Annotated in this window: 54 protein-coding genes, 1 tRNA gene and 3 pseudogenes (1 of these 58 running past the window's edge); 34 read left to right on the top strand and 24 right to left on the bottom strand. The window is 71.9% G+C overall.

Features of this window, described 5'->3' with window-relative positions; all coding sequences use genetic code 11:
- A protein-coding gene (locus Vqi01_RS08245) for a VHL beta domain-containing protein (RefSeq protein ID WP_204034017.1) crosses the window boundary here: on the bottom strand, positions 1–584 show its 5' portion. The gene continues 193 nt to the left of window position 1, outside the view; 584 of the gene's 777 nt are visible here — the first part of the coding sequence; it begins with the start codon at positions 582–584; the stop codon falls past the left edge of the window.
- A 414-nt stretch (positions 585–998) separates the two neighbouring features.
- Between Vqi01_RS08245 and ssd the strand changes: the two genes are divergently transcribed.
- The 7 genes and pseudogenes from ssd (at position 999) to Vqi01_RS08210 (ending at position 6,494) form a co-directional block, all read left to right on the top strand.
- Positions 999–2,096, top strand: coding sequence for a septum site-determining protein Ssd (ssd, locus tag Vqi01_RS08240; protein WP_204034016.1), 1,098 nt, complete (start codon positions 999–1,001; stop codon positions 2,094–2,096).
- Entirely contained in the window at positions 2,093–3,292 is a 1,200-nt protein-coding gene (locus Vqi01_RS08235; RefSeq protein WP_204034015.1) for a TadA family conjugal transfer-associated ATPase, read from the top strand. The genes ssd and Vqi01_RS08235 overlap by 4 nt, the downstream gene beginning before the upstream one ends.
- 422 nt (positions 3,293–3,714) lie before the next feature.
- Positions 3,715–4,476, top strand: a pseudogene (locus tag Vqi01_RS31555) (hypothetical protein); the annotation flags it as partial.
- Positions 4,476–5,366 carry a type II secretion system F family protein gene (locus Vqi01_RS08225; RefSeq protein ID WP_204034013.1) on the top strand — a complete coding sequence of 297 codons (891 nt, stop codon included), beginning with the start codon at positions 4,476–4,478 and terminating at the stop codon, positions 5,364–5,366. The pseudogene Vqi01_RS31555 and the gene Vqi01_RS08225, both read left to right, overlap by 1 nt.
- A 62-nt stretch (positions 5,367–5,428) precedes the next feature.
- The gene (locus Vqi01_RS08220) at positions 5,429–5,557 is read left to right on the top strand and encodes a DUF4244 domain-containing protein (protein ID WP_239098261.1); all 129 of its coding nucleotides are present in this window, start codon (positions 5,429–5,431) and stop codon (positions 5,555–5,557) included.
- A gap of 47 nt (positions 5,558–5,604) precedes the next feature.
- Positions 5,605–5,979, top strand: coding sequence for a TadE family type IV pilus minor pilin (locus tag Vqi01_RS08215; protein WP_275408743.1), 375 nt, complete (start codon positions 5,605–5,607; stop codon positions 5,977–5,979).
- Between the two features lie 95 nt (positions 5,980–6,074).
- Entirely contained in the window at positions 6,075–6,494 is a 420-nt protein-coding gene (locus tag Vqi01_RS08210; protein ID WP_204034010.1) for an Rv3654c family TadE-like protein, read from the top strand.
- Between the two features lie 108 nt (positions 6,495–6,602).
- Here the strand turns inward: Vqi01_RS08210 and Vqi01_RS08205 are convergent, their stop codons facing one another.
- The 3 genes from Vqi01_RS08205 to sftH all read right to left on the bottom strand — a co-directional run bounded on the left by Vqi01_RS08205 (position 6,603) and on the right by sftH (position 10,022).
- On the bottom strand, positions 6,603–7,181 hold the full coding sequence (locus Vqi01_RS08205; protein ID WP_204034009.1) for an LURP-one-related family protein: 579 nt from the start codon (positions 7,179–7,181) through the stop codon (positions 6,603–6,605).
- Positions 7,182–7,264: 83 nt separating this feature from the next.
- Complete coding sequence (locus Vqi01_RS08200) at positions 7,265–7,471, bottom strand: hypothetical protein (RefSeq protein WP_204034008.1); 207 nt, start codon at positions 7,469–7,471, stop codon at positions 7,265–7,267.
- Positions 7,472–7,589: 118 nt separating this feature from the next.
- Positions 7,590–10,022, bottom strand: coding sequence for a DEAD/DEAH box helicase (gene sftH / locus Vqi01_RS08195; protein ID WP_204034007.1), 2,433 nt, complete (start codon positions 10,020–10,022; stop codon positions 7,590–7,592).
- A 141-nt stretch (positions 10,023–10,163) separates the two neighbouring features.
- On the opposite strand from sftH, the gene Vqi01_RS08190 reads away from it, so the two are divergent.
- The 6 genes from Vqi01_RS08190 (at position 10,164) to topA (ending at position 18,043) form a co-directional block, all read left to right on the top strand.
- Complete coding sequence (locus Vqi01_RS08190; protein ID WP_204034006.1) at positions 10,164–10,505, top strand: STAS domain-containing protein; 342 nt, start codon at positions 10,164–10,166, stop codon at positions 10,503–10,505.
- On the top strand, positions 10,505–10,939 hold the full coding sequence (locus Vqi01_RS08185; RefSeq protein ID WP_204034128.1) for an ATP-binding protein: 435 nt from the start codon (positions 10,505–10,507) through the stop codon (positions 10,937–10,939). Before Vqi01_RS08190 ends, Vqi01_RS08185 begins: the two co-directional genes overlap by 1 nt.
- A 315-nt stretch (positions 10,940–11,254) precedes the next feature.
- On the top strand, positions 11,255–13,636 hold the full coding sequence (locus Vqi01_RS08180; protein WP_204034005.1) for a sodium-translocating pyrophosphatase: 2,382 nt from the start codon (positions 11,255–11,257) through the stop codon (positions 13,634–13,636).
- A gap of 108 nt (positions 13,637–13,744) precedes the next feature.
- Entirely contained in the window at positions 13,745–14,287 is a 543-nt protein-coding gene (locus Vqi01_RS08175; RefSeq protein WP_204034004.1) for a hypothetical protein, read from the top strand.
- On the top strand, positions 14,278–14,982 hold the full coding sequence (locus Vqi01_RS08170; protein ID WP_204034003.1) for a hypothetical protein: 705 nt from the start codon (positions 14,278–14,280) through the stop codon (positions 14,980–14,982). Before Vqi01_RS08175 ends, Vqi01_RS08170 begins: the two co-directional genes overlap by 10 nt.
- A 313-nt stretch (positions 14,983–15,295) precedes the next feature.
- Entirely contained in the window at positions 15,296–18,043 is a 2,748-nt protein-coding gene (gene topA / locus Vqi01_RS08165) for a type I DNA topoisomerase (RefSeq protein ID WP_204034002.1), read from the top strand.
- 64 nt (positions 18,044–18,107) lie between these two features.
- On the opposite strand, the gene Vqi01_RS08160 is transcribed toward topA, so the two are convergent.
- Both Vqi01_RS08160 and Vqi01_RS08155 read right to left on the bottom strand, forming a co-directional pair.
- Positions 18,108–19,091, bottom strand: coding sequence for a DUF559 domain-containing protein (locus tag Vqi01_RS08160; RefSeq protein ID WP_204034001.1), 984 nt, complete (start codon positions 19,089–19,091; stop codon positions 18,108–18,110).
- Between the two features lie 119 nt (positions 19,092–19,210).
- The gene (locus tag Vqi01_RS08155; protein WP_204033999.1) at positions 19,211–20,524 is read right to left on the bottom strand and encodes a D-arabinono-1,4-lactone oxidase; all 1,314 of its coding nucleotides are present in this window, start codon (positions 20,522–20,524) and stop codon (positions 19,211–19,213) included.
- A 222-nt stretch (positions 20,525–20,746) separates the two neighbouring features.
- Here Vqi01_RS08155 and Vqi01_RS08150 point away from each other — a divergent pair, with 222 nt between their 5' ends.
- Complete coding sequence (locus Vqi01_RS08150) at positions 20,747–21,391, top strand: TetR/AcrR family transcriptional regulator (protein WP_204034127.1); 645 nt, start codon at positions 20,747–20,749, stop codon at positions 21,389–21,391.
- A 35-nt stretch (positions 21,392–21,426) separates the two neighbouring features.
- Here the strand turns inward: Vqi01_RS08150 and Vqi01_RS08145 are convergent, their stop codons facing one another.
- Complete coding sequence (locus Vqi01_RS08145; protein ID WP_204033998.1) at positions 21,427–22,635, bottom strand: amino acid deaminase/aldolase; 1,209 nt, start codon at positions 22,633–22,635, stop codon at positions 21,427–21,429.
- Positions 22,636–22,948: 313 nt separating this feature from the next.
- Here Vqi01_RS08145 and tmk point away from each other — a divergent pair, with 313 nt between their 5' ends.
- The 6 genes from tmk to Vqi01_RS08115 all read left to right on the top strand — a co-directional run bounded on the left by tmk (position 22,949) and on the right by Vqi01_RS08115 (position 28,709).
- Positions 22,949–25,039 (top strand): dTMP kinase, encoded by a 2,091-nt coding sequence (gene tmk, locus Vqi01_RS08140; RefSeq protein ID WP_204034126.1) that lies wholly within the window; start codon positions 22,949–22,951, stop codon positions 25,037–25,039.
- Positions 25,039–26,295 (top strand): DNA polymerase III subunit delta', encoded by a 1,257-nt coding sequence (locus tag Vqi01_RS08135; protein ID WP_204033997.1) that lies wholly within the window; start codon positions 25,039–25,041, stop codon positions 26,293–26,295. Before tmk ends, Vqi01_RS08135 begins: the two co-directional genes overlap by 1 nt.
- 131 nt (positions 26,296–26,426) lie before the next feature.
- Positions 26,427–26,756: a YbaB/EbfC family nucleoid-associated protein gene (locus Vqi01_RS08130; RefSeq protein WP_204033996.1), complete on the top strand. Its 330-nt coding sequence runs from the start codon at positions 26,427–26,429 to the stop codon at positions 26,754–26,756.
- Position 26,757: 1 nt separating this feature from the next.
- Positions 26,758–27,063 (top strand): hypothetical protein, encoded by a 306-nt coding sequence (locus tag Vqi01_RS08125; RefSeq protein ID WP_204033994.1) that lies wholly within the window; start codon positions 26,758–26,760, stop codon positions 27,061–27,063.
- The gene (locus Vqi01_RS08120) at positions 27,063–27,767 is read left to right on the top strand and encodes a hypothetical protein (RefSeq protein WP_204033993.1); all 705 of its coding nucleotides are present in this window, start codon (positions 27,063–27,065) and stop codon (positions 27,765–27,767) included. The genes Vqi01_RS08125 and Vqi01_RS08120 overlap by 1 nt, the downstream gene beginning before the upstream one ends.
- Before the next feature lie 105 nt (positions 27,768–27,872).
- The gene (locus Vqi01_RS08115) at positions 27,873–28,709 is read left to right on the top strand and encodes a PSP1 domain-containing protein (protein WP_204033992.1); all 837 of its coding nucleotides are present in this window, start codon (positions 27,873–27,875) and stop codon (positions 28,707–28,709) included.
- 188 nt (positions 28,710–28,897) lie between these two features.
- On the opposite strand, the gene Vqi01_RS08110 is transcribed toward Vqi01_RS08115, so the two are convergent.
- Entirely contained in the window at positions 28,898–30,613 is a 1,716-nt protein-coding gene (locus Vqi01_RS08110; protein WP_204034125.1) for a metallophosphoesterase family protein, read from the bottom strand.
- A 290-nt stretch (positions 30,614–30,903) separates the two neighbouring features.
- On the opposite strand from Vqi01_RS08110, the gene Vqi01_RS08105 reads away from it, so the two are divergent.
- From Vqi01_RS08105 to Vqi01_RS08090, 4 genes are all read left to right on the top strand, one after another.
- A tRNA-Thr gene (locus Vqi01_RS08105) sits at positions 30,904–30,976 on the top strand.
- 287 nt (positions 30,977–31,263) lie between these two features.
- The gene (locus Vqi01_RS08100; protein WP_204033991.1) at positions 31,264–31,779 is read left to right on the top strand and encodes a SigE family RNA polymerase sigma factor; all 516 of its coding nucleotides are present in this window, start codon (positions 31,264–31,266) and stop codon (positions 31,777–31,779) included.
- The gene (locus Vqi01_RS08095) at positions 31,776–32,417 is read left to right on the top strand and encodes a hypothetical protein (protein ID WP_204033989.1); all 642 of its coding nucleotides are present in this window, start codon (positions 31,776–31,778) and stop codon (positions 32,415–32,417) included. The genes Vqi01_RS08100 and Vqi01_RS08095 overlap by 4 nt, the downstream gene beginning before the upstream one ends.
- Positions 32,418–32,567: 150 nt before the next feature.
- A complete protein-coding gene (locus tag Vqi01_RS08090; protein ID WP_204033988.1) occupies positions 32,568–33,065 on the top strand; it encodes a uridine kinase family protein in 498 nt (165 codons plus the stop codon).
- Here Vqi01_RS08090 and Vqi01_RS08085 read toward each other — a convergent pair.
- The gene (locus Vqi01_RS08085) at positions 33,025–34,029 is read right to left on the bottom strand and encodes a MerR family transcriptional regulator (protein WP_204033987.1); all 1,005 of its coding nucleotides are present in this window, start codon (positions 34,027–34,029) and stop codon (positions 33,025–33,027) included. The genes Vqi01_RS08090 and Vqi01_RS08085 overlap by 41 nt on opposite strands.
- Positions 34,030–34,035: 6 nt before the next feature.
- On the bottom strand, positions 34,036–34,695 hold the full coding sequence (locus Vqi01_RS08080; RefSeq protein ID WP_204033986.1) for a HEAT repeat domain-containing protein: 660 nt from the start codon (positions 34,693–34,695) through the stop codon (positions 34,036–34,038).
- 322 nt (positions 34,696–35,017) lie between these two features.
- On the opposite strand from Vqi01_RS08080, the gene Vqi01_RS30640 reads away from it, so the two are divergent.
- Positions 35,018–35,383, top strand: coding sequence for a hypothetical protein (locus Vqi01_RS30640; RefSeq protein ID WP_239098253.1), 366 nt, complete (start codon positions 35,018–35,020; stop codon positions 35,381–35,383).
- Here Vqi01_RS30640 and Vqi01_RS08070 read toward each other — a convergent pair.
- Positions 35,374–35,826: pseudogene (locus Vqi01_RS08070) on the bottom strand (MSMEG_1061 family FMN-dependent PPOX-type flavoprotein); the annotation flags it as partial. The gene Vqi01_RS30640 and the pseudogene Vqi01_RS08070 overlap by 10 nt on opposite strands.
- Before the next feature lie 177 nt (positions 35,827–36,003).
- Between Vqi01_RS08070 and Vqi01_RS08065 the strand changes: the two are divergent.
- From Vqi01_RS08065 to Vqi01_RS08055, 3 genes are read left to right on the top strand one after another with little or no spacing between them, the layout of a single operon-like run.
- Positions 36,004–36,507, top strand: a complete 504-nt coding sequence (locus tag Vqi01_RS08065; protein WP_204033984.1) for a DUF2231 domain-containing protein — start codon at positions 36,004–36,006, stop codon at positions 36,505–36,507.
- The gene (locus tag Vqi01_RS08060; protein WP_204033983.1) at positions 36,504–37,034 is read left to right on the top strand and encodes an Hsp20/alpha crystallin family protein; all 531 of its coding nucleotides are present in this window, start codon (positions 36,504–36,506) and stop codon (positions 37,032–37,034) included. Before Vqi01_RS08065 ends, Vqi01_RS08060 begins: the two co-directional genes overlap by 4 nt.
- Before the next feature lie 9 nt (positions 37,035–37,043).
- Positions 37,044–38,150, top strand: coding sequence for a glycosyltransferase family 9 protein (locus Vqi01_RS08055; RefSeq protein WP_204033982.1), 1,107 nt, complete (start codon positions 37,044–37,046; stop codon positions 38,148–38,150).
- Positions 38,151–38,282: 132 nt separating this feature from the next.
- Here Vqi01_RS08055 and Vqi01_RS08050 read toward each other — a convergent pair.
- The 9 genes and pseudogenes from Vqi01_RS08050 to ku all read right to left on the bottom strand — a co-directional run.
- Positions 38,283–39,131: pseudogene (locus tag Vqi01_RS08050) on the bottom strand (glycosyltransferase family 2 protein); the annotation flags it as partial.
- Positions 39,128–41,065 carry a D-glycero-beta-D-manno-heptose 1-phosphate adenylyltransferase gene (gene rfaE2 / locus Vqi01_RS08045; RefSeq protein WP_204033979.1) on the bottom strand — a complete coding sequence of 646 codons (1,938 nt, stop codon included), beginning with the start codon at positions 41,063–41,065 and terminating at the stop codon, positions 39,128–39,130. The pseudogene Vqi01_RS08050 and the gene rfaE2, both read right to left, overlap by 4 nt.
- Positions 41,066–41,237: 172 nt before the next feature.
- Positions 41,238–41,729: an NUDIX domain-containing protein gene (locus tag Vqi01_RS08040; protein WP_189042282.1), complete on the bottom strand. Its 492-nt coding sequence runs from the start codon at positions 41,727–41,729 to the stop codon at positions 41,238–41,240.
- A 242-nt stretch (positions 41,730–41,971) separates the two neighbouring features.
- Positions 41,972–42,982: an NADPH:quinone reductase gene (locus Vqi01_RS08035; protein ID WP_204033978.1), complete on the bottom strand. Its 1,011-nt coding sequence runs from the start codon at positions 42,980–42,982 to the stop codon at positions 41,972–41,974.
- A 72-nt stretch (positions 42,983–43,054) separates the two neighbouring features.
- Entirely contained in the window at positions 43,055–43,711 is a 657-nt protein-coding gene (locus Vqi01_RS08030; RefSeq protein ID WP_204033976.1) for an HAD family hydrolase, read from the bottom strand.
- A 78-nt stretch (positions 43,712–43,789) separates the two neighbouring features.
- A complete protein-coding gene (locus tag Vqi01_RS08025) occupies positions 43,790–44,617 on the bottom strand; it encodes an SCO6745 family protein (protein WP_204034122.1) in 828 nt (275 codons plus the stop codon).
- A gap of 48 nt (positions 44,618–44,665) precedes the next feature.
- Complete coding sequence (locus Vqi01_RS08020; protein ID WP_204033975.1) at positions 44,666–45,307, bottom strand: FKBP-type peptidyl-prolyl cis-trans isomerase; 642 nt, start codon at positions 45,305–45,307, stop codon at positions 44,666–44,668.
- Between the two features lie 202 nt (positions 45,308–45,509).
- Positions 45,510–46,934, bottom strand: coding sequence for a M1 family metallopeptidase (locus tag Vqi01_RS08015; RefSeq protein ID WP_204033974.1), 1,425 nt, complete (start codon positions 46,932–46,934; stop codon positions 45,510–45,512).
- A 554-nt stretch (positions 46,935–47,488) separates the two neighbouring features.
- Positions 47,489–48,511, bottom strand: a complete 1,023-nt coding sequence (gene ku, locus Vqi01_RS08010) for a non-homologous end joining protein Ku (protein WP_204033973.1) — start codon at positions 48,509–48,511, stop codon at positions 47,489–47,491.
- 85 nt (positions 48,512–48,596) lie between these two features.
- Here ku and ligD (Vqi01_RS08005) point away from each other — a divergent pair, with 85 nt between their 5' ends.
- The 3 genes from ligD (Vqi01_RS08005) to Vqi01_RS07995 all read left to right on the top strand — a co-directional run bounded on the left by ligD (Vqi01_RS08005) (position 48,597) and on the right by Vqi01_RS07995 (position 51,422).
- Complete coding sequence (gene ligD / locus Vqi01_RS08005; protein ID WP_204033971.1) at positions 48,597–49,538, top strand: non-homologous end-joining DNA ligase; 942 nt, start codon at positions 48,597–48,599, stop codon at positions 49,536–49,538.
- Entirely contained in the window at positions 49,528–50,439 is a 912-nt protein-coding gene (gene ligD, locus Vqi01_RS08000; protein ID WP_204033970.1) for a non-homologous end-joining DNA ligase, read from the top strand. The genes ligD (Vqi01_RS08005) and ligD (Vqi01_RS08000) overlap by 11 nt, the downstream gene beginning before the upstream one ends.
- A gap of 152 nt (positions 50,440–50,591) precedes the next feature.
- Positions 50,592–51,422 (top strand): S1 family peptidase, encoded by an 831-nt coding sequence (locus Vqi01_RS07995; RefSeq protein ID WP_204033969.1) that lies wholly within the window; start codon positions 50,592–50,594, stop codon positions 51,420–51,422.
- Positions 51,423–51,461: 39 nt separating this feature from the next.
- Here Vqi01_RS07995 and Vqi01_RS07990 read toward each other — a convergent pair whose 3' ends face one another.
- Entirely contained in the window at positions 51,462–52,373 is a 912-nt protein-coding gene (locus Vqi01_RS07990; protein ID WP_204033968.1) for an aminoglycoside phosphotransferase family protein, read from the bottom strand.
- A gap of 49 nt (positions 52,374–52,422) precedes the next feature.
- On the opposite strand from Vqi01_RS07990, the gene Vqi01_RS07985 reads away from it, so the two are divergent.
- Positions 52,423–53,172, top strand: a complete 750-nt coding sequence (locus tag Vqi01_RS07985; RefSeq protein ID WP_204033967.1) for a TIGR03089 family protein — start codon at positions 52,423–52,425, stop codon at positions 53,170–53,172.
- Positions 53,173–53,178: 6 nt separating this feature from the next.
- Here Vqi01_RS07985 and Vqi01_RS07980 read toward each other — a convergent pair whose 3' ends face one another.
- Positions 53,179–53,508 carry an ArsR/SmtB family transcription factor gene (locus Vqi01_RS07980; protein WP_204033966.1) on the bottom strand — a complete coding sequence of 110 codons (330 nt, stop codon included), beginning with the start codon at positions 53,506–53,508 and terminating at the stop codon, positions 53,179–53,181.
- 16 nt (positions 53,509–53,524) lie between these two features.
- Between Vqi01_RS07980 and Vqi01_RS07975 the strand changes: the two genes are divergently transcribed.
- Entirely contained in the window at positions 53,525–54,001 is a 477-nt protein-coding gene (locus tag Vqi01_RS07975) for an SRPBCC family protein (protein WP_204033965.1), read from the top strand.
- 14 nt (positions 54,002–54,015) lie between these two features.
- Here the strand turns inward: Vqi01_RS07975 and Vqi01_RS07970 are convergent, their stop codons facing one another.
- Positions 54,016–54,300, bottom strand: coding sequence for a hypothetical protein (locus tag Vqi01_RS07970; protein ID WP_204033964.1), 285 nt, complete (start codon positions 54,298–54,300; stop codon positions 54,016–54,018).
- Positions 54,297–54,599, bottom strand: coding sequence for a DivIVA domain-containing protein (locus Vqi01_RS07965; RefSeq protein ID WP_204034121.1), 303 nt, complete (start codon positions 54,597–54,599; stop codon positions 54,297–54,299). The genes Vqi01_RS07970 and Vqi01_RS07965 overlap by 4 nt, the downstream gene beginning before the upstream one ends.
- 349 nt (positions 54,600–54,948) lie before the next feature.
- Here Vqi01_RS07965 and Vqi01_RS07960 point away from each other — a divergent pair, with 349 nt between their 5' ends.
- On the top strand, positions 54,949–55,176 hold the full coding sequence (locus Vqi01_RS07960; RefSeq protein ID WP_204033963.1) for a winged helix-turn-helix domain-containing protein: 228 nt from the start codon (positions 54,949–54,951) through the stop codon (positions 55,174–55,176).
- Positions 55,177–55,421: the final 245 nt, after the last annotated feature.

Raw genomic sequence — 55,421 nt, 5'->3', positions numbered from 1 at the left:
AGGTTGACGAACTCGATGCTGGTTTCCGCGCCGCCGCTGACCGAGCGTAGGTGACGCTCCCGCCATCCTGGCAGCGGCGACAGTTGCGGCAGCTGAGCGGGCTGCGTGGCCTTGGGCGGCCTGGCCGGGCGGCTCGGCGGCGTCGTCGGGCGGAAGCTCGGCTTACCCGGGCTGGGCGCGGGCGCGTGGGCGGTCCGGGACGCGGCCGCCGATGGCGAGGGAAGGCGCGCTGGTGCGGAGATCTGGCCGGGCCTCTCCGGCCGGACGGCGGACACTCCACCGACCGACGACGCGGCGGAGGGGGACGCCGAGTGGCGGGGGAGGGGCCCGGCCGACGACAGGCCGACGGGCGACGGACCCAGCCAGCCGGCCGGCCCGTCCGCGTCGGCGACGGGCGCCGGCTGCGCCGCCGGCCAGAGCGCCGTGAGCAGGAGACTGAGTACGGCGGCGGCGACGCCTGCCAGCATCAGCCGGTGCGACGTGCGGCCCTCACCGCGATGTGCCGGCTCGACGGGAATGACCGTGGATTGGCGTACGCCGACGGGTGGCGTCTGCGACCGGCTGTCGCGCACGACGGGGGCCACCGGGAGCGCCCGTTTTGCCGGTGGTGCCGGCAGCGCTGGCCGCGACGGGGGCGGGGTGCCGGCGCGCGGGTCTGACAGCCACGGACCGATCCGAAGCCGTGGCTCGACGCGGCCGTGTTGGTGCTGCTGCTCGTGCTCGGGTGAGTGCTCCATGACCTCGATCCGGCGAGGGATGCCGTTCCGCCGACGGCACAGGACGTCGATTATGCGTGTTCCGCATCACATGCGCTATGCCTGGTCGGGGACGAAATCGATGACTTCGGGCGAGATTTGTCCATAGCAGATCAACAGGCATCGCGGGCGTTGTCCACAACCGGCCCGGTTATCCACAGATCCGCGTCGCGGGGCGGCATCGGGGGTGGCGCCGGAGGCAGGGTTCCGCTCAGCGAACCCCGCCGACCGTTGGAGGCCGCGATGCCACCCCGTACCTCCGTTCCGCCACGCCGGCGACCACCGCTGGTCGTCACCGCGGACGGTGACCTGCTCGACGACCTGCTCCGGCTCGCCGCCGCCGGAGGCGTCGAGGTGGAGGTCGCCGCCGACCCGGCAGCGGCCCGTACCCGCTGGCAGCCCGCCCCGCTGGTGCTCGTCGGCATCGACCAGGCCCAGCCCTGCCTGCGGGCGCGGCTGGCCCGACGGTCCCGGCTGGTGCTGGTCGGCAGGGCCGGCGACATGGAGCCCGGGTGGCAAATCGCCGACCTGCTCGGCGCCGAACACGTCGCCGTCCTGCCGGCGGCGGAGCCCTGGCTGGTCGACCAGTTCGCCGATTGCGGGCTCGATGGCGCGGGGACCGCCCGGGTCGTCGCCGTGGTGGGTGGTCGGGGCGGAGCCGGCGCGAGCATCCTGGCTGGCGGTCTCGCGGTGACCGCCGCCCGCGCTCGGTTGCGTACCCTCCTGCTCGACGCCGATCCGCTCGGCGGCGGTCTCGACCTGGTGCTCGGCTGGGAGCAGTTGGAAGGGCTACGCTGGCCGGCCTTGACCGGTGCCGACGGGCGAGTCGACGCGCCGGCCCTGGTCCGGGCGCTGCCCAGCCGAGGCGATCTGGTGGTCCTCTCCTGGGACCGGGGCGACCTGCTCGCCGTGCCGGCGGAGGCGATGGCTGCCACCCTCGACGCGGCTCGACGCGGCCGGGAGTTCGTGGTGGTCGACCTTCCCCGGCAGTTGGACGACGCGGCGGTGACCGCTCTCCAGGCGGCCGACCGGGCCTTCGTGGTGGTGCCGGCCGAGTTGCGGGCGACCGCCGCGGCGGCCCGGGTGGTCGCGGTCGCCGCACCACACTGTCATGACCTCTCGGTCATCGTCCGCGGCCCGGCACCCGGGCGGCTGCGCGCGCAGGAGGTGGCCCGGGCGCTCGGCCTGCCGCTGGCCGGCGCCCTGCGCCCGGAGCCGGGGCTCTGCCGCGGACTGGAGCGGGGCGAGGCTCCGGCAGCCGGCGGACGCGGCCCGCTAGCCGAACTCTGCCAGCGGATCGTCACCGATCTGACCGGCCAGGCCCCGGCCGGTGCGGCATGACCGAGGAGACACTCGCCGCCCGCGTGCGGCAGCGCATCGCCGCCGCCGCGGCGCCGGTCACCCCGGCCGCGATCGTTTCCGCCGTACGCGCGGAACCCGACGCCGCCGTCCTCGGCGACACCGCTCTGCTGCGCATGGCCGACGAGGTACGCGACGACCTGGTGGGCGCCGGCCCGCTCGCCCCGTTGCTGGCCGACCCGGAGGTGACCGACGTACTGGTCAACGGAAACCGGGTGTGGGTCGATCGCGGGCAAGGGCTGCATCAGGTTCCGGTGCCGGTGGGCACTGTGGACGACGTCCGCCGGCTCGCGCAGCGACTCACCGCCGGCGCCGGTCGCCGTCTGGACGACGGATCACCGTACGCGGACGCCCGGCTCGCCGACGGTACGCGGCTGCACGCCGTGCTGCCTCCGGTGGCGACCGACGGGCCGTACCTGTCGCTGCGTACCTTCCGGCAGCGACCTTTCACTCTGGACGAGCTGGTCACTCAGGGCGCCGTGCCCAGGCCGGTCGCGCCGGTGCTCGCAGCGGTGGTGGCGGCCCGGCTCGCGTACCTGGTGATCGGCGGCACCGGATCCGGCAAGACGACCCTGCTGAACACGCTGCTCGGGTTGGTGCCGGCCACCGAACGGATCGTGTTGGTCGAGGACGCCGCCGAGCTGCGTCCGGTGCATCCGCACGTGGTCGGGTTGCAGGCGCGCACGGTCAACGTCGAGGGCTCCGGCGCGGTCGGCCTGAGCGACCTGGTCCGGCAGGCGTTGCGGATGCGCCCGGACCGGTTGGTGGTGGGCGAGTGCCGGGGCGGGGAGGTCGTGGATCTCCTCGCGGCGCTCAACACGGGTCATGACGGTGGTGCGGGGACGCTGCACGCCAACGCCCCGTCGGACGTACCGGCCCGACTCGAGGCGCTCGGCATGCTCGGCGGGCTGCCCCGTCCGGCGCTGCACGCCCAGTTGGCCTCGGCTCTCCAGGTGGTGTTCCACATTCGCCGTACGCCACAGGGGCGGATGCTGGAGTCGATCTGCCTGCTGCTGCCGGAAGGCCCGGACCGGCTGGTCACGGCGGTTCCCGCCTGGATCCGAGGTCGCGGGATCGGCCTCGCGGCGCGGGCCCTCGGCACCCTGATCCAGAACCGTGACGTGCCGGTCCCACCGATCCTGTGCGAACCCTGGCCCGGATCGGCGGGCCCGTCATGAGTGCCCTTCACTGGTGGGCGCTGGCCTCGCTGGGGCTGGTGGTCGTCGCGACCCGACCGGCCCGCAGGTGGTTGACCGTGGGCCGAAGGTCTGGTCGGCGGGACGTCGAGGACCCGCTCGTCGACTGGGTCGTCGCGTTGCGCGCCGCGGAGGCTCCCGAACCGGCCGGTACGACCTGTGTTGTCCACCCTCGCTCCGGCCCGGGTACGCCAGCTGTCGGCGCCGGTCTCCCGGGCACATCCCGTCCGCCTGGCTGGGGCGGCAGTCGCCGCCCACCGGTCTCCGTTCCGGGCACATCAGCCGGCGGCAGCGTCAACAGACCGGTGCGCCGTGAGCCGGTGCCGAGTGGGCACCCGTCAGTGGCCGATCTTCGGCGTACAGGTGGCGGCCAGTTGGGCCGGCCGGTGCTGCGGTCCGTTCCGCCTCGACGCGCCCTGCTGCTGGCCGTGGTGCTCGGTGCGGGGCTCGGCGGGCTGCTTGCCGGCGCGGTGGCGGCGGTCGCGCTCGGCGGGTACGGCGCGCTCGGCACACGGGCGCTGCTGCGGCACGGGGCGGCGGCGCGAGCGGCGCAGGCCCGCCGGGACCGGTTGGACCAGCTGTGTGCCCTCGCGGCAGACCTCCGGGCCGGACTCCCGGTGCCGGTGGCCGCCGAACGGCTCGGACTCACCCATCCGGCTTCGGCGGCCCCCGCCGTGCCCGCCGAAGCGCGGCGACCCGGCGAGCTCGTTCCCGTAGCCGGCCGGTCTCCTGGCTCCGATCGGATCACCGCCGATCAGGCCGCTCCGTCGGGCGAGGGTGCGATCAAGAATTCCGGCATCCAGTCCGGCTCCGACGCACTGCCGGACCGGCCCGGGCGGCTGGCCCAGGCCGCGGTGCGGCTCGCCGACCGTACCGGCGCACCCTTGGCCGAGTTGGTCGAGCGGATCGAGGCCGACGCCCGGTCGACGGACCGGGGCGTGGCTGCGGCCGCGGCTCAGGCAGCGGGTGCGCGAGCCACTGCCTGGCTGCTGGCCGCCCTGCCCCTGGGCGGCATCGGCCTCGGCTACGGCATCGGCGTCGACCCGCTTGAGGTCCTGCTGCACACGTCGATCGGTGGCGGCTGCGCGGTCGTCGCCATCGCTCTCCAGGTGGTCGGGCTGCTCTGGGCGGATCGCCTGGGCGCCGTACCGGCCGGGGTGGGCTGATGTCCGGCCCGACCCTGGCCGCCGGGTGTGTCGCCGGTGCCGCGCTCCTCACCGTGCTGGCCGTCAGCCGGCACCGTCCACAGCGGCGGCTACGCCGACTGGCCCGTGGGGCGTCCGCGACCGATGTCCGCTCCGGCAACCGCAGCGGCAATGTCGGCCTTGGTGTCGGCGGAGGTGTTCGCTTCGGCGGCCCGACCGGTGTTGGCTTCGGTGGCCGCGGCGGCAGGCACGGAAAGGACGGCCGGCACGGCCCGAACGGCGTCGACGGCGAGCGGTCGGGCAGCCCGGCGGGCCGCCGGCTGGACATCGTCCGGCTGGCCGCCGGACTGGCCGGCGTGGCCGTGGCCGTGCTGGTGGAGGGCTGGGTCGGCGTGGTGGTCGCGCTGCCCACCGTGGTGCTGCTGGATCGGCTGCTCCGCCGGATCGAGCACCCGGCCGTGCGTACTCGTCGGCTGCGCGCCACCGCCGATCTTCCGCTCGCCGCCGACCTGCTGGCGGCGGCGCTGCGAGCCGGTGCGCCGGTGGAGCGTGCGGTGCTCGCGGTGGCCGACGCGCTCGGCGGTCCGCTGGCCGAGCAACTCAGCCGGGTCGGCCGGACGTTGCAGCTCGGTGGCGTACCGCAGGAGGCGTGGGCGCATCTGGTCACGGTGCCGGGCGGGCAGCGGATCGCCAACGCCGCCGTACGGTCGGCCAGCAGCGGGGCCGCGCTGGCGGGTGCCCTGATCCGGCTCGCCGACGACCTGCGCGCGGACCGGGCCACCGCGATCGAGGCGGCGGCCCGACGGGCCGGTGTGCTGATCGTGCTGCCCCTGGGCCTGTGCTTCCTGCCCGCCTTCATTCTCGCCGGTCTGGTGCCGGTGATCGTCGCCGTCCTCGGCGACGTGTTGTGAACCCATCGAGAAAGGACGAACACGTGCGCAGAATCCTCGCCCGCCTTCGCGGGGACGCCGGCATGAACACGGCGGAGTACGCCGTCGGGACGCTCGCGGCGGTCGCCTTCGGCGGCATCCTGCTCAAAGTGCTGACCTCGGACAGCGTGCAGGCGGCCCTGGCCGCCGTCATCGACCGGGCACTGAAGTGACCGGGCGCCGGCCGGCCGGCCGCCGGGTGAGCCGGTCGGAAAAGTGGGTGAGCCGGTCGGGGAAGCCGGCCACCTCGTTCGACCGGGGCTCGTTCACCGCCGAGATGGCGGCCGGCCTGCCGGCGCTGCTGCTGCTCCTGCTCGCCGGCCTGACCGCCGTCAACGCGGTCAGCACCAAGGCGGCCTGCCTGGACGCGGCACGGGAGGCGGCGCTGGCCGCGGCCCGGGGCGCGGACGGCACGCTGGCGGGCAGCCGGCACGCACCGCCGAACGCAGAGGTGATCGTCGTGCTGGAGGGGGAGATGGTCCGGGCGACGGTGCGGGCACCCGTCCGGGTTCTCGGCGGCAACTTTCCGATGGTCACCGTGGTGGGCGTGGCCGTGGCGGCCGCCGAGCCGGGCGCACCGGAACCGCAGCCGTGAGCGCCACGCAATGCTTGGGTGCCCGCTCAACTCGCCAATGGGCCCCGCGCCCTTCCCCCGAAAGCCGGGGCCACGCGCAGGGCCGGGATCGTGCTGTGGGCCGGGATCGTGGCGGGGGCCGCGACCGTGGTGCGGGCCGGGGCCACGCGCAGGGCCGGGATCGTGGCGGGGACCGGGATCGTGGCGGGGCCACCATCTGTCTCTTGGCGGTGGGCTTGGTGTTCGTCCTGAGTGGTCTCTTCGGTGCCGGAGTAGGCGCTGCCCGGGTGGCACGCCAGCAGGCTCGGATCGCCGCCGACTTCGGTGCCCTGGCCGGTGCCGCCCGAGCCCTTCAGGACGAGGCAGCGGCATGCGCCCGAACTGCCGAGGTCGTTGCCGCGAACGGTGCCCGCCTGGTCCGGTGTCGGCTCGACGGACTCGACGTCCTCGTCACGGCCCAGCTGATCGTGGAACCGTTGCCAGGGCTGAGGCGTGTCGCCACGGCAACCTCCCGGGCCGGCCCACTGCGCGGCTGACCCTCGCCCACCCGAGACTGCCCCTCACCGACCTGTTCCGCTGTGAAGCTTGGTCCGAAAATGCCCTTGGAGGGTCGGTTCCGGTCCAAGATTCATAGCCGGGAGTCGTCAGCGACCCTGGAGGGCGTCCAAGGCGACCGCCATCGCGATCACGAGGCGACGGTCGATCTGCGGGTGCTGGATCTGGACCACGTACCGGTCGCGCAGGCCCCACTTCTTGATCACCGAGAAGACCGGCTGGCCGCCGGCGACGAAGTCGAAGTGGTACGGCAGCCAGGACAGCGAGTCGACGAAACGGCGCAGCAGGGCCACCGGCATGCTGCGCTCCTGGCCGGTGACGGCGGGCAGGCCAGCCTGCTCGACGTGCCACGTCGAGCGGAGCAGCGACTGCGCGAAATCCTTGCGGAACAGGCCGATCGGGTTGCCCGCGTGGTCGGTGACGTCGTACGTGGCGCCGAGGTCGAGACGTTGCCGGGCCTTGAACCCGAGCAGCGGGTGCTGCTTCGAGTCGTCCGTGTAGATCGTCACCTGCTCCTTGAAGGCGAGCCGCTTCTGCTGGGCGAAGGCCAGCAGTCCGCCCTCGGAGCCGTCCGGCGCGACGCTGTGGACCTCGTACTGGTTGACCATGAACCGGATCCGCTGGCGGATGTGGAACTGCTGCTGGGCCTGCAAGTTATCGAGCTGCATGAAATCTCCTCAACCGTGGTGCGCCGGAGTGTCGCACAGCTCGGCAAACCGCTGCGCCCCGGTCGGCCGAGCATGAATCACATTCAACGGACGCCGTCGGCGGTCGATCGGTGTGCCCAGTTGGTGAGCAACTGCTGGATGGTGCTGAGCCGGTCGTTGATCTGATCCAGCCGCTCGGCCTGGGCCAGGGTGGCCAGCGCCGCGCCCAGCGCGATCTGCTGGTCGGTGCTGAGTTTTTCCTGGTCGATGGTGTAGAGCAGGTCGACGGTCTCGGCGATGGTGTCGGCCACGGACCCTCCTCACGTGCTGCGGAACAACGAACAGGCAAGCGCGACGCCGGGCGGGCATGACGCTCGATGGAAGCGCTCCCACCGCCTTCTTGCCCGAACGGCTCGAATTTCATGCCGGTCACTGCGTCAGGTTCGCCAGCACCACGTCGAGGACCCGGACGGCGTCCGGCTTGGACAGCGGGTTGTTGCCGTTGCCGCACTTCGGCGACTGCACGCAGGACGGGCAGCCGGCCTCGCAGCCGCACTCGCTGATCGCGTCACGGGTGGCCCGCAGCCAGGCGGCGGCCATGCCGTACGCCCGCTCGGCGAAGCCCGCTCCGCCGGAGTGGCCGTCGTAGACGAAGACGGTCGGCGCCTCGGTGTCCGGATGCATGGCCGTGGAGAGCCCGCCGATGTCCCAGCGGTCGCAGGTGGCGACCAGCGGAAGCAGCCCGATCGCGGCGTGCTCGGCGGCGTGCAGTGCCCCGGGCACCTCGGCCGGCTCCACCCCGGCCGTGGCCAGCGCCTCGGGGGAGAGGGTGAACCAGACCGCGACGGTACGCAGTTCCCGCGCCGGCAGGTCCAGCGGACGGGTGTCGATCACCTCGCCGGTGGCGATCCGGCGTCGCTGGTACGACACCACCTGGTTGGTCACGTCCACCTCGCCGAGGAACAGCCCGACCGGACCGGCGTCGACGTACGAGCGCACCGACACCACGGACAGCGAGGTGACGTCCCGAGCATGGGTGGACCAGTCCGGCTCCTCAGGGTGCACCAGCGCGCAGCCGTCGTCGAGGTCGAGGGAGTCCACCACGTACGACACGCCCTGGTGCAGGTAGACCGCGCCGGGGTGGAGCAGGACGTGCGACGAACCGCCGTCGACGGTGCCGAGCAGCCGGCCGGTCGCCGCCTCCACCACGCAGACCGGGGTGCCGCCCTCGCCGCGCAGGTCCACCTGCGGCCGTTCCCGCTGCCGCCAGTACCAGCCCGTCGGCCGTTGCCGCAGGGCACCCGCCTCGACCAGCGCCTCGATCGCCTCCTTCGCGCCGTCGCCGAAGAGTTCCAGGTCGGCCACGGTCAGCGGGGCCTCGGCCGCCGCGCAGGCCAGTTGGGGCCCGAGCACGTACGCGTTGGCCGGGTCGAGCACGGTGGCCTCCACCGGTGCCCCGAACACCGCCTCCGGATGGTGCACCAGGTAGGTGTCCAGCGGGTCGTCCCGGGCCACCAGCACCGCGAGCGCCTCCTGGCCGGAACGTCCGGCCCGCCCGGCCTGCTGCCACAGGGAGGCCCGGGTGCCGGGGTAGCCACAGATCAGCACCGCATCCAGACCGATCAGGTCGACGCCCAGTTCCAGCGCGTTGGTCGAGGCCAACCCGAGCAGGTCGCCGTGCAGCAGCGCACGCTCCAGTGCGCGGCGTTCCTCACGCAGGTAGCCGGCCCGGTACGCGGCGACCCGCTCGCCGAGCCCGGGAACCGCCTCGTCCAGGCCGCGCCGGGCGCTCGTCGCCACCACCTCGGCTCCCCGCCGGGAGCGGACGAAGGCCAGCGTGCGTACGCCGGCGGCGACGGTGTCCGCGAGCAGGTCGGCGGTTTCCCGCAGCGCCGACCGGCGGACCTGGGTGAGATCCGCGACCTCGACCGGGTCGCCGGGCTCGGCCGGGCCGGGCACGCGCAACTGCCGGCCAGCCCCGGCGGCGCTGTCGGGCGGCAGCAGCGGTGGCTCCCACAGTGCGAAGGCCACCCCGGCCCGGGGCGAGGTGTCTTCGGTGACCGCCGCCACCGGCAGCCCGGTCAGCCGCCCGGCCGCCGCCGCCGGATCCCCGGAGGTGGCGGAGGCCAGCACGAACGTGGGACCCTCGCCCCGCCCGTAGCGGGCGCACTGACGGCGCAGCCGGCGCAGCACGTGGGCGACGTGCGACCCGAACACGCCCCGGTAGATGTGGCACTCGTCGATCACCACGTGGGTCAGCCGGCGCAGGAACCCGGACCACTGGGCGTGCCCGGGGAGGATGCCGTGGTGCAGCATGTCGGGGTTGGTCAGCACGAACCGGGAGTGCCGCCGGATCCACTCCCGCTCGGCGCGTGGGGTGTCGCCGTCGTAGCAGGCCGGGCGTACGCCCTCGATCTCGAGCGCGGCGACGGCGCGCAACTGGTCGGCGGCGAGTGCCTTGGTCGGTGCCAGGTAGAGCACGGTGGCGCGGGGGTCGGCGAGCAGGGTGGCCAGCGCCGGCAACTGGTACGCCAGGGACTTGCCGGACGCGGTGCCGGTGGCCACGACGACGTGCTGCCCGTCGTACGCGAGGCTGGCCGCCTCGGCCTGGTGCCGCCACGGCGTCGCCACCCCCCGCCGGGCGTACGCGGCGCGCAGCTCCTCCGGAACCCACCGCGGCCACGGCACCGGCACACCGGCCCGGGGCGGCACCCGTTCGACGTGGGTGACCGGGTCGGTGGCGTGCCGTTGCCGCAGCCGGCGCAGCAGGGCGTCCGGCGCGACGGCCGGAGCCGTGACCGGTACGGGGTCCGGTGGCCGCCCGCCGTCACGGCCGGCGGATACGCTGGCTGCCGAGGTCACGTCCTGCACTCTCGCACTGGTGTTCGGAAATCAGAAATCGGCGGGCCGGACAAGGTTGGACCCGCCCCCGGTGAGTCGTCGGCCGGACTGCCGGGTAGTGGTTAGATGCCAAGGAGCTTACGGCCGCGTGAGGAGGGACCGATGGAGCTGTCGCTGGCGACCCGCACCGTGGGAGAGCACACGGTGCTCGAGGTCGGCGGTGAGGTGGACGTCTACACCGCCCCTCGACTGCGCGAGCGGCTGCTCGAGTTGATCGACAGCGGTGCCCGGCACGTGGTGGTCGACCTGGGTCGGGTGGACTTCCTCGACTCCACCGGGCTGGGCGTGCTGGTCGGCGCACTCAAGCGGCTGCGCACCGTCGACGGCACCTTCGCCCTGGTCTGCGACAAGGAGCCGCTGCTCAAGATCTTCCGCATCACCGCGCTGGACCAGGTGTTTCCGCTGCATCCGACGGTCGAAGCGGCGACCGGTGCCGGCGCGTGATGGCGACGGTCCGGCTCTCCTTCTCGCCGGCTCCGGTGCACGTGCGCACCGCCCGCCTGGTCGGGGTGGCGGTGGCCCGACGGGCCGGGGTCAGGGAGGATCTGCTCGACGAGGTGCGCCTGGCCATCGGTGAGGCGTGCACCCGCGCCGTCGCCCTGCACCGTCAGTACGGCCTGACCGACCCGGTGCTGGTGGAGATGTCCGATTCCGGGCGGTACGCGGTGCGGGTGGTGGACCGGGCGCCGATCGAGGCGAGCATCGGCCTGCACGCGCTGGACGCCGACCAGTTGGCCAACGAGTCGCTGAACGAGGACGACCTCACCACCGGTGTCGGCTTCGCGCTGCTCGCCGGCTTCGTCGACGACCTTCAGGTGCGTCCCGTCGACGATGGCATCGGCACCGAAGTCCGAATGGTCTGGCCGCTGAACCGCTGACATCGAACCGTTCTGTCGCCGCATTTCCGATCAAGGAATGCGGCGACTTTGTCATGGATCGACGTCCTATATCAGATTTCAGTTCCTAACACAGCGACGGAGATCATCGCGACACGGTGCCACCTCCGTGTGACCTCGACCACTGCGGAGAGCTACAGTACGCGAGTTGTCAGCAAGTGATCCATCGAGCAGCCAGCGCAGATGGGCGTTCGTCGTTGGCTCGCCGATGTGGTTGGCGCGCACTTGCGTACTCGCATCCAGGCGTCGGTCGGTGTGTCCACCGGCCGGCGCGTTGTTCCGCACAGGAGGACACAGATGTCCGACACCTTGGCCGCCGAGGGCGGCGGCGCGATCTCCCTTACCGGAGCAAACGTCACGTACGTCGTCATCGCCGCGGTGATCGCGCTGGTCGCGCTCGCCTTCGCCGCCGCGTTGACGAGGACCGTGCTGGCGGCCGGCAAGGGCACCACCAACATGCAGGAGATCTCCGGGGCGGTCCAGGAGGGCGCCTCGGCCTACCTCCTCCGGCAGTTCCGGACCCTGGCGATCTTCGTGGTGGTCGCCGTGGTCCTGCTGTTCCTGCTGCCGGTGCACGAGACCAGCGGCAGCGAGACCGCGGTGAAGCTCGGCCGGTCGCTCTTCTTCGTGGTCGGCGCTCTGTTCAGCGCCTTCATCGGCGGCGCCGGCATGTGGCTGGCCACCCGGGCCAACCTGCGGGTGGCCGCTGCCGCCCGGGAACGCGAGGGCGGCCGGGAGTCGGCCATGAAGATCGCCTTCCGGACCGGTGGCGTGGTCGGCTTCCTCACCGTCGGGCTCGGTCTCTTCGGTGCCGCGCTGGTGGTGCTGATCTTCCGGGGCGACGCGCCGACGGTGCTGGAGGGCTTCGGCTTCGGCGCCGCGCTGCTGGCCATGTTCATGCGGGTCGGCGGCGGCATCTTCACCAAGGCCGCCGACGTCGGCGCCGACCTGGTGGGCAAAGTTGAGCAGGGCATTCCCGAGGACGACCCGCGCAACGCCGCCACCATCGCCGACAACGTGGGCGACAACGTCGGTGACTGCGCCGGCATGGCGGCCGACCTGTTCGAGTCGTACGCCGTCACTCTGGTCGCCGCGCTGATCCTGGGCCGGGCCGCGTTCGGCACCGACGGGCTGGTGCTCCCGCTGATCATCTCCACCATCGGCGTGCTGGTCGCCATCATCGGCGTCTTCATCACCCGGCTGCGCGCCTCGGACCGCAACGGCCTGACCGCGATCAACCGGGCGTTCTACCTCTCCGCGTTGATCTCGGCGGTGCTGGTCGCGGTGGCCTCGGTCGCCTACCTGCAGCCGTCCTGGGCCGCGCAGCTCGGCGACGGCTGGCGGGAGGCCCTCGACGTACGGGGCGGAGACCCGCTGTTCGGCCCGCGTGGCGTGGTCATCGGCGCGGTCGTCATCGGCATCGTGCTGGCCGCCGCCATCCAGGCGCTGACCGGCTACTTCACCGAGACCGACCGCCGCCCGGTGCAGGACATCGGCAAGAGCTCCCAGACCGGCCCGGCCACCGTCATCCTCGCCGGCATCAGCGTCGGCCTGGAGTCGGCGGTCTACTCGGCGCTGCTCATCGGTGCCGGCGTCTTCGGTGCCTTCCTGCTGGGCGGCGGCTCGATCACCCTCTCGCTGTTCGCCGTGGCGCTGGCCGGTACCGGTCTGCTCACCACCGTCGGCGTGATCGTCGCGATGGACACCTTCGGCCCGATCTCCGACAACGCCCAGGGTGTGGCCGAGATGTCCGGGGACATCGACGAGCACGGCGCGCGGACGCTGACCGAGCTGGACGCGGTCGGCAACACCACCAAGGCGATCACCAAGGGCATCGCGATCGCCACCGCGGTGCTGGCCGCGACCGCGCTCTTCGGTTCGTACACCGACACGCTGCGCACCGCGTACGCCGACGCCGGGGTGACCGACGTCGGCGCCGAGATCCTCAACGCGTTGAACGTGGCCAACCCGCAGAACCTGGTCGGCCTGATCATCGGCGCGGCGGTGGTGTTCCTCTTCTCCGGCCTGGCCATCAACGCGGTCTCCCGCTCCGCGGGCGCCGTGGTGATGGAGGTACGCCGGCAGTTCCGCGAACTGCCCGGGATCATGGACCGCACCCAGCGCCCGGAGTACGGCAAGGTCGTCGACATCTGCACCCGGGACGCGCAGCGCGAGCTGATGACCCCCGGCCTGCTGGCGATCATGGCGCCGATCGCGGTCGGCTTCGGCCTCGGGCCCGGCGCGCTGGCGTCGTACCTGGCCGGAGCGATCGGGGCCGGCACGCTGATGGCGGTCTTCCTGGCCAACTCCGGTGGCGCCTGGGACAACAGCAAGAAGATGGTCGAGGACGGCGCGTACGGCGGCAAGGGCTCCGAGGCGCACGCCGCGACCGTGATCGGCGACACCGTCGGCGACCCGTTCAAGGACACCGCCGGACCGGCGATCAACCCGCTGCTCAAGGTGATGAACCTGGTCTCGCTGCTGATCGCGCCGGCCGTGGTGGCGTGGAGCGTGGGCAGCGAACGCAACGTCGGCCTGCGGGTCACCATCGCGGTGGTGGCGACGTTGATCGTCGTCGCGGCGGTGGTGTTCAGCAAGCGCAAGAGTGTCGCGATGGGTGAGGACTCCGACAGCGGTTCCGGCGCCGCCGACCCGCGCCCGGAGGAGATCAAGGCCTGATCCTCCGGTCTCGTCCGGTCCCCGGTCGGCGGCAGCGCCGGCCGGGGACCGCCGGGGTCGAGCGCCTGACCGGTGCCGCCGGGCGACAGAGGCCGTACGCTGCAACGCATGCGTACGTGCCGGGCGGCGGCGGCCGGAAAGCTCACGATGATGCTGGTCACGCTGACCCTGCTGGCTGCCTGCGGGGCCAGCGGCCCAAGCCCCCGGGCCTGGGCCGCATCGGTCTGCTCGGCGCTGACCCCGTGGCGGGCCGAGATCAGCAAGCTGACCAGCAGCACCAACGAGCAGATGACGGCGCAGACCACCCCCGCTCAGGCCAAGGAGAACCTGGTCCGCCTCTTCGGCGGGGCCGAACAGGCCAGCGAGGACGCCCGGCGCAAGGTGGAGCAGGCGGGAGTGCCCAAGGTCGAGCAGGGCAAGGAGATCTCGGCCGGCTTCCGCGCCTCACTGGCGTCGATGCGCGACGCCTACGGCCGGGCCGGGACCACCATCGACGCGCTGAGCACCGGTGAGGCCAGCGCCTTCTACGACGGGGTCCGGGCCGCCGTGGACGTTCTCCAACAGGAGTACGACGCGAGCGCGCTGGACACCAGCCGGCTGAACTCCGAGGAACTGAAGCGTGCCTTCGACGAGGTACCCGAATGCCGCTGAGCGGCTCCGGCGAGCCACCGGCGGCGCAACCGCTGCCGGTGTCGTTCCCGGTGCCCGACCCGGCCCCGCCGGCACCCCGTCGACGCCGCCCCGACGTCGAGCGGGCGGCGGTGGACGACGGGCAACTCGTCTTCTTCGGGGCGGAGACCGGCGACCCCTCCGTCGCCGACCTCGCCGGGCTGCTCGTCGGGCCCGGAAAGGTGCACCGGATGGGGGGCACGGCCCGGTTGTCCGTGGTGGTGGACGCCGGATGGCGGGTGCACGTGCTCGTCACCGAGCTGGCCCAGCGGGGCGTACGGGCGACGTGGGCAGCCACCGAGGAGCGGCGGTACGCCGTGCGGACCGCGTACGCCCGGACGCTCGTGCCGCTCGCGGCGGCGTGGCTGCGCGGTACGACGCAGCACCCGCCCGCCGGTTTTCAGCTGGACGGCCGACGGCTGCGGCTCTGGCTCGCCGCGGCGGGGGTGGCCGATCCGCCGGACTTCCTGCTGCACCTCGGCGGTACCGACCCGACGCGCTGGACGGTGGTCGGTGGTGCCCTGGTCGCGGCAGGGTTGAACGGCGAACTGGTCGAGCCCGGTGCGGGCGGCCCGGCGTACCGGATCGCCGGCCGCCGTGGCACGCAACGACTGGCCGAGCTGGTCGGCGAGCGCCCCTCCGCCGCGCCGCCGGCAGCCTGGCCGACCCGCGACTGACCCCGACGGGCACGGCGTCAGCTGTCCGATGGGGGACAGCCGGGTGTCGCGGAACACAGCGCAAATCGGCCTGGTTCTACCTCCACCGACGGGCTGCCATGGTCGCAGTGGCCCGCTGGACACCCTACCCAGGGTGTACGGTGACGCCGTCCGGCGCGAGCACAGATCGTCCCGGAGGGATCGCCGTTCGCGAAACCCGAAACACGGACGGCGCGTTACGTTGGACATCCGGGCCACCGGGTACCGGTGGGTCGAGTGCGCCTCGACAACGGGCGTAGTCGCACCCACGAGCAGGAAAGAGGTCGAAACAGACGTGCCGAGCAACGCTGGAACCACTCGTCTGGTCATCGTCGAATCCCCGGCGAAGGCCAAGACGATCTCGGGCTACCTCGGCCCGGGGTACGTCGTGGAGGCCAGCTTCGGGCACGTCCGCGACCTGCCCCGCAACGCCGCCGACGTCCCTGCCCGGTACAAGGGCGAGCCGTGGGCCCGGCTCGGGGTCGACGTCGACAACGGCTTCCACGCCCTCTACGTCGTATCGGCCGACCGCAAGCAGCAGATCAGCAAGCTGACCAAGCTGGCCAAGGAGGTCGACGAGATTTTCCTGGCCACGGACGAGGACCGCGAGGGCGAGGCGATCGCCTGGCACCTGGTGGAGACCCTCAAGCCGAAGGTGCCGGTCCGGCGGATGGTCTTCCACGAGATCACCAAGCCGGCGATCCGGGCGGCGGTGGCCAACCCCCGGGAGATCGACCGCGACCTGGTCGACGCCCAGGAGGCCCGGCGCATCCTCGACCGGCTCTACGGCTACGAGGTTTCCCCCGTGCTGTGGAAGAAGGTCATGCCGAAGCTCTCGGCGGGCCGGGTGCAGTCCGTGGCGACCCGGATCGTGGTCGAGCGCGAGCGGCAGCGGATGGCGTTCCGCACCGCCGAGTACTGGGACATCCTGGCCACCCTGTCCGCGGCGAACGCCGGCGAGGGGCCGCGTACCTTCAACGCCACCCTGGTCGCGCTGAACGGCGACCGGATCGCCACCGGCAAGGACTTCGAGCCGACCACCGGCAAGGTGCGCGCCGGGGCGGGCGTGGTGCACCTCGACGAGGGCGGGGCCCGAGGGCTCGCCGCCCGCCTCGAAGGGCGGCCGTTCACCGTCACGCGGGTCGAGGAGAAGCCCTACCGCCGCCGCCCGTACGCGCCGTTCATCACCTCCACCCTGCAGCAGGAGGCGGCCCGCAAGCTGCGGTTCTCGTCGCAGCAGACGATGCGCACCGCGCAGCGCCTCTACGAGAACGGCTACATCACCTACATGCGTACCGACTCGGTGAACCTGTCGGAGACCGCCATCGCGGCGGCCCGCCGGCAGATCGTCGAGCTGTACGGCGAGCGCAGCGTGCCGCCGGAGCCGCGCCGCTACACCGGCAAGGTGAAGAACGCCCAGGAGGCGCACGAGGCGATCCGCCCGGCGGGGGACAACTTCCGCACCCCGGGCGAGGTGCGCAACGAGCTGTCGGTCGAGGAGTACAAGCTCTACGAGCTGATCTGGCGGCGCACCATCGCCTCGCAGATGACCGACGCGGTCGGCTCCAGCGTCTCGGTGCGGATCCGGGCGACCACGGCCGCCGGCGAGGAGGCCGACTTCGGCGCCACCGGCAAGACCATCACCGACCCGGGCTTCCTGCGCGCGTACGTCGAGTCCAGCGACGACGAGAACGCCGAGGCCGAGGATGCCGAGCGGCGCCTGCCCAACCTGGTGAAGGACCAGCCGCTGACCGCCGACGAGTTGGCCGCCCAGGGCCACCACACCCAGCCACCCGCCCGCTACACCGAGGCGTCGCTGGTCAAGGCCCTCGAGGAGCTGGGCATCGGACGCCCGTCCACGTACGCGTCGATCATGCAGACCATCCAGGACCGGGGATACGTCGTCAAGCGCGGCCAGGCGATGATCCCGTCGTTCCTGGCGTTCGCGGTGATCGGGCTGATGGAGCGGCACTATCCGCGCCTGATCGACTACGACTTCACGGCCAGCATGGAGAACGAGCTGGACGAGATCGCCGGTGGGGACCACGCGGCGGTCGACTTCCTCACCGCGTTCTACTTCGGCACCACCAACGGTGCCGGCGACCAGGACATCGCCCGCTCCGGCGGGTTGAAGAAGCTGGTCACCGAAAACCTCAACGAGATCGATGCGCGCAGCGTCAACTCCATCCCGCTGTTCACCGACGACGAGGGGCGTGAGGTGGTGGTGCGGGTCGGCCGGTACGGGCCGTACCTGCAGCGGAGCGTCCCCGGTGAGCAGCCCACGGGCGAGGGCGAGGAAGGCGGCGGCCAGGGCGACCGGGCGCCGATCCCCGAGGGCCTGGCGCCGGACGAGCTGACCCCGGAGAAGGTGCACGAGCTGTTCCTCGGCGGCGGGGGCGAGCGCAAGCTCGGCGACGACCCGGCGACCGGGGAGCCGATCCTGCTCAAGTCCGGCCGGTTCGGCCCGTACGTGGCCAGCGGTGAGCGCAAGTCGTCGCTGCTGCGTTCCCAGTCGCCGGACACGCTCACCTTCGACGAGGCGCTCAAGCTGCTCAGCCTGCCCCGGCTGGTCGGCGTCGACCCCGAGGGCAAGGAGGTCTTCGCCAACAACGGCCGCTACGGCCCGTACGTCAAGCGTGGTGACGAGTTCCGCTCGCTGGAGTCGGAAGAGAAGATGTTCACCGTCACGCTGGACGAGGCGCTGGCTCTGCTGGCCGCCCCGAAGACCCGCCAGCGCCGGGCCGCTGCCCCGCCGCTGCGGGAGATGGGCGTCGACCCGCTGACCGAGAAGCCGCTGGTCATCAAGGACGGCCGGTTCGGCCCGTACGTCACCGACGGGGAGACCAACGCCTCCCTGCGGCGCGGCCAGACCCCCGAGGCGCTCAGCCTCGAGGAGGCTTCCGAGATGCTCGCCGAGAAGCGGGCGAAGGGCCCGGCCCCGAAGAAGAAGGCCGCCAAGAAGACTGCCGCCAAGAAGACTGCCGCGAAGACAACTGTCGCGAAGAAGACCCCCGCCAAGAAGGCGACCGCCAAAAAAACCTGACCCCGCCGGATCTTGGTCCGAAACTGCCCCCAGAGGGGCACTTCGGGTCCAAGATCTGCCGGCGTCAGGGATGCCAGCCGGCCGCTAGGAGCGCGGCGCGGAGTTGGGTGACCACTTCGGCGGGGGTGTGGCGGATGGCCCAGGCGGGGAAGCGAAGTATCCGGTCACCGCTCTGCCACAGGTCGTTCTGCCGGCGCATGTCCGCCCAGGCCGTGGCGGGGTCGAGATGCTGGCCACCGTCAATCTCCACGTGCACCCGCCATTCCTCGAACAGCGCGTCCAGGTAGCGGCGCCGGCCGGCGGCGTCCCGGCGGACCGCCTGCCGGGTCGGCTCGGGCAGCCCGGCGCGCCGGACGAGCGTGAGGAAGTCCATCTCCGGCAGGGAGTGCGCGCCACCTGCCGCGTCGATGGCGGTCCGCCGGATCAAGCTGCGCCGCCGTGCGCGTGGCAGGCGATCGAGTACGCGCTGCACATCGTCGCCGCCGACGAGGCGCTGCTGGAAGCCGGCCGCGATGATCGCACAAGCTGCGTGGTCACTGGGCGCCCACTGCGCCGCGTCCACGATCGACCGGGCCGGCATCGTCCGGCGCGGCTGCCCCACGTCGAGGATGTCCTCGTCGGCCAGGATGGTGGTGCGGTGCACTCGCACGCCGGGCGGCATCGAACGCGGTCGGTGGGCCATCGGCACAAGCAGGTGCACGAGCCCGTCGTCGTGCCTGCGCAGGCCCCATGCCCGTGCCGCGCTCAGTCCGCCGAGCACCGCCGCCGGGGCGGCGGACAGGACGGCTATCCACGGCAGTTGCGCGGGTGTGATCGGGCCGTTGTGTGTGACGTAGACGGCCCGGTGCACCTGCTGCCAGCGACCCGATTTGATCCGGTGCCGGATCGTCTTCGGCGACAGGTGCTGGCGGGCCTGGTCGAGGCTGAGCACCTGCTCCTGATGGAACAGCAACCAGGTCAGCTCGTCCGCGTCATCCGCCGGCAGGTCCGGCCTCCACCCGCGCCGTGAAATCGACCGCAGCTCACGCCCCACTCCCTGGCTCACCATCCCCCCACCCTGCCGCCCACCCGTCTCCCCGCGCTGCCCCTGTGGACAGCCGGCGGATCTTGGACCTCGAGCGCCCCTATAGGGGCAGTTTCAGTCCAAGATCTGAAATCCGGCTAGGGCTAGCCGAGGATCTGGGTGAGGTGGGGGGTGGAGAGGACGGCGTGGGGGTCGAGGCGGGTGCGGAGGAGTTGGAAGTCCTGCCAGTGGGGGTAGGCGGGGGCCAGGGAGGCCGCGTCCCGCCAGTGCAGCTTGCCCCAGTGCGGGCGACCGCCCAGGCTAGTCGCCACTTCTTCGAAGGCTCGGAAGTACGGCTCGTAGGGCATGCCGACGTACTGGTGCAGGGCGACGTACGCCGAATCGCGCCCGTACGAGTGCGACAGCCAGATCTCGTCGGCCGCGGTGAAGCGCACCTCGACGGGAAAGAGCACCTTGAACGGCAGCCGGTCGACGATCCGGCGCAGCGCGTCGAAGGCGTCCGGCAGGGCCTCGCGCGGCAGCGCGTACTCCATCTCCAGGAAGCGGACCCGGCGCGGGCTGCAGAAGACCGCGTCGGAGCGGCCGGTGTAGAGGCGTTCGCTGAGCGCCCGCGCGGAGACGGCGCTGATTGTCGGTGCCAGGGCCGGCGCTGCGCGACCGAGCCGGCAGGCCCCGGCGAAGACGGTGTTGGCCAGGAATCTGTCGTCCAGCCAGCCGCGCCAGCGGGGTAGCGGGGTGTGGTCGGTGGCCACCCGGTCGTTGATCTTCAGTTGCACGCGGCTGGTGTACGGGAACCAGAAGAACTCCACGTGGTCGTGCTCGCTGACCAGGCCGGACAGATCGGCCAGCACGGCGTCCAGGGCCGCCGGGCGCTCGTGTGCCCGCAGCACGAAGGCGTCCACGCAGCGCAGCGTCACCTCGACCAGTACGCCGAGCGCGCCGAGGGAGACCCGGGCCGCGTCGAACACGTCGGGACGTTCGTCGGCGGAGCAGTGCAGCACCTCGCCGGCCCCGGTGACCAGGGTCAACGCCTCGACGAAGGTGGCCAGGCCGCCGTACGCCGCACCCGTACCGTGAGTGCCGGTGGAGATCGCGCCGGCCACGGTCTGCGCGTCGATGTCGCCGAGGTTGGGCAGCGCCAGGTGGTGACTGGCGAGTAGGACGTTGAGCTGCCGCAGGGTCATTCCGGACGGTACGGTGACCAGGCGCCGATCGATGTCCACGCGTATGTCGACGGCGAGTCGGGTGAGGTCCATCCGCCGTCCGTCGCTGACCGCGACGGGAGTGAAGGAGTGGCCGCTGCCGGTCGGGCGGATCCGCTCACCGGTCTCGGCGGCGCAGCGGACCTGTTCGGCGACTTCGGCGATGGTGCAGGGCCGCAGGACTGCGGTCGCGACGCTGTGTTGGTTGCCGGCCCAGTTGGACCAGGCGGCATCGGCGGGTGCAGATTCAGCCATTGGCACTCCTCGACACGAATATGAACCAAACTCATATCAGGAACGTTATCCCTGGTAAACACCGCAATCGAGGTCCGCTCGTTATACCGGTAGTCACGAAGTCGTGACCTGTAGATATGTTCATCCGTCGAGAGGGGGTGGCGAGTGTCCACTTCAGCCGCCACGACCGGGCCGCTGCGCCGGGTACCAGTGCAGGGCCGTAGTGTCGCGCGCGTTCAGCGGATGCTGGACGCCTGCGCCGAACTCGTCGACGAGGTGGGGTACGAGGGGCTGACCACCACCCTGCTCGCCGAGCGGGCCGAGGTGGCGATCGGGTCGGTCTACCAGTTCTTTCCGGACAAGCGGGCGATCGTGCAGGCGCTGACCCTGCGCACGATGGAGTCCTACCTCCAACGACTCGACGAGCGCTTCGCCTCGGACGACCTGACCTACTGGTGGGACGGGGTCGACGCGGGCATCGACGAATACATCACGATGCACCGTACCGTTCCCGGGTTCCGTACCCTGCACTTCGGCGACGTGGTCGACCTGCATCTGCTCGATGAGCAGCGGGACAACAACGGGGTGATCGCGGACCAACTGGCCCGGGTGCTCACCGAGCGGTTCGGGCTGGCCGACGGGCCCGACCTGCGCTTCCATCTGGAGATCGCGGTGGAGGTGGCCGACGCGCTCATCAAACTCGCGTTCCGCCGTACGTCGGACGGCGACGACCGGGTGCTGACCGAGGCCAAGGCGTTGATCCGTGAGTACCTGCATCGTCAGGTGGACACTCGAGGCGAGGCTGGCCAGCGGCCGGTCGTGCAACCCGCGAAGCCGGTCGACGACCAGATCGTGGAGTCTGCGGAGGCGACGGCCGGTTCCGCCTGACGCTCGGCCCGACTCCGAGGAAGGCTCGGCCCGGTTCAGAGGAAGGCTCGCCCCTCGCCCCGGTAGGTCGGCACGGTGGCCACCACCTCGTCGCCCTCCACCAGGTGCAGCTCGTTGACGCGTTCGCACAACTCACCCGACTTGGCGTGACGGAACCAGACGCGGTCGCCGGGGCGCAGGGTGGCGGCCGTCGCGCCGCCCAGGGGGGTCTGCACCTCGCCGGCACCCTCGGCGCCGATCAGTTTGAGCCCGGCGGGCAACCATGGCCGCGGCTGCCGGCTGGCGGCGGCCGGGCCGGAGGCGATCCAGCCACCGCCGAGCACGGTGGCCAGCCCCGGTGCCGGCCGGCGTACCACCGCGCAGGCGAAGAACGCCGCCGGGGTGGGGCGCCAGCCGCGATACGCGTCGAACAGCGTCGGCCCGTACAGGCCCGATCCCACGGTGACCTCCGTGACCGCGGGATCGGCGCTGGTCATGGCCACGCTGCCGGTGCCGCCGCCGTTGACGAACTCCAGCTCGGCGTGCTGGCGTACGGCGGCCGCCGCCGCACCCCGGCGGGCCAGCAGCTCGCGGTACGAGCCGCGCTGGGCCAAGCGGATCGCGGTGCCGAGCATCGCCCGCCCGGGCGGCGCGTCGCCCAGGCCGGCGATCTGTGCCTCGTACGACATCAGCCCGACCAGCCGGAAGCCCGGCCGGGCGGCGACGGTGGCGGCCAGCCGGCCGGCCGCCCGGGCGGTGTGCACCGGCGAGCGGCGCACCCCGATGTGCACCCGCCCGCCCAGCAGTCGCCACGACGCGTCCAGGTCGAGGCAGATCCGCAACTCGGGACGGCGGCCCGGCGCGCACACCGCGTCACAGAAGTCGAGCTGGTCGGGGTCGTCGACCATCAGGGTGATGGCTGCGGCGAGGGCCGGATCGGCCGCCAACTCGGCCAGCGCCCGTCGATCGACCGTGGGGTACGCCACCACCACGTTGGCGGTGACCGCGGTGCGGATCAGCCAGATCGCCTCGGGCAGCGTGAAGGCCATCACCCCGTGCCAGCCCGGTCGGCTCAGCGCGCGGGTGATCAGATCGCGGCTGCGCAGCGACTTGCTGGCGATCCGCAGCGGCTTGCCGCCGGCCCGGCCGGCGAGCGCGGCGGCGTTGGTGTCGAAGGCGGTGAGGTCGACCACCGCGTACGGCGGGTCGAGATGCGCGGTCGCCCGGTCCAGCCGGTGGCGCAGGTTCTCGCTGTCGGTGGCCACGTCTGCACGCTAACTGTGAAACCGTTAATGCGAAATGCCCTCGCATCTGCCTGCCCGACGGGCTGGCGACGGCGGCCTAGGCTGCGACGAGCAGGTGATGCACGACGGGAGAAAACCCCGTCGGGTCTAGAGTGTTCCACCGGGGGTGCCCAGCGATGGGCCGGCACGTGGAGGTACGGCCATCGAAAGCCAGTTCAACGGCGAGTCGTCCGGCGTGTCGCCGTCCGCGGACCAACCCGCCAGCACAGCCGGCCGCCCCGGCAACCCGCCCGGCGGTCAGGCCGACCTGAGCGGTTACCCGGCGATTCGCTCCGTGCTGCGCATCCGGCCGTTCCGCCGACTCTGGGTCGTGCTCGGCGTGGCCTCCTTCGGTGACTGGTTCGGCCTGCTCGCCACCAGCGTCTTCGCCGCCGCCCAGGTGGAGGGAAACACTGCCAAGGGTGCCGCCTTCGGCGGCGTGATCGCCGTCCGGCTGCTGCCCGCGCTGTTGCTCGGCCCGGTCGCCGGGGTGCTCGCCGACCGGTTCGACCGGCGCTGGACGATGGTCATCTGCGACGTGCTGCGGTTCGTGCTGTTCGCGTCCATCCCGCTTTACGCGCTCACCGGCGCCAGCGGCGCGCGGGTGGTCAGCTGGGCGGTGATCGCCACGTTCCTGATCGAGACGGTCACCCTGCTCTGGATCCCGGCCAAGGAGGCCGCGGTACCGAACCTCATCCCGCGGGCCCGGCTGGAGACGGCCAACCAGCTCACCCTCATCACCACGTACGGCCTCACCCCCGTTATCGCCGCGGTGGTTGCCGCGTCGCTGGACGGGATCGTCCGGGCCGCCGTGGGGGACAACGCGCCCAACTGGGCCGAGCCCGCCCAGCTCGCCCTCTGGTTCAACGCGTTCTCGCGGCTGGCCACCGCCGTGGTGGTGGCGTTCGGCATCAAGGAGATCAGCCAGGCGCGGGACGGCGCGCGGGAGCACACCGAGCAGAGCATGCTGCGCCAGTTCGTGGAGGGCTGGCGGTTCATCGGAAAGACTCCGCTGGTCCGAGGGCTGGTCCTCGGCATCTTCGGCGCCTTCGCCAGTGGCGGCATCGTCATCGGCACCGGCCGGTTCTTCGCCGACTCCCTCGGCGCCGGTGACGCCGCGTTCTCCCTGCTCTTCGGTGCGATCTTCGTTGGTCTGGCGGTCGGTATCGGGCTCGGCCCGATGATCGTCCGGGACCTGTCCCGGCGCCGCTGGTTCGGCATGAGCATCGTGCTGGCCAGCGCCTCGGTGATGACCCTCGCCTTCGCCATCCACCTGTCCATGGCCCTGGTCGGTGCGGTCCTGGTCGGCGCCGGTGCCGGGATGGCCTTCCTCGCCGGCACCACCCTGCTCGGCGGCGAGGTCGCCGACGAGGTGCGCGGCCGCGTCTTCGCCGTGGTGCAGATCGGCACCCGGATGGTGCTGATCCTCGCCATCGCGCTGGGCAGCCTGCTCGCCGGTGTCGGTGGGTCCCGCATGCTGACCATCGCCGATCTCGGCATCTCGGTCTCCGCCACCCGTCTGCTGCTGCTCGCCGCCGGCGCGGCCGGGATCTTCGCCGGGATCAGCGCGTTCGGCCAGATGGACGACAAGAAGGGCGTCCCGGTCCTGGCCGACCTCTGGGGATCGATCCGGGGTCGCCCGCTGATGCCGGCCGAGCGGTTCGTCTCGGCCGGGCTCTTCGTGGTCTTCGAGGGCGGCGAGGGCGCGGGCAAGTCGACCCAGCTCGCCGCACTCGCCGGGCGGCTGCGGGACGAGGGGCGGGACGTGGTGGTCACCCGGGAACCGGGTGCCACCGGCATCGGCGAGCGGATCCGCTCGCTGGTGCTCGACACCGCCGTCGACGAGGCACCCTCGCCGCGCGCGGAGGCGCTGCTCTACGCCGCCGACCGGGCGCACCACGTGGCCACGGTGGTCCGGCCCGCCCTGGTCCGGGGTGCCGTGGTCATCAGCGACCGGTACGTCGACTCCTCCCTGGCGTACCAGGGCGCCGGCCGTACGCTGCCGGTCGACGAGGTCTCCTGGCTCTCCTCGTGGGCCACCGGCGGGCTCAAGCCCGACCTGGTGGTGCTGCTGGACGTCGACCCGCATACCGGGCTGTCCCGGGTCGCGGCGCGCAACGAGGCCGCCGACCGGCTGGAGGCCGAGTCGGTCGCCTTCCACGAGCGGGTCCGGTACGCCTTCCTCGACCTCGCCGCCGCCGACCCGAAGCGCTACCTGGTGCTCGACGCCGCCCGACCGGCCGATGAGATCGCCGAGCGGGTGGCCCGCCGGGTGGAGGAGTTGCTCGGCGCCTCCGGCGCGAACCCGGGCCCGGCGAACGGCCCGGACATCCCGGTACAGTCCGAGTTATCCCCCACGGAGCTGGTGACGACGGAGCGGACCTGATGCCGGACGCCTTCGCCGACCTGGTTGGGCAGGACGAGGCGGTGGACACGCTGCGCCACGCTGCGGCGGCGGCTGCGGCCGTCCTGCGCGCCGCAGGCGAGCGGGAGGCGGCCACGACCGCCCCGGCGGAGGAGCCCGACGCGGCCCCGACCCGGGCCGGAGATGACCCGGGCGCGGGGATGACCCATGCGTGGATCTTCACCGGCCCGCCCGGGTCGGGACGGTCGGTCGCGGCGCGGGCCTTCGCGGCCGCGTTGCAGTGCATGCACGGCACCGGATGCGGGCAGTGCCCCGGGTGTCACACCACCCTGGCCGGCACCCACGCCGACGTGCGGCTGGTGGTGCCCGAAGGGCTCTCCATCGGCGTCAACGACATGCGCGCGCTGGTGCTCCGGGCGGCCAGCACCCCGTCCGGCGGTCGCTGGCAGATCGTGATCATCGAGGACGCCGACCGGCTGACCGAGGCGGCCGGAAACGCGCTGCTCAAGGCGGTGGAGGAGCCCCCGCCGCGGACCGTCTTCCTGCTCTGCGCGCCCTCCACCCACCCGGACGACATCTCGGTGACCATCCGGTCGCGCTGCCGGGTCGTACCCCTGCGGCAGCCGCCGACCGACGCGGTGGCCGAGGTGCTGGCTCGGCGCGACGGGATCGCGCCCGACGTGGCGCGGTGGGCGGCGGCGGCCACCCAGGGCCACGTGGGGCGGGCCCGGCGGTTGGCCAACGACCCGCAGGCCCGAGCCCGACGGGAGGCGGTGCTCGCGGTGCCGCGTCGGCTGACCGGCGTCGGCGCCGCATTCGACGCGGCGTCCGCGCTCATCGAGGCGGCCGAGGCGGAGGCGGAGGCGTCGGTGGCGGAGATCGACGCGGCGGAGCGCGCGGCGCTGGAGACCGCGCTCGGTGCGGGTGGCACCGGTCGGGGCGCGGCCGGTGCCGCCCGGGGGGCCGCCGGGCAGTTGAAGGATCTGGAGCGGCGCCAGAAGTCGCGGGCGACCCGGGCCCAGCGGGACGCGCTGGACCGGGCCCTGGTCGACCTGGCCGCGTTCTACCGGGACGCGTTGACCATGGCCCTGGGCGCGCCGGTGGCGCCGGTGCACACCGACACCGCCGAGCTGGCCGGCGCGGGAGCCCGCAGCTGGCAGGCGGAGGGGGCGCTGCGGCGGCTGGAGGCGGTGCTCGCCTGCCGTACCGCGATCGAGGCCAACGTCAAGCCCCGGATCGCCGTGGAATCCATGATGCTCGCCCTCTGGAAGGGCTGACCTCGACGGTAGTCCCGGCCGGACGTTGTCCACAGGCATCGACAGGCGCAATTCACGTGCGGTACGGTCCGGTGTGCCGTGGTGACGGTGGCGGCACGGACAGTGAGGACAGCTGGGGGAGGAGTCCGCCGATGCCACGGGGTGAGATCGACGAGGCGTGGATCGAGGAGGCGATCCGGCGCTACCGCCGGATCGAGTCCCTCCAGGCCGAGTTCGACCGGGCCGTGGCGACGGTCGAGGTGACCGTACGGTCACCGGACGGCCTGGTGGAGGTGGTGGTGACCGCCAGCGGCCGGATCACCGACGTGCGGTTCCTCGGTCCGCTGCACAACCGGGCGCCGCGCGACGTGGCCGGTTCGGTGCGCGCCGCGGTGTCCGCCGCCGCAGACGCCGCACAGTGGGCGCGGGAGAAGTTGCACAACGAGACCTTCACCGCCTACCGGCCGCTGGCGGGGGCGTGAGGTGAACGATCTTCGTGCCCTGGCCGACCGGCTCGACGAGGCGAGCGCCGCCCTGACCGCGCTCTCCCGCTCGGTCACCGCCACCGACCCGGCGCAGGTGGCGTTCGGTGCCGACGCCCCCGGGCGGCCGGGCGAGATCGGGCGGGCGCTGCACCGGCAGTGGGTCGCCGCCACCGGTGATCGGGCCCGGGAGGCGCACGCCGCGGCGGCGGGGCTGGCGGCCACGGCGGACGCGCTACGTCAGGCCGCCGACCGATATGCCGACACCGACTCGGTCGCCGCCCGCCGACTGGTGGGGGAGGCGTGATGGACGCCCTGGACCGGCTCGCCGAGCCCGGGCTCGACCTGCTGCGCCGGGTCGACGCCCTGCTCGCCGCCGGCGCACCCGAAGGGCATCGGGTCTGGCCGCTGCTGCGGCGGATGCAGGTGCTTCCCGGCGACGCGCTGCGCAGCTTCCTCGACCTGCGCCCCGCGCCGCTGGCCGGTGCCGGGCACGCGGTGCGCCGGCACATCCAGGGGTACGACCACGCCTGCGCCGCGCTGGCCGACCCGCTGCTCTGGTCCGGGTCGGCCGCCGCGGCGTACGACCAATCCCGGGCGATGCTGCTGCGCCACCTGGACGAGGGGCCGGAGAGCCTGGTCGGGCGGCTGGAGGCGACCGCCGGTTACGCCGACGCGCTCGCCCACTGGGTGGAGGACAGCCGGCTCGCCGTCGCGCGAGCACTGGCCGACGTGATCGGCTCGGCCGAGGCGGTGGCGGTCGTCGCGGCCACCTCGTTGTCCCGTGAGCAGTCCCACTCCGGGCCGTCGTCACCGGGCAACGCCGGTGCCGCCGAGATCGCCGCCCGGGTGCTGGCCGTGCTCTGCGTGGCGTATGACGGGGCGGAAACCCTGCTGCGGCAGTGGGGGCCGAGCCTGGCCGAATCTCCCTGGCGCCCGCCCGGCACCCGGCCCCGATCCGACGGCGGCGGTGCCGCGCCCGGCACCCGGACGACCCGCATCGGCTGGTGACCAGGCCGGGGTCGATCGAGTCGACAGTCCTGGATGGTCGCTCGGTGTGGTGGCACGTGTCGCCGGCGCGGCGGGATCACGGTGCGGCGTCGTAGGGTGAAGGGCATGGGCATGCTCTGCGCGGTCAGTTTTCAGCGGTACGGGCGCCTCTACTACCTCGATCCGGGCGATCTGCGCCCGCAGGTGGGCGACAAGGTGCTGGTGCCCACCGACGACGGTCCCGAGGTGGCCGAGTGTGTCTGGGCGGCGCAGTGGGTCACCGAGGAGACCGACGGTTTTCCCCGGCTGGCCGGAATGGCCCAGGAGGAGGACCTGCGCCGGGACGAGGCCCTGCGCCGACGCAAGGCCGAGGCGAAGATCGCGGCCAAGCGGCTGATCCGCGAGCACGGACTGCCGATGAGGGTGGTGGCGGTCGACCACGTGCCCGGCGGTGAGGGCGGCAGCGAGCGGAGCACCATCTACTTCACCGCCCCACATCGGGTCGACTTCCGCTCGCTGGTACGCGATCTCGGGGCGACCCTGCACTGTCGGGTGGAGCTGCGCCAGCTCTCGGCCCGGGACTCGGCGCGGGTGCAGGGCGGCATCGGTTCCTGCGGGCGTGACCTGTGCTGCGCCACCTTCCTGACCGACTTCGAGCCGGTCACCATCCGGATGGCCAAGGATCAGGACCTCCCACTCAACCCGCTGCGCATCTCCGGCGCCTGCGGTCGGCTGATGTGCTGCCTGAAGTACGAACACCCCCTGTACGCCAAATTCCAGGAATCCGCTCCGGAGATCGGCGCCCGCGTCACCACGCCGGAAGGGGAGGGCCGCGTGGTCGGCCACAGCGTGCCGAGAGACGCCGTGACCGTCCGCCTGGACGCCGACGGCTCACGCTCCATGTGCTCCCGCGCCGACGTCTGCGGCTCCCGCCGCGCCCACGACACCCACTACACCCCATAACCCAAACCCCTCCCCCCTCCCCCCTCCCCGCCCTCCCGGCCCCTCCCCGCCCCACCTCCTCCCGGCCGCGATCTTGCACTTTGTGTCCTCATAAAAGCCGCATAACGTGACTAACCAGCGACCAAAAGTGCAAGATCGCGCGGGTGGCGTAGAGAGCCGGACCGACGTAGGGCGGCGGGGTGGTGGCGTCAGGTGAGGGTGGTGGGGGGTTCGGCCAGGCGGGGGTGTAGAGGGGTGGTGGGGGTCAGCCAGGAGGAATCGGGGGAGTCGTCCGGATTGACGCGCCACTCGCGGGCCACCCGGTCGATCGCGATGGGGTAGATCGTGAGGGTGCCGTCGGGATCGATGCGCAGGCGTACGAAGCCCTTCGCGTCCTCGATGCCCTGACCGGCGAAGAGTTCGTTCACGTTCACCCCGAACCCGCTGGCGACCAGCAGGTACGCGGCCACCAACTGGCTGGCGACCAGACCGCTGACCGGCAGGTAGATGGTTGCCGCGGCGACCGCCGGCAGTGGCCAGGGCCATTCGTGGAAGGGCAGGGCCAGCCAGGCCCAGGTGCCGGCGGCGGCCAATCCGACATGGACGAGGCCGTGCGCGACACCGAGGATCCAGTGCCGCGCGTGCCGCTTGCCGCTCGAACTGGGCGGCTTGGCGAACAGCGCTGCCGCGAGGACCGTCACCAGCACCATCATCACCAGCGGCACGCTGAACAGACGCTGTTCGGAGGCCACGGACCGGAAGTCGGCCACCCCGGCCATGGAGAACATCAGCAGGGTGTGCAGGACGCCGAGCAGCGCCGCGAAGCCCGGGTTGCGGCGGGGCAGCCGGCCGAAGATCCCCCAGCCGTACCGTCGGGAGCGGGCCGCGTCGGGGTAACGGCCGGCCAGGTCGTACGTCTGGGACGGGCTGGACCGGCGGGCCAGGGTGTCCCGGGGTGGCACCTCGATCCGCTCGGGCAGCTTGTGCGTGGGGTACAGGTATGCGCCGCCGCTGCCGGAGGTGATCAACTGACGGTCGTCCGGCCCGGTGTACCGGGCGTAGTGGTGCAGGTCGCCGGAGATCAGCAGGCGTACCCGGGCTCCGGTGGGCGCGACGATGGTCCGGATGAAATAGTCGATCGAGTCGTACGCCGTGGGGTGGTCGACGGCCTTGACCCACGCCGGTGCCGGCACGGCCAGGATCACCCTGCTCTGCGGTCCCAGCTTCTTCGCCACCGCGTCGAAATAGGTCAGCTGCGGATCGTCGACGTATGAGCCGGACTGGTCGTCCAGGCCGAGCAGCCACCAGTCGGCGGGCAGCTCGACGGCGAAGTACGAGCGGGACTGACCGGTACGCCAGCCGCCGAAGTGGCGGTCCCGGCTGCGGACGAAGAGTCGGAGGAACGCGGTCAGCCCGTCGTACCAGTCATGGTTGCCGGGGACCGCGAAGACCGTCGGCTGTTCCGGCGGGGTGCCCGGCAGCGCCGCCTGGTAGGGCCCCTTGCAGCGATCCTCGTACGCCGCGTAGTCGGCCGACGGGTAGACCTGGTCGCCCCCCATCACCAGGGTCTGCGCCCGGGGCAGCCGGTGCCCGTCCACCACCAGCTCGGGCTGGGCGAGCAGGTAGGCCACCGAGTACGTGGCGTTGAAGCCGTCGCCCAGATCGGCCACGTAGTCCAGCCAGAGCCCACCGTCCGGCCCGACCTGCTTGCCGACCTCCGCGTCGAGGGCCTTCTGCAGCTCACGTTTGTCCAGGTACGCCCCGAACAACATCGCCAGCAGCGTACGCAGGCCGGTGCTGACCAGCAGGAACGGCGCAAGCCACGGCACCGGCTTGCGCGGCGTGAACCCCAGCTCCAGCGGGTCGGTGCTGCGCGGCCGGCGCGCCACCCGCCCACCGTCCGACTCCTCGGCGTACGGCCCCAGCGGCGCCGCCCGACCGGTCGCGGCGCCCGGCGATTCGCTGTCATACGCCTCGGCCGGTGGCTCTGCGGTGCTCGGGCCGGACGGCGGCGTTCGGTTGGCGGACTCGGGGCGCGGACCGTCGTCGGGAGTGTCGACCGGTTCGTCGCGGGGGGTGGGATCCTCGGTCACCCGCCGCAGCCTAGTGCCGACCGCCCGGGCGTGCTGTGCCGCAAGCGCCCCGGCGTCCGCTTGGCGGATCGGCAATCCCGCTCCACCCGGGGTCAGCGCGTGCCGTACACTTGACCACCGTTGCCGCCTTAGCTCAGTCGGCAGAGCGACGCACTCGTAATGCGTAGGTCATCGGTTCGATTCCGATAGGCGGCTCGGCACGCAAGCCCAGGTCACCGACCTGGGCTTCGCCGCTTTCAGGGTCGGCCACGTCGCTGCTGGCAGGCCGAGTCCTTACATGGTCCTTGTTCCGCGCCGCGACCGCCTCGTCCAGCCAGCTGGCACCCGCCCCCACGGCCAGGTTCGCCGCTGTGTGCCGCAGGTCGTGCGGAGTCGAGGCGCTGCCGGACCGGGTGAAAAGCCCCGGAGACGTTCTCCATATCCGCCATGCAACCCCGCTCGCCCGCGAATCGTCATGGGACCGTGAGAGTGAAGGAGAGGGTGTGAAATCCGACCGTGACGAGCAGTTCCACAGCTTCGTGCTCAGCCGGCGTGCCGGGCTGGTACGAACGGCGACGCTGTTGACCGCGGGCGACGCGCATCTGGCCGAGGATCTGGTCCAGTCCACCCTGACCAAGCTGTACGTCTCCTGGCCGGCGTTCCAGCGGGCGGACAACATCGAGGGCTACCTGCGCCGGACCCTGGTCAACACGCTCACCGACGAACGCCGTCGGTGGTGGCGCCGCCACGAACGCTCGGTGGCGGAACTCCCGGACCGGCCCCGCGCCGAACCGGGCAGCGGCGGCGACCTCGATGAGGGCCTGCGCGCGGCCCTTCGCGCCCTGCCACCGAAGATGCGCGCCGCAGTTGTGTTCCGCTACTTCTACGACCTTGGTGTAGCCGACACCGCCGACGCGCTCGGCTGCTCTGAGGGAACAGTGAAGAGCCAGACCGCCCGCGCCCTGGACCGGTTGCGGGCTGCCCTTGCCCAGTATCCCCTGACAGGAGTCATCCGATGATGGATCTGCACGACCGGCTCGACCGGATCGCCGGCTCGGCCGCCGAGCCGTCGGCTGCGGAGGCTGACGCCGACCTGGCCCGGGGCCGCCGGGCGCTGCGCCGCCGCCGGTTCGCCCGCGCGCTCGGTACCTCAGCCATCGCGGCCGCAGCGCTGGTCGCCGCCGTCACCATCAGCACCCAGACTGGCCCGGCCACCACCCCCCGCGACAAGGCATCGGCCCAAGTCGTCGCTGCCCGCCTCGTGGCCTACGAGGGCGAACAGCCACAAGGCTTCACGATCGACAAGGTTCCCGCGGGCTGGGAGGTTCAGGGCGGCAGTACCGGCAATCTGACGATCGCCCCGAAGAACGCGGCGGACAAGAACCCGGATGTGTTCGTGGGCAAGATCGCCATCGTGCTGCAGTCGAGGGATGACCACCGAACCCCGACCGGTACGCAGCTTGAGGTCGGCGGCAAGCCTGGCGTGCTGGAGGCTGCCGATGGCTCTGAGGGCGGCAAGAATCTGTGGGTCAAGCAGCCCGACGGCGTCTGGATGCTGGTGCAGTTCTGGGACGCCCGCGGCTGGACCCAGCAGGACATCGTCGAGTTCGCCGACGGTATCCACGTCCAGCCGGGGGCCGAACGCGTAGTCGGCTGACGGTCCGTATTCCGATAGGCGGCTCGGCAGGAAGCCCAGGTCACCGACCTGGGCTTCGCCGCGTGAACATTCGACACACGCTGAACGCAGGGCACGCAACACGAGCAGTGCACTAGCCACCCCGGCGGGCCGGCGAGTTCACTGAGTACCGTGAGCCCCGAACAATCAGCCGACCTGGTGGTCGGTCTCGTCACCGACGCACGACCCCGCCCGTTCGTGATCGCCGTGGACGGGCCAAGCGCCGCAGGAACCAGCACACTCGCCGAGGTGCTCGCCACACGGTTGGATGCCAGCGTGGTGCACGTCGATGACTTCTACCGCGACATGCCGCACGAGCAGCGCTGGGCATTGAGCCCCGAGGAGGGCCTACAGCAGTACTTCGACTGGCAACGCCTCCGCCATGAGGCGCTCGAACTCCTGAAGTTGGGCCAGCCGGCCCGCTACCGGCCTTACAGCTGGCTGCCGGCCGGCGGGCTGGTACCGGCCATTGATCAGTGTCGACAAGGCCGCCGCGGGCCAGTAACCGCGGCGCGGCCTGAAGTGGCTCACCGCCCGCCGGAGGCGTCATCTCCTCACGAGCGTCATGCCACAGAGGCATATCGAGGGGTTAGCGCGCGTCGCGCAGCTTGCAAACGTAGATCGCGGTGAGGGCGACGCCGCGATCTTCGTCGGCTGACAGCTCGGCGAGGGCCCGTGACGCCGTGGGCCCGGGGATGTCCGCGAGCGCCTGGGCCAGCCGTCGCCGTGCCGACGAGTCAGCGGTGCCGTGGGCGAGGCGGTCCACGAGTCTGGCGGCGATCTGATCCGCCAGCGTGGCGTCACTCGCCAGCGCGCTCAGCGTATCGGCCGCATCGACGTCATTCGCCTCTTCGACGATCATGTCGATGAGGGTCGGGACGGCGTCGGTGACGCCACGTGCCCCGAGCGCCAGGGCAGCGTACCGGCGGACCACGATGTCGGAGTTCGCGAGGGCGTCCCGCAGCAGTGCGGTGGCGGCATCCTCCCGGATCTCGGCGATGGCCTGGACGGCTCGTCTGCGTACCTCGGCCACGGGCGCGTCGAGCCCCGCTGCCAGCAGCGCCAATCCGGCATCGCCCGACTGGGCCAGCGCCCACCGAAGGGCACCGGCGACGTTCGGGTCCGACTCGCCCAGCACCGCCTCGACCAGTGCCTCCACCGGCACCGGCACCTCGCTGACCGAGGAGAGGGCCGCCCACTGGCGTTGCCCGGCGCTCTCCGACCTCAATGCTTGGAGGAGGGCGACGATCTGGAGGACGTCCTCCCAGCCGGCGGGTTCTGCGGCACCGATCCGTCGGAGTCGGGTGAGCAACTCCGCCTCGGCCGCGATGCGCGCTCGCGTCTGGCGGATGAGGTCGTCGACCAGCGCCGCGGGGGTGAAGTCGGGATCATCGAGCGCCCGTCCGACTTCGCGCAGCGACAGCCCCAGTGACCGCAGGCTCTCAATGTGGAGAATGCGCCGGATGTCCTCGCTGGAGTACTCGCGATAGCCCGAGCCGGTGCGACCGGTGGGCCGCACCAGGCCGAGTGACTCGTAGTGCCGGAGCATGCGGGCGCTGACCCCGGAGCGTCGGGCCACCTCACCGATCAACACTGCCGGTCATCCCTCCTGGCTGGCCCCGCCGAGGGCCACGACGCGCTTCGCCTCCTCGATCGCGAACTCGAATCCGGCGTCCGGGTCGTGCAGCAAGTGTTGCGTGGCGACCGCGTGCTGACATACGCGCGGGTCGGGATCCGTGGTCGCGGCGCGCAGGATCGGCTCGATCATCTCACCGAGCGCGATCAACGCCCGGCTGAGGCTCAACTGCATCTCATGCCCGCCGCGCCCGAGCTGCGTCGTCAACACCCTGGCCAACTCCGGTTTCTCATCTTCGGGTACGAGTGCGACGGCTGCTCGCCAGGCGCTGCGCGCCACCTCGTCATCCGCGTCGATCAGCAGCGCCGGGGTGATCGCCGGCCACGCTCGCCGATCACCGATCTTGGACAGCGTGTGCAACGCCTGGCTCCGGGCCTGCGCACGCTCGGAGCGGAGTTCACCGACGAGCTTCGGAACGGTCAGCGACGCCGGGTGGCGGGTGAGTGCCCAGGTGAGCATCTCGCGTACGGAGAAGTCGGTTTCGATCGCGCATCGCCCGATGAGCGCGTCGACGAAGCGCGGGTCCGGTACGGTGCCAACCGCCATCGCTGCCCGTAGCCGCACCGACGAATTGCTGTTTTCCAGCCCTTGGAGAGCGCGGACGTCCTGTTCCGACGTGCTCATCGGGACCACCTCCTGGCCCCAGCCAAGACCTTGTCACCGTGACAAGGTCAAGCGGAGTCACGCGGTGAGATGGCGCGGCAGCGAAATCGCGCTCCTGGCGGCCGGCGCTTCTGCTCACCGGCATGTCGCCTACGATCCGATGATCTAGCTGAGTGTCTTACGGGGTGGCATCGTGATCGGAAAGCTTGCTCGGCACCTCGCTGGTGCGGCTGCCGCCTGGTTGGTGTTCGTCGGGCAGGCAGCCGTCGTCTACCTCGGACTGATCGGGTACGCGTTGGTAGCGAATGAGGGTCTGGGTGGACCACTCGGAGGGCTCATCCTGATGCTGATCGCTGCTGCTGTGGGTGTCGTCCTGGTGCCGCTGCTGTTCGTGCCGGCCGGCTTGATCGGTGATGCCGCCACGAAGGACGGACGGTTTCGCACGAAGTTGCTGATCACGTGCGCGGGTGCGGCAGGTCTGGCCGCGGTCTACATGGCTGTCGTGGCAGTCGCGACCGGGGAACCGGTCGCCGCGGCATTGTGGTCGTGCCTGGTCGCTGCGGTTGCCGTGCTCGCTCCCACCGTCGCCCACGTCGCCGTCGCGGCTGGCGTGCTGAAGCTTGGCCAGATCCGGCGGCGCCGGAACCTGTTTGAGCAGGTGCCTCACCACGGGGCCGGGCACCCACCGGCGAGGTCGGGTCAGGCGTAGAGGCTGCGGGCGTAGTCGGGGCCGTAGTGGCGCTCCAACTCGGTCAGGGTGTCCGCCGGAGCCTCGACCTCCTTGACCAGGCGGGCTCGGCTGGGCAGCGGATCCGACGGCCAGGTCTCCGGCTGCCACAACTGGGAGCGGAGGAACGCCTTCGCGCAGTGGTAGAAGATCTGCTCGATCTCGACCACGATGGCGAGCACCGGTCGGTGGCCTTGGACCACCATCTGGTCGAACCAGGGTGCGTCGCTGAGCAATCGGGCCCGGCCGTTGATCCGTAGCGTGTCGGTGCGGCCCGGGATGAAGAAGATCAGCCCGGCGTGCGGATTCTCCAGGATGTTGCGGTAGCCGTCGGCCCGCCTGTTGCCCGGGTGCTCGGGGATGGCGATGGTCCGGTCGTCCAGCACGAGCGCGAAGCCGGGCGGGTCGCCCTTGGGCCCGTGATCTCCACGGTCACTGTGTGCCTCCCCCGTGGCGTTGACCATGACGGCGGCCCCGAAACGGGAAACCGCCACGATCAGCTTACTCGCGTCTACCGCGAGGTTTGTCCGGTGCGGGCCGGGGTACGGCTCCCACCGGGCGGGAGCACGCCGCCATGACCAGGAAACCGTGGAGGCCCGGAGATGGAGAGTCGACTCAAGATCCTGGGTCACCCCGTCCACCCGATGCTGGTGATGTTTCCGGCCGCCCTGTTCGTCACAGCGGTGCTGTTCGACATCATCGACACCGTCGGCGGGCCGGCGTTCCTCGGCGAGGTGGCGTACTGGAACATCACCGTCGGCCTGATCGGCGGCCTGCTGGCCGCGGCGGCCGGGACGTTCGACCTGCTGGCCATCCCGACCGGCACCCGGGCCAAGCGGGTGGGGCTCACCCACGCCGCCGCCAACCTCGCGGTGATCCTGCTTTTCGCGGCGGTCTGGGTGGTGCGGCTCAACGCCGACTCGCGGGCCGCCGGTGGCGCGTTGATCGCCATCGAGGTGGTCGCGCTGGGCATCCTCGGCGTCAGCGCCTGGCTCGGCGGGGAACTGGTCGACCGGCTCGGTGTGGGCGTGGACCGGGACGCCCACCTCGACGCGCCGAGTTCGCTAAGAGCAGCGAGCAGCCATCGGATGGGAGATGTGCGATGACGGGACCGGGACGCGGCTGGCGGGGCGGACAGCAGGGCTGGGATCCGCTGGGCGAGTTGCAGTCGTTGCGGGCCGAACTGAGCCGGTTGGTCGGTGGCCGACCGGGGCCGCCCGAGGTGGAGATGGGCGAGACCGCCGACGGCTGGGAGGTGGTCGTCCGGCTGCCGGGAGTTGCCCCGGAGGAGGTCGCGGTGGAGGTGGACGACCGCGAGCTGTGCGTACGCGCCCGCACGGAGGCCGAGGTCAACGCCGACCACGGGATCCCCGACGGGTTCGAGACGCGTGGCTTCGAGTATCGGGTACCGCTGCCGGCGCGGGTGGACGCGGACGCGATCGACGCGGTCATGGATCACGGTCTGCTCCGGGTGCGGCTGCCCCGGGCGATCCGACCCACGCCGCGCACCATCACCGTCGGCCGCACCGGGCCACGCCGCACCGGCTCGTTCCGTGGTACGCCGAGCGCCGACCCGGCCGCGGACCGGGAACTGCACCAGCCGGATGTCGCCGTCGGCGAGCCCGGCCGGTAGCGGCCAGTCGTGGCCGCCCCGGCCCTGCTCACCCCGGCCGTCGGGTTGGTGCCCGACGTGGCCCGGATCGCCGTGCTGCGCGCCAACGCACTCGGCGACTTCATCTTCGTACTGCCGGCGCTGGAGGCGCTGCGCTCGGCGTACCCGCAGGCGGAGATCGTGCTGCTCGGCGCGCCGTGGCACGCGGCGCTCTGGCACGACCGGCCGGGGCCATTGGACCGGGTGCTGGTGGTGCCGCCCGCACCTGGGATCCGCGCGGCGACCGACGGCGAGGCCGAGTCGAGCATGGTGGACTTCCTGGCCGAGGCCCGCGCGGAAGACTTAGACCTGGCGCTGCAACTGCATGGCGGCGGCGCGAACTCCAACCCGTTGGTCGCCGCGCTGGGTGCCCGGGTCACCGCCGGGCTGCGCGCCGAGGACGCCCCACCGTTGGACCGCTGGCTGCGTTACGTCTACTACCAGCCGGAGGTGATCCGCTACCTGGAGGTGGCGGCGCTGGTCGGTGCCCCGGCCACCACGATCACGCCGGCGCTGGCGGTGACCGACGCCGACCGCGCCGAGGCGCGCTCCGTGCTCGGTGATCCGCAGCGCCCCCGGGTGGCGCTGCATCCGGGAGCGACCGACACCCGGCGGCGTTGGCCCGCCGACCGGTTCGCCCAGGTGGCCCGAACGCTGCACGCCGACGGGTACGAGGTGCTGGTCACCGGCACCCCCGCCGAGCAGGAGGTGGTCGACCAGGTGGTGACGGCGGCCGGGGTGCCGGTGCGGCCGTTGGTGGGCACCCTGAGCCTTGGCGGTTTGGCCGGCTGCTACGCCGGCTGCGCACTGGTGATCTCCAACGACACCGGCCCGCTGCACCTCGCCGCCGCCGTCGGCGCCCCCACGGTCGGCATCTTCTGGGTCGGCAACCTGATCAACACGGCCACTCCGCTGCGCGGCCGGCACCGGCCGATCACGTCGTGGACGCTGCACTGCCCGGTCTGCGGCGTGGACTGCACCCCCGGCATCTACCCGCACCGACCCGGCGACGGCGAGTGCCCGCACCGCGACTCCTTCGTCATCGACGTCCCAGTAGCCGAGGTCCTCGAAGCCGCCCGCGAGCTGCTTTTCGGGTAAGGAAGGGCCCCTTATTAACGCCTGCGGTAGAGGAAGGGCCCCCTATTAACATCCGGCCGCGTCGGCGTCGGCGTCGGCGTCGGCGTCGGCTCCGGCGTCGGCGTCGGCATCGGCTCCGGCGTCGTCGTCGGCGAGCACGACCTGCCACGCCTCCACGTCGCGCTCGGTGACGGTGGTGGGAGACTCCAGGTGGTAGGCCCCGCTGGGCAGTACGCCGGCACCACCGTGGCGCGCCAGCACGGCGAGCTGGGCGGCGACGTCCTCGCCCTGGTGCTGCTCCGGCACCCGGCGCCAGAAGTCGAAGCCACCGGAGTCGACCAGCTTGGCGCGGTCGTACAGCACGCAGCCCCCGATCCAGGAGACCTGGTACGCACGCCAACTGCCCTCGGGCAGCGCCAGCGCCTCGGTGACGTGCAGCAGGTTCGCCGCCGAGTGGATCTGCGCCCGGTCCCACTCGGGCGTGCCCGGGCGAACCCGTTCCGGCACGGGCCGGCCGGTCCACTCCTGGTAGTGCCGGTGCGTCTGCGGTCGTACGTCGTCCAGGTAGGACAGGCCGTGCACCGCGTTGCCGACGAAGCCGCAGCCCAGCTCCTCGATCGCGGTGACCAGCCGGCGTAGCGTTCCCGGTTCCAGCCATACGTCGTCGTCGAGACAGAGCACGTACCGGGCGGCGGACGCGGCGAGCAGAGCCGCCCGGTGTTCGGCCAGGCCGCGCCGGGGCAGCCGGCGGGTCAGCAGCACCGGGTGGCCACGGTGGCGCAGTGCCCGGACCATGGTGGCCGCGGCCGGGTGAACGTACCCGGGCTCGCCGTCGGACTGGTCGCTGACCACCACGCCGAACCCCGGCACCCCCTCCTGGGCGGCGAGTCCGGAGAGGGTGACGGCCAACTCGGCGGGACGGTCACGGGTCGGTACCAGCACGTCGAGCAGGCGGTCGGCACGGAAATCCTCGAGCGAGCCGGCGTCCAGCGGTCGGTTCACGGCGTCTTGCCGGTCACCGGCGGTGCCGTCACGCCGGTCGGCGGGCTGCCGGCGACGACCTCCGCCGCGCCCTGCTGACCGTACGCCCGGATCCGCTCGATGATCGCGGAGGTGGAGCGGTCCGGCACGTAGCCGAGGGTGCGTACCTGGCCGCCCAACCGCTGCACCAGCGGCGCCTCCGGCACCAGCTCCGGCGGGTAGTCGCCGCCCTTGACGTAGACGTCCGGTCGGACGGCTTCGATCAGCTTGGCCGGCGAGTCCTCCTCGAAGACCACCACGTGGTCCACGCAGGACAGCGCGGCGAGCAGGGCGGTGCGATCCTCGATCGGGTTGATCGGCCGGTCCGGCCCCTTGAGTCGTCGTACGCTGTCGTCGGAGTTGACCGCCACCACCAGCAGGTCACCGAGAGCGCGGGCCTGTTCCAGGTAGCGCACGTGCCCCCGGTGCAGCACATCGAAGCAGCCGTTGGTGAAGACGACGGAGCGGCCCGCTCGGCGGTGCTCGGCGATGATCGTGGTCAGCCCTTCGGCGCCGACCAGCACCTGCTGACCGTCGCCGCCGGGCACCGGCCGGCCCAGCGCGGCCAGCAGGTCCTCCCGGTGGCAGACGCAGGTGCCGGTGCCGGCAACGGTGCTCGTCGCGGCGAGCTGAGCCAGCTGAGCGGCGATCGACAACGGCGCGTCAGCGGCCAGCGCCAACGTCATGGCCGCCAGGTACGCGTCCCCGGCACCGACGGCGTGGCTGGCCGGCACCGGAATGCTGTGGCTGCGTGCCGGCTGCCCGTCGGCGCCGCCGACCACCGCGCCGTCGGTGTCCAGGGTCACCGCGACCACCTCCGCGCCGGTGTGGGCGCGCAGCTCGGCGAGCCGGGACGCGGCCAGCATCGCCCGGTCCACGCCGGCACCGGCGTCGGCGTTCACGGTCACGCCGGTGCCGGTCACGCTGAGCCCGTCCCGGGTCATCGCCACCCGCCCCTCGCCCGGGGTGGGTTCGCCGGTCGGCCCGTCGGTACGCCGCAGTCCCGAGCCGCCGGGCGCGGCGCCGACGGTCAACTCGGACGGGCCGTCGAACGGGTCGACCTCCGGATGCTCCAGGTGCAGATGGCGGCCGCCGCCCTCGCGGACGCCAGCCGTGCCACCCTGATCCGCGCCGATCGCATGGCTCGTGTCGGTCGCTTGGCTCGTGTCGCTGCCCACGCCGTCACGGCCACCGGCTGCGGAGGGCGGCGTGGCGGCGGCCCTTGCACCGGTGCGGGCGCGGGCCAGCAGCCGGGCTGCCTCGGCGAAGCTCGGGGTCACCACGGTCGGGGCGAGGCCAGCCCAGTCGGCGAGGTCGTGCGCGTCCAGGGCGACGGTGGCGTACCGGTCCCGTTCCGCGACCAGCCAGGCGCGTACCGGCGCGGGCAGGGCACCCAGGCCGTAATCGCAGATCACCAGGGCCGGGGCGGCGTCCCCGGCTACGGCCTGCAACTCCTCGGTCGCGCATTCGAGGGCGGTCAGCAGGCAGTCAACCCCGACGTCGCTGAGCGGATCGTCCGGTTCGCCGGAGTCCTCCCGTAGCAGGATCTGGTCGCCGGCCAGCATCCGGCGCTTGATCGGGGTGGGGCGGCCGGGCTGGCTGACCGTGCGGTCCCAGACGCCCGCCCGGTCCAGGCAGTCGTGCAATTCGTCGCCGGCGACATCCGCCCCGACCGGTGCGACGAGCACCGACCGCCCGCCCAGCATGGCGATGTTGACGGCGGTGTTGGCGGCCCCGCCCGCGGCGGAGATGCGGCGGCGCAGGGTGAGGACCGGGGCCGGGGCCTCCCGGCACAGCCGGTCCGAGTCGGCGAACCGCCATTCGTCGAGCATGGCGTCACCGATCACCAGCACCGGGCGCCCACGCCAGCTCTGCACGATATCGGCGAGTCGGAGGTGATCCGCTGCTCGTGCCATGCCGGCGGATCCCCCCGGCCAGGGGAGTCAAACCTGCCGCTCGGGGCGCAGGAAGCCGAACCCGCAGGGACAGCGCGCTGCGAGCCGGCACAACGGCGCGGCAAGGAAGAGGTGTTAAGAAGGGGCCCTTCCTCTACCGGAGGCGTTAATAAGGGGCCCTTCCTTGCAAGAACTACTTCAGGATCAGGCGGTTGGTCTGCTCGAAGACGTCCAGGTCGGCGAGGGTCTCCAGGACGCTGGCGGAGAGCGGGTGCGGCATGGCCCCGCGGTGGAAGAAGCCGGCGTCCGTGGTCTCGTCGGTGACCCGGGCCAGCTGACCGTCCCACTCCTCGACCCGGAACGCGGCGGTGAAGATCTGGTATGTGTGGCCGTACATGTTGGTGTGGGTGCGGTCCGGTCCGGTGTAGAGCGCGAAGGCGCTGACCCGCAGGGCGCGTAGACCGGTCTCCTCGCGTACCTCCCGCACGGCGCAGTCGGCGATCGACTCGCCGAGTTCCATGGCTCCGGCGGGCATCGCCCACTGTCCGTTGTCAGAGCGACGGATCAGCAGGATCCGGGCCGCGTTGTCGCGGACCACGGCACGGGCGCCGACGAACATCAACGTCCGGTCACCGGCCAGCGCGCGCAGTTGCCCGACGTACGAATCAGCCCAGGAGATGCTCACCCGGACAAATCTACGATGGCGGCCCGGGTGCGGCGGCCCGGATCTGCGAAAAACGCCCCGGCGTAACGCTTTACGGCGCATCATCGCCGTTAGGGACAGCGGCCTCGCACAGACCTCTCTCCCGGTGGGCGGCCCCGGCGTTCGCACCGCGCCGGGGCCGCCCGTTTCTCTGCGGGGCGACCCGCACCGTCAGTATCGCGAAACTTGTTCGGTTGTGTCCCGGTGATGGGTAAATCTGCCCGCTACTCACTGGCGCTGACCAGCACCTTTCCCACCACGGAGTCCTCTACCGCCTGATGCGCGGCGGCCGTGGCCGACAGCGGGTACCGGTGCAGCGGCAGGCCGTTCTCCTCGCCCACCCGAATGCCGCCCTGCGCGGCAGCCGCCGCGACGTCCACCACCGCCTGCGCCTTGGCCGCCTTCGGCAGGGTGTACACCAGCACGAACTGCCAACGGGCGTTCGGCGCCATCAACGGCCGGATCGGCAGCGTCACCTCGTCGCCGCCGTCGTCGGCGTAGACGCAGACCACCCCGCCGGGGTGCAGCAGTTGCACATCGGTGGCGGCGTTGCGCGCGGCGGAGACCTCCACGATCGCGTGCACCCCGTCGGGCGCGACTTTGCGGACCTCCTCGACCACGTCCTGTTCCCGATAGTTGATCACCATCGAGGCGCCGGCCGCTGCCGCCAGCTGCGCCTTCTCCGCACTGCTCACCGTGGCGATCACGCACGCGTCGGCCCACGCCGCGAGTTGGATCGCCGCGTTGCCCACCGCGCCCGCCCCGCCCTGCACCAGCACCGCATGGTCACTCAACGCGCCCGGACGCAGGCTCTCCGGCAGGTACTCCCCGGCGGTCAGGCAGCGGTGCGCGGTCAGGAACGGGATGCCCAGGCAGGCGCCCAGCTCGAAGGAGGCGTCACCGAGGCGTACCGCCTGGCGAACCGGCACCACGGTGTACTCGGCGGCGGTGCCCCAGGGCCGCTGCCAGGCCGCCTCCCAGAGCCACACCCGCTCGCCGACCAGGTCTTGGTCGACGCCCTCGCCGACCGTCTCGATGACCCCGGCGCCGTCCTGGCCGGGAATCCGCCAGCCGTCCGGCAGCGGCCACTGCCGGCGGGCCTTCCAGTCCGACGGGTTGACCCCGGAGTACGCGATGCGCACCAGCACCTCGCCCCGACCGGGTTCCGGCACCGGCCGGTCGACCAGTTGGAGCACCGAAGGGTCGCCCGTGTGCTCGTACACGATCGCCTTCATGCCGTTTCCTCCCGCTTCCCGCCACTGATCCATCACCGACCGTAGGCGGGCCGGGGGCCGGCCGGCAGAGGTTCAGCCGAGCCCGGCCACGACCTCCGGGGTCAGCTCGTCGATGGAGCCCAGCACCGCCGCCGCCAGCCGCTGCGCGTCCGGATCGAGCGGGTACGAGCCGTGCGGCACCACCACCACGATCATCCCCGCCGCGGCGGCGGAGCGTACCCCGTTGGAGGAGTCCTCCACCGCCACGCAGCGCGCCGGGTCGACGCCGAGCTGCCGCGCCACGGTCAGGTAGACGTCCGGTGCCGGTTTGCCGCGCTCGGTCTGCTCCGTCGACAGTGTGGTCCGAAAGGAGTCGGTCAGGTCAGTGGCGGCCAGCGCCGCCGCGATCAGTCGGGTCGGCGAGGAACTGGCCAACCCCAGCGGCCACCGCGCGGCCAGCCGGCGCACCACCTGGTCGGCCCCGTCGATCAGCGGTACGCGGGCGGCGTACCGCTGGGCCATCTCCTCGACCACCTCGGCGGCGACCTGCTCGGCGGTACGTCGTACGCCCAGTTCACCGCTGAGGTACCGGGCCCACTCACCGGTGCTCATCCCCATCAGCCGGCGCTGGGTGTCGTCCTGCCAGGTGCCCCCGTGCTCGGCCACGTACGCCCGGCGGACCTCCTCCCAGACCGGCTCCGAATCCACGATCACGCCGTCAAGGTCGAACACCACCGCATCCACCGTCACTCTCCCATCCTCCCTTCCCCGCCCCAGGAGTAAGGAAGGGCCCCCTTTTAACGCCTGGTGTAGAGGAAGGGCCCCCTTTTAACTTCTGGGGCCGGGGAGGCCGATCGGGTTGTCGGAGGGGATGACCCGGTGAGCGGCGTCGGCGAGGGGGGCGAGGAGGGTACGGAGGCGGTCCAGGGCGGCGGGGTCGAGGGCTTGCCAGGGGCGGGCGGCAGCGGCGTCGGTGGCGTCCTCGACGGCTTGGAAGCCGGCCCGGCCGTGTTCGGTGGGCTCGCCGTCAGTGGTGAGCCAGCCTCGGGCGGCCAGCCGGTCGCGGGCCTGCGTCCATTCCTGCTCGGACCAGCCCCGACGGAGTAGGGGCTCCGGCGGCATGCCGGTGGCGACCCGCCAGGCCAACGTCTCCGCCGGGTCGAGGTCGGCAGCGACCAGCGCCGCGACGTGCCCGTCGCCCCGATGCTCGCGCAGCGTGGTCGCGGCCTGCCAGAGCCGGGCCAGCGGATACTCACCGCGCGGCAGGGCGGCGTTGGCCGCGCCGAGCACCCGGCCGGGGGCCGTTCCGACCGCCGCGGCGGCGGTCTCAAGCAACTCGGCGCTCTCCGTCAGGTGTCGCTCGGGCAGTTCGTACGTCAACTCGGCCAGCGCCTGCACTGCCCCGGTGAGCCGGGCCCGCAGCGCCTCCTCGGGGGTGGCCAGCTGCCACACCGCGGGCAGGGCCCGGGCCACCACGTGCGGGGCGAAGGTGAAGAAGGCGGCGATCACCGGTGCGGGACCGACCGGCCCGAGCGGCGCGGCCCGGCCGGCGAAGTAGCCCCGCCAGAAGCCGCGCAGCCCGGCCGCCTCGTACGCGGCCCGGGCCCGCGGGTGGAAGTAGGTGACCGCGTGCACCGGCTCGTAGCAGGTCCACATCAACCGGGCGACCTGCCCCGGGCTGTCCAGCGCCGTCACCCGTGCCCCCTACTGCGCGGCGAGAATGTCCACCACGAAGCGCAACGGGCCCTCCGGGCCGTTGCCGTCCGGGTATGCCTGCTCGGCCGGGATGTCGAGTTGCACCCGGCTGCCCACGGTCACCCCGACCAGGCCCTTGTCCCAACCCTCAATGACCCGCCCGGCGCCGATCGGAAGGGCCAACGGCTCGCCCCGCTCCCACGAGGAGTCGAACTCCTCACCGCTCTCGTAGAACACGCCCACGTAGTTGGCGGTGATCGTCTGGCCCGCCGCGACCTTCGGCCCGGTGCCCTCGATCAGCGAGGTGACGGTGAGCTCGGTCAACTTGCCCTCACCGGCGGCGACGGTCGGCTTGCTGCCCAGGGCCGGGTCGGCGCCCTCCGGCAGTTGCGGGGCGGGAGGCGCCGCCGGGTCGGCAAGATCGGTCGGCGAGGCGGAGGCAGTGCCGGCTGCCTGTTCGGGCGAGTCGTCGCCACCGCGCTGCCCGATGATCACGAACACGGTGATCAGCACCCCGGCCACGGCGACCGCGGCGAGGGCGCCGGCCCAGGCCTGCCGGCGGCGCTTGGCCTCGGCCGCCTTCTGCTCGGCCAACTGTTCGGCCAGTCGCCGCCGTGCCTTGCTCTCCTGCCCGCCCGCGTGCTCGCTCACGTCCTCGACTCCCTGATGAGAGATGGATGCGTCCGGGCCACGGACGCCGTCGCCGACACACGGTACCTGGTGTCGCGCGTACCTCCGACGATTGATCGTGGCCCGTGGGATTCCTGAGCCGGCTGGGACAGGAGTGCGGGGTCGGAAACGATTCCCGGCCCCGCACCGCTTGCCGACGCCGCGTGAGCGCAGACAGGGCGGATCACCAAGAGGTCGGCTTGCCCCTCTGGAACAACCACACCTCGAAGAAGGCGGTCAGATCCTTCCCGGACTCCCGCTCGGCCAGCGCGATGAAGTCGGACGTGGCGGCGTGGCTGTGCCGGTGGAGCTCCGCCCACTGCCGCAGGATGCGGAAGAAGGCGTCGTCACCGACCTTGCCGCGCAGCGCGTGCAAGGCCATCGCACCCCGGTTGTACGGGGCACTGCTGAACATGTCCATCGGCCCGGGATCGGCGAGGAGGATCTGCCAGAACGGCGACGAGGCCGCCCGCCCGTAGTTGCTGCTGCTGTTGAACGTCTGCTCGACCGTCGCCCCGCCGTTGTACTCGGTGTACATCCACTGGCCGTACGTGGCGAAGCCCTCGTTGAGCCAGATGTCCTTCCAACTCTCCGGCGAGACGCTGTTGCCGTACCACTGGTGGGCGATCTCGTGGGCCATGGTGCCGGCGCTCGCCGTGTTGGAGAAAATCGGCTTCGTCTGGGTCTCCAGGGCATAGCCCACCTGCGGGGCGTAGTCGACGATCGCCCCGGTGGAGGCGAACGGGTACGGCCCGAACAGCTCGGTGAAGAACTCCATCATCCGCGGGATCTGGGACACCGCGTTGGCCGAGCCGGCGACCAGGCGCGGATCGATCGCCACGTACGACGGGACGCCGCTGGGCGTGACCGACTCGGTGACCTGGAACCGGCCGATCGTGACCGTCGCCAGGTAGGTCGCCATCGGCTCGGTGTTGTCCCAGACGTACGTGGTCCAGCCGTTGCGGGTCCGTTGGGAGCGGAGTTGGCCGTTGCCGACGGCGGTGAGCCCCTCCGGCACCCGTGCGGTGAACCGGAAAGTGGCCTTGTCGGTCGGGGTGTCGTTGCTCGGCAGCCAGGCGGGCGTGCCCTGCGGCTCGCCGACGACGAAGGCGCCGTCGTCGGTCGGGATCCAGCCCTCGATCGACCCGTCCGGGTCGGTCACGGGTCCGGGTACGCCGGCGTACTTCACCACCACCGTGAACGTCTGCCCGGTCTTCGGCTTCGGTCGGGGGGTGATGACTAGTTCCTGGCCGTCGCGGGTGAAGCCGTTCTTCTTCCCGTTCACCGTCACCGAGGAGACCGCCGGACCCCGGAAGTCCAGGTTGAACTGATCAAGATCCTGGGTCGCCCGCGCGGTGATCGTCGCGGTGGCGTCCATGAACCGGGTCTCCGGATCGTACGAGAAGTCAAGATCGTAGTGCTGTACGTCGTACCCGCCGTTGCCCTGATCAGGGAAGTACGGGTCGCCGACGCTCGGTGCACCGGGTGAGAAGCGGGGAGCGCCGGGGTTACCGGGTGCGGCACCGGCCGGGCTCGGCACCACCAGTGAGCCGGCGGCCAACAGGATGGCGGTGGCCAGCGCGGCACCACGCAGTCGGGGGATCGTCATGAGAATCCTCTCCGTGGGGGATGCCGCGCAGCGTAAAATTCACAAGATCCCCGGTCAATGACCTGACGTGTTCGGTTCATGACCGCCGGGCGACGGGCAGGTTCGCGCCGCGGCTGCCCGCACGATCGGTTGCGACAAGCGTCGTCCCCGGACGCGCTCGCGCTGTCCCTGTCGAGCTGAATCGTTGATGCCGTCAGGTGCGGGCCCTTTGGGTCTGCGTGTGCTGTCCGCGGTAGCGCCCGCCCGGGTCGTCGCCTTGCCCCCTGTCGAGCTGAACCGTTGACGCCATCAGGTGCGGGCCGCTGGTCGCTGTCCGGCCGAGGCCGCGATCCGTTGGCGCTCTCAGCTCGACAGGGCCGGCGTACGGCGGTAGGGCTCGGCCTTCTGCCGGGCGTTCCACTCCCGACAGGAGGCGCCCGCCAGCGAGGCGGGCGGGCGGGCGCCCAAGCTTGGGCGGGGTACCAGAGGATCGGATCCGAGTCCGCAGGTTGTGGCGGATCGCGGACGGGTGAGGTGCCACCATCCGCCGCAACCGGATCTTGACGCGAGTGCGGTCAGGCGGTCTTGCGGGGGGCGGCCTTCTTCGGAGCGGCCTTCTTGGCGGTGGCCTTCTTCTCCGCCTTCTTCTCCGCCTTCTTCGCGCCCTCGGTCTTCTTGGCACCCTCGGCCCGCTTACGGGTGGGCGCCTTGGCGGCGGCCTTCTTCGCCGGGGCCTTGGCCGCCTTCTTCTGCGCGGAGCGCGCGGACGTGATCGGGGTCGGCTCACCGGCACCACCACCGGTCGCCGCACCCGCCTCGCCGCGAGCCGCGCGGGCCCGTTCGACGGACGCCTTGAGCGCGGCCATCAGGTCGACGGCGGCGGCCGGCGCCTCCTCCACCTCCTCCGGCTGGACCACCTCGCGGCCCTCCACCTTCGCGTCGATGACCTCCTGCAACGCCGCCCGGTAGTCGTCGGTGAACTCGTCCGGATGGAACTCGGCGGCCATCGAGTCGATCAGCGAGGTGGCCATGGCCAACTCCGGCGGCCGGAGTTTCAGGTCCTCGCCGAGAAAGCCGAAGTCGGGCTTTCGGATCTCGTCGGGCCAGAGCATGGTGTTCAGCAGCAGCACGCCGTCGCGGACCCGCAGGGTGGCCAGCTGTTCCCGCTGGCGCAGCGCCACCTTGACGATCGCCACCCGCTCGGAATCGGTCAGTGCGTCCCGCAACAGCAGGTACGGCTTGGTCGCTGTCCCCTCGGGCTCCAGGAAGTACGCCTTGTTGTACAGGATCGGATCGACCTGCTCGGCCGGGACAAACTCCAGGACGTCGATCGCGCGGGAGGTGCTCAGCGGCAGGTCCGCGAAGTCCTCGTCGGTGAGGATCACCATCTCGCCGCCGCCGATGTCGTAGCCCTTGGCGATGTCGTCGTAGCTGACCTCCTCGCCGCAAACCTGGCAGACGCGCTTGTACCGGATCCGCCCGCCATCCTCCCGATGCACCTGGTGGAACCGGATGTCCTTTTCCTCAGTCGCCGAGTAGAGCTTGACCCCGATCGAGACCAGCCCGAACGACACGGCTCCCTTCCAGATGGCCCGCATCCTGCGCCCCCTTCCCCGGTATCGACCATGCTCGCACCAGATGGAACCGGGCGCGAGGCGTTCGGCCTGGTACTACAGTCGGAACGTGTCCGGCGCGCCGCTCAAGCCGATGCTCGCGATGACCGGGCAACTCCCGGCCGGCGCGGGCTGGGCGTACGAATTCAAGTGGGACGGCGTACGCGCGCTCGCCGACATCGCCGCCGGGCGGCAACGCCTCTACGCCCGCTCCGGCGTGGAAATCACCACCGCGTACCCCGAACTGATCCCGCTCGCCGAGCAGGTGGACGACGCACTGCTCGACGGGGAGGTGGTGCTCTTCGACCAGGCCGGGCGGCCCTCGTTCACCGCCCTGGCCGAGCGGATGCACGTGCGCAACCCGGCGAAGGCGGCCCGGCTGGCGGCAACCATCCCCGTCACGTACATGATCTTCGACCTGATCCGGCTGGGCGGCGCGGACCTCACCGGGTGGCCGTACGCCCGGCGCCGCGAGGCCCTCGACGAGCTGGGGCTGGGCGCGGCGCGGTGGGCCGTCCCGCCGGCCTTCACCGACGGCCCGGCCACCTACGCGGCAGCGGGCGAGCACGGCCTGGAGGGGGTGATGGCCAAGCGGCTCGGCTCGGCCTACCGGCCCGGGGTTCGCTCGCCCGACTGGCTCAAGGTCAAGCTGGAGGTGACCGGCGACTTCGTGGTCGGCGGCTGGCGACCTGGCGCGCGGCGGATCGGCGGTCTGCTGGTCGGGGTGCCCGGTGCCGGCGGGCGGTTGATCTACCGGGGTCGGGTCGGCGGCGGGATCGGCGCCGCCCTGGAACGGGAGTTGCTGCGCGAACTGGAGCCGCTGCGCACCACCGGGTCGCCGTTCGCCGGCGACGTGCCCCGAGAGGACGCCCGGGGTGCGATCTGGGTGACTCCGCTGGTGGTGGTGGAGGTCAAGTACGGCCAGCGCACACCGGACGGGCGGCTGCGGTTTCCCCGGATTCTGCGGCTGCGGCCGGACAAACCGGCCGAGGAGGTCGAAGATGCCAGCTGACCGGCTCCGCGTCGAGGTCCAGGGCCGTACGCTGAGCTTGTCCAATCTGGACAAAGTGCTCTATCCGGCGGCCGGCTTCACCAAGGGTGAGGTGATCGACTACTACACCCGGGTCGCCCCGGTGCTGCTGCCCCACCTGGCCGATCGGGCGCTGACCCGGATCCGCTACCCGAACGGGGTGGAGAGCAACTCGTTCTTCGAGAAGAACGCCCCCGCCGCCACCCCCGGCTGGGTGCGCACCGAGACGCTGCCCGCCCCCGGGTCGAGTAAGGGGCGGGAGACCATCGACTACGTGGTCGCCGACGACCTGCCCACCCTGGTCTGGCTGGCCAACCTCGCCGCGCTGGAACTGCACACGCCGCAGTGGAAGATCGGCGAACACCCGGACCTGATGGTGGTGGACCTGGATCCGGGTGACCCGGCCGGGCTGCAGGAGTGCTGCACGGTGGCGATCCTGATGCGCGACCGGCTCGCCGCCGACGGCGTCGACGCGTACCCGAAGACCTCCGGCAAGAAGGGCATGCAGCTCTGCTGCCCGATCGCCGCGACCCAGTCCGCCGACGACGTGTCAGCGTACGCACGGCGGATCGCCCAGGAGTTGGAACGCGAACACCCCAAGCTGATCGTGTCGAAAATGGCGAAGAAGCTGCGCCCCGGCAAAATCTTCATCGACTGGAGCCAGAACAACGCGGCGAAGACCACGGTCGCGCCGTACTCGCTGCGCGCCCAGGCCGTGCCGTCGGTTTCCACCCCGCTGACCTGGGAGGAGGTTTCCGCCGGTGCGGCGGGCAAACGGCCGTCGGCGCGCCCGTACACCGCCGCCGAGGTGCTCGACCGCATCGACGAGCACGGCGACCTCCTCACCCCCCTCCTCCACGGCGGCCCCCCGCTCCCAAGGTAGGAAGGTGCAAGGAAGGGCCCCCTATTAACGCCTGCGGTAGAGGAGGGGCCCCTTCTTAACTACCGGCACCGATTCACGGGTCCACGCTGGACAGCAGGCGCCGCTAAACTCCCCGACGACAGTTGCCGATGTTGCGAGGCGGGGGAGTATCGATGGGTGAAAGGACACGTCGGCTGACTGCCGGCGCGATCGGAGTGTTTCTCAGCCTGGCGCTCGGGGCCGCGCCGCCAGCGAATGCGAGTGAGCCGGACGCGGTGGTCCCACTGATCATCGGGGGAGAGGACGCGACGCAGCCCTACCCGCCGATCACCTCGCTCCAGCTCGACCGGGACGGCACCTTCGGCCACCACTGCGCGGCGGTGCTCGTTCACCCGCGATACGTCGTCACCGCCGCGCACTGCATCACGGACTGGGATGCGGAGCCGCTCGATCCCGCAACGCTGCGGATCCGTGCCGGCTCGGCCCAGCACGCGGCCGGAGGGCGGATCGTGGCGGTCACCAAGGTCGTGCCGCACCCGGCGTGGGACTGGCACGCGGACGACGGCCTCGGGGCGGACGTCGGCGTGCTCCGCCTGGCCGCCCCGGTGTGGCTGCCGCGCTACCCGATCCTCGGCCGGTCGCCCGCGATCGGATCCACCGTGCGGGAGATCGGCTGGGGGTCCACCGAGCCGGTGTTCGCCGGCCCGATGCCCGCCACGTTGCAGCAACTGGACCGCTGGGTGCTACCGCCCGAGGAGTGCGCCGGCGGGGGCATCACCGCTGACGAGATCTGCATCGGTGGGGCCCCCGGCGGAGCGTGTTTCGGTGACAGCGGAGGGCCGGGGCTGTACCGGATCGGCCGAACCTGGTCGGTGGTGGCCGGCACCAGCCGGGTCGGGGTGGACTGGCAGAGCGGCACGTACTGCGGGGTGCAGATGATCTACACCGACCTGACCTTCCACCGGTCCTGGATCCGCAGCGTGACACGCGGATCCGGAGCGTGACACGCGGTTCCGGAGCGTGACACGCGGCGGCTCCACGACCTAGCCGAGGCGATCGTGGTCGTCGAGGACCTCGGCGACCACGCGCTGGTTGGCGGTGGCCAGTTCCGGCCGGGTGTCGAGGTTCTGCCGCAGAAGCAGCAGCGCCTTCCACAGTGCCCAGCCACGGGCCCGTGCCCAGGTGCCCTCGTCCTGCTCGACCGTCTCCCGAAAGGCGTGCCGGCTGGTGCCGGAGAACATCGTCCAGGAAATCACCAGATCACAGGCCGGATCGCCGACGCCGGACGTGCCAAAGTCGATGACCGCACTCAGTTTCCCACGCTCCGCGACCAGCAGGTTGCCCACGGCGATGTCGCCGTGGAACCACACCGGTTGCCCGCGCCACTCAGCGGCCAGGGCGGCCTCCCACACGGCGGCGGCCCGGTCCACGTCGATGTGATCGATCAGGACGGCCAGGTGGCGCCGGGTCTGTTCGTCGTAGTACGCCGGTGAAGCGCCTCGGTGGAAACTGTGCTCCCCGGCGGCCGGACCGCCGGTGGAATCGCAGCCCTGCAGGGCGCGGAGGAACTCGGCCACCGCGACGGCGAACCGGGGCAGGTCGTCGATGCGCCCCCGGTCGGCCGTCGTACCGGGCAGCCAGCCGCGTACCGACCACGGGAACGGGTACCCCTCGCCGGGGACGCCCATCCCGAGGATCGGTGGGACGGCGACCGGTAGCTGCGGCGCGAGCCGGGGCAGCCACACGTGCTCCTTGGCCACGGCGGGGACGTAGCCGGCCGCGGTGGGCAGTCGTACGGTCAACTCCTCGCCCAGGCGGTACGTCCGGTTGTCGTGGCCGTCGACTTCGACCGGGGTCACCGGAAGGTCGGCCCAGTGCGGAAACTGGGCCGCGATCAGGCGTCGCACCAGCGCGGCGTCGATCCCGGCGCGACCGTCGGGAGGAGGCGGAGACATGCCGCGATCCTCATTTCGCCACGGCACTCCGGCAAGGCATTATCGACGGATGGAGCCCGTTCCCGTGTTGTCTGCCGCTGGCCTCGCCGAGCAGGACCGGCCGCTGCTGACCCACCTCGACCACCGGACTGGTGAGCGGCGCGACCTGACCCCCGCCGAACTGGGCCGCTGGTCGGCGCGGGCCGCCGGGCTGCTGCGCGACGGGTGCGGGCTGGCCCCGGGCAGCCGCGTGGCGGTGCTGCTGCCGCCGCACTGGCGTACCGCTGCGGTGTTGTTGGGGGCCTGGGCGGTGGGGATGGCGGTGTCGTTCCGGCCGCGCGCCACCGCCGGGCTGCCGGTGCTCGAGCCCGGCGGAGAGCGACCGTACGATGCGGTCTTCGCCACGCCGGAACGGCTCGACGACTGGCTGGAGGACGTACCCGAGGGGGTGCACCGCTACCTCGTCGGCACCGGCCCGGAGCCGCTGGCCGAGGTGCCCGGCGGGTGGCTCGACTGGTCGGTGGAAGTGCTGCGACACGACGGTGCCCCGGCGGATCGCCCTGTGCTGCACGCGTCCGATTCGGCCAGCCCGGACGGCACCAGCTACGCACAGTGGGGTGCGGTGGCCAGGGAGGTGGCCGACCAGCTCGACCTGCGCGTCGGTGACCGGCTGCTGGTCGACGCCGCCGAGCACGACCAGCCGCTGAAGTGGCTGCTCGCCCCGCTGTCGGCCGGTGCGTCGGTCGTGCTCTGCGCCAACCTCGACCCGTCCCGCAGGGACGCCCTGATCGTCGCGGAGGGCGTAACCCGGGTGCTCTGACGGGCCTCACTCGGCGTCGAGCTGTTCGAGCAGGTCGACGGCGGCCCGCATGTAGCCGCTGATCCAGCGGTCGTGGATGCGTTTGATCGGCAGCGGGGCGAGCGACAGGTGGCGTTCCCGGCCCACCTTGCGCCCGGTCACCAACCCGGCGCGTTTCAGCACCCGCAGGTGTTGCAGCACGGTGGTGCGGTCCAGTTCGGGCAGTAGAGCGCAGAGCGAGCCCGTCGTCTGCGGGGACGCCTTGAGCGCGTCGAGCATCCGTCGACGTGTCGGCGAGGCGAGCGCCTTGAACACCAGATCGTCGTCGTCCGTGTCCTTGTCGCCCGAGCCAGTCATGTTGTAAAAATACAACATGACTACGGATGGCACACTCACGGAACTTTCCTTCACCGTCTCCGGGCACATCGCGCGTCCGCGCGCCGAGGTGTACGAGGCCGTCGCCGACCCGGCGCAGCTCTCGCGGTACTTCACGACGGGCGGAGCGCGGGGGAGGCTGGAACCGGGGAAGCAGGTCGTCTGGGATTTCCACGACTTCCCGGGCGCCTTCCCGGTCACGGTGGCCGAGGCCGACCCGCCGCGCCGGATCGTCATCGAGTGGGACAGCGAGGCGACCACGAGCGACAGCGGCAACACTCGGGTCGTCTTCGAGTTCGAGTCGATCGACGACGACACCCGGACCCTGGTCACCATCACCGAAACGTCCTGGCAGCCGACCCCCGAGGGCGCTCGGGCCGCGTTCGGCAACTGCGCGGGGTGGACGGGCATGCTCGCCGCCTGCAAAATCTGGCTGGAGCACGGCATCAACCTGCGCGAAGGCTTCTACAAGTGAGCCCGTCCTGACAGTCACCCGATCCCGGGCACTCGAGGTCGGTCGAGCCCCGGCACGCGTCGTGAGGAGGGCGCGGTGTGGTCGACCGGCAGCGCACACCGCCCGCCGCCGGGCAGCCGCCGGTCGCAGAACACCCAATGGCGTACGCACTGCTGGTCCTCGGTCGAGACCGTCACCCCGCCCGGCTCGACCCGTGCGTTCAGCCGGGCCAGCACCCGTGCGGCGGTCCGCGCGAAGATCCGGGCCCGCATCAGATCGGGCGCGCTGACCGGCAGATGGATCACCCAACGCTCGGTCATCGGTACCGGTACCTCGCCGACTGGGCGCTCTGCCAGGCACGCAGCGCATCCTTGATCCGTACGTTCTCCTCCTGCACCGCAGCCACGGCGGCCTGCGCGGTGGCCAGTTCGTCGGCCACCCGGTGCAGGAAGGTGCGGATCTCGGCCGGGTCCAGGCCATGCCACCGAACGTTGAAGCACCGCTCGCGGATCTGCGCGGGCCGCAGCGGAAACGGGCCCGACGGCGGCGGTACCGCTGGTTCGGGGCTTGTCGCAGACCGGCGCAGCAGCCGGCGGATCAGGTTACGCACGCTGACCACCATTCGTGGGAGGTGACGGTGGAGGGGCGGCCTCCGCCGAGGGGGTCGGCGGAGACCGCCCGCGCCCGGTCGCCGCAGCCTCAATTGGCGGTACGACGACAGAGCCGCGCCGGGGAAGCGCGGAGGTGAGGTCTCGACGGCGATGCGAGACCGGTACGAGAGGCGCCAACCGACCGCATCAGCACCGCATCACCATGAGTGACGCTACCGATACCTATCACCTCTGTCAACGCTCTCTTACCTCTCGAATCTGGCCGGCCTCCTGCCTGCTGCTTCTCTGCTAGTCATTGCTCCTCTCTCACCTGGTGCTCGATACTGGGAGGGCCAACCGACTGCAAGGGGCCTTCACGTGCCGATTCCGCCAACCATGGACGAGTTGATCAAGGATCTGCTGAGGCGGATCGAGGTGGGCGAGTTCCAGCCCGGGTCACAGATTCCGTCCACCCAGGAGCTGTCCGACCACTACGACGTGTCGGTGTCGACGATCCATCGCGCGGTGGCGAGGCTGCGGCAGCAGGGTGTGCTGGTCGGCCGCCCAGGACGAGGCGTCTTCGTCGCTGAGTCGAACCGGCGCTGATCTTCTCAACTGATCCCGCTGCTGCCGGCGATGTGGTCCAGAGTTTCTGGACGGGTCTTCAAGGCGGCGCTTGACGGGCCGCATCCGCCGCTGCCAGGGCGCCCGGCCTAGCCCTTGCATTGCACCAGGACCGGACCACGCCGAACGCCCAGCGGCTGGCGCGAAAGCAGGGGCCCGAGCGGGCCGCATCAGAACGACAGCATTGACGGGGTGTGGTGGCAGCCGCAGGGTTGCGGTTCGATTAC

The organism is Micromonospora qiuiae (assembly GCF_016863555.1).
In the GTDB taxonomy this organism is placed as follows: Bacteria; Actinomycetota; Actinomycetes; order Mycobacteriales; family Micromonosporaceae; genus Micromonospora; species Micromonospora qiuiae.
The sequence above is the reverse complement of the archived record's forward strand: the minus strand, read 5'-3'. Positions and strand labels throughout refer to the sequence as shown.

Bases quoted from the DNA above. Each gene is read 5' to 3' on its own strand.
- ssd (WP_204034016.1), top strand. From the start codon at position 999: ATGCCACCCCGTACCTCCGTTCCGCCACGCCGGCGACCACCGCTGGTC.
- Vqi01_RS08235 (WP_204034015.1), top strand. From the start codon at position 2,093: ATGACCGAGGAGACACTCGCCGCCCGCGTGCGGCAGCGCATCGCCGCC.
- Vqi01_RS08225 (WP_204034013.1), top strand. From the start codon at position 4,476: ATGTCCGGCCCGACCCTGGCCGCCGGGTGTGTCGCCGGTGCCGCGCTC.
- Vqi01_RS08220 (WP_239098261.1), top strand. From the start codon at position 5,429: ATGAACACGGCGGAGTACGCCGTCGGGACGCTCGCGGCGGTCGCCTTC.
- Vqi01_RS08205 (WP_204034009.1), bottom strand. From the start codon at position 7,181: ATGCAGCTCGATAACTTGCAGGCCCAGCAGCAGTTCCACATCCGCCAG.
- Vqi01_RS08190 (WP_204034006.1), top strand. From the start codon at position 10,164: ATGGAGCTGTCGCTGGCGACCCGCACCGTGGGAGAGCACACGGTGCTC.
- Vqi01_RS08185 (WP_204034128.1), top strand. From the start codon at position 10,505: ATGGCGACGGTCCGGCTCTCCTTCTCGCCGGCTCCGGTGCACGTGCGC.
- Vqi01_RS08180 (WP_204034005.1), top strand. From the start codon at position 11,255: ATGTCCGACACCTTGGCCGCCGAGGGCGGCGGCGCGATCTCCCTTACC.
- Vqi01_RS08175 (WP_204034004.1), top strand. From the start codon at position 13,745: ATGCGTACGTGCCGGGCGGCGGCGGCCGGAAAGCTCACGATGATGCTG.
- Vqi01_RS08170 (WP_204034003.1), top strand. From the start codon at position 14,278: ATGCCGCTGAGCGGCTCCGGCGAGCCACCGGCGGCGCAACCGCTGCCG.
- Vqi01_RS08160 (WP_204034001.1), bottom strand. From the start codon at position 19,091: ATGGTGAGCCAGGGAGTGGGGCGTGAGCTGCGGTCGATTTCACGGCGC.
- Vqi01_RS08155 (WP_204033999.1), bottom strand. From the start codon at position 20,524: ATGGCTGAATCTGCACCCGCCGATGCCGCCTGGTCCAACTGGGCCGGC.
- Vqi01_RS08150 (WP_204034127.1), top strand. From the start codon at position 20,747: ATGCTGGACGCCTGCGCCGAACTCGTCGACGAGGTGGGGTACGAGGGG.
- Vqi01_RS08135 (WP_204033997.1), top strand. From the start codon at position 25,039: ATGCCGGACGCCTTCGCCGACCTGGTTGGGCAGGACGAGGCGGTGGAC.
- Vqi01_RS08130 (WP_204033996.1), top strand. From the start codon at position 26,427: ATGCCACGGGGTGAGATCGACGAGGCGTGGATCGAGGAGGCGATCCGG.
- Vqi01_RS08120 (WP_204033993.1), top strand. From the start codon at position 27,063: ATGGACGCCCTGGACCGGCTCGCCGAGCCCGGGCTCGACCTGCTGCGC.
- Vqi01_RS08115 (WP_204033992.1), top strand. From the start codon at position 27,873: ATGGGCATGCTCTGCGCGGTCAGTTTTCAGCGGTACGGGCGCCTCTAC.
- Vqi01_RS08095 (WP_204033989.1), top strand. From the start codon at position 31,776: ATGATGGATCTGCACGACCGGCTCGACCGGATCGCCGGCTCGGCCGCC.
- Vqi01_RS08080 (WP_204033986.1), bottom strand. From the start codon at position 34,695: ATGAGCACGTCGGAACAGGACGTCCGCGCTCTCCAAGGGCTGGAAAAC.
- Vqi01_RS30640 (WP_239098253.1), top strand. From the start codon at position 35,018: ATGCTGATCGCTGCTGCTGTGGGTGTCGTCCTGGTGCCGCTGCTGTTC.
- Vqi01_RS08065 (WP_204033984.1), top strand. From the start codon at position 36,004: ATGGAGAGTCGACTCAAGATCCTGGGTCACCCCGTCCACCCGATGCTG.
- Vqi01_RS08060 (WP_204033983.1), top strand. From the start codon at position 36,504: ATGACGGGACCGGGACGCGGCTGGCGGGGCGGACAGCAGGGCTGGGAT.
- rfaE2 (WP_204033979.1), bottom strand. From the start codon at position 41,065: ATGGCACGAGCAGCGGATCACCTCCGACTCGCCGATATCGTGCAGAGC.
- Vqi01_RS08035 (WP_204033978.1), bottom strand. From the start codon at position 42,982: ATGAAGGCGATCGTGTACGAGCACACGGGCGACCCTTCGGTGCTCCAA.
- Vqi01_RS08025 (WP_204034122.1), bottom strand. From the start codon at position 44,617: ATGTGGACCTGCTACGAGCCGGTGCACGCGGTCACCTACTTCCACCCG.
- Vqi01_RS08015 (WP_204033974.1), bottom strand. From the start codon at position 46,934: ATGACGATCCCCCGACTGCGTGGTGCCGCGCTGGCCACCGCCATCCTG.
- ku (WP_204033973.1), bottom strand. From the start codon at position 48,511: ATGCGGGCCATCTGGAAGGGAGCCGTGTCGTTCGGGCTGGTCTCGATC.
- ligD (WP_204033970.1), top strand. From the start codon at position 49,528: ATGCCAGCTGACCGGCTCCGCGTCGAGGTCCAGGGCCGTACGCTGAGC.
- Vqi01_RS07995 (WP_204033969.1), top strand. From the start codon at position 50,592: ATGGGTGAAAGGACACGTCGGCTGACTGCCGGCGCGATCGGAGTGTTT.
- Vqi01_RS07990 (WP_204033968.1), bottom strand. From the start codon at position 52,373: ATGTCTCCGCCTCCTCCCGACGGTCGCGCCGGGATCGACGCCGCGCTG.
- Vqi01_RS07985 (WP_204033967.1), top strand. From the start codon at position 52,423: ATGGAGCCCGTTCCCGTGTTGTCTGCCGCTGGCCTCGCCGAGCAGGAC.
- Vqi01_RS07980 (WP_204033966.1), bottom strand. From the start codon at position 53,508: ATGACTGGCTCGGGCGACAAGGACACGGACGACGACGATCTGGTGTTC.
- Vqi01_RS07975 (WP_204033965.1), top strand. From the start codon at position 53,525: ATGACTACGGATGGCACACTCACGGAACTTTCCTTCACCGTCTCCGGG.
- Vqi01_RS07970 (WP_204033964.1), bottom strand. From the start codon at position 54,300: ATGACCGAGCGTTGGGTGATCCATCTGCCGGTCAGCGCGCCCGATCTG.